The 55,005-nt window shown below is 64.7% G+C and carries 54 protein-coding genes, 1 tRNA gene and 2 pseudogenes; 33 read left to right on the top strand and 24 right to left on the bottom strand.

Annotated features, from left to right (window positions below):
• Window positions 1-126 precede the first annotated feature (126 nt).
• From CG471_RS12805 to CG471_RS31790, 7 genes and pseudogenes are all read right to left on the bottom strand, one after another.
• Window positions 127-426, bottom strand: a complete 300-nt coding sequence (locus CG471_RS12805) for a DUF736 domain-containing protein (protein ID WP_048939321.1) — start codon at window positions 424-426, stop codon at window positions 127-129.
• A gap of 354 nt (window positions 427-780) precedes the next feature.
• Entirely contained in the window at window positions 781-1,206 is a 426-nt protein-coding gene (locus tag CG471_RS12810) for a DUF5990 family protein (RefSeq protein WP_099232091.1), read from the bottom strand.
• A 162-nt stretch (window positions 1,207-1,368) separates the two neighbouring features.
• A complete protein-coding gene (locus CG471_RS12815; RefSeq protein WP_099232092.1) occupies window positions 1,369-3,165 on the bottom strand; it encodes a ParB N-terminal domain-containing protein in 1,797 nt (598 codons plus the stop codon).
• A 108-nt stretch (window positions 3,166-3,273) separates the two neighbouring features.
• The gene (locus CG471_RS12820; protein WP_099232093.1) at window positions 3,274-3,702 is read right to left on the bottom strand and encodes a DUF2958 domain-containing protein; all 429 of its coding nucleotides are present in this window, start codon (window positions 3,700-3,702) and stop codon (window positions 3,274-3,276) included.
• Window positions 3,699-4,676: an ArdC family protein gene (locus CG471_RS12825; RefSeq protein ID WP_099232094.1), complete on the bottom strand. Its 978-nt coding sequence runs from the start codon at window positions 4,674-4,676 to the stop codon at window positions 3,699-3,701. The genes CG471_RS12820 and CG471_RS12825 overlap by 4 nt, the downstream gene beginning before the upstream one ends.
• A 504-nt stretch (window positions 4,677-5,180) precedes the next feature.
• Window positions 5,181-5,714 carry a DNA -binding domain-containing protein gene (locus CG471_RS12830; protein WP_099232095.1) on the bottom strand — a complete coding sequence of 178 codons (534 nt, stop codon included), beginning with the start codon at window positions 5,712-5,714 and terminating at the stop codon, window positions 5,181-5,183.
• A gap of 37 nt (window positions 5,715-5,751) precedes the next feature.
• Window positions 5,752-5,946, bottom strand: a pseudogene (locus CG471_RS31790) (transcriptional regulator domain-containing protein); the annotation flags it as partial.
• A gap of 876 nt (window positions 5,947-6,822) precedes the next feature.
• Between CG471_RS31790 and CG471_RS12835 the strand changes: the two are divergent.
• The 8 genes from CG471_RS12835 to CG471_RS12865 all read left to right on the top strand — a co-directional run bounded on the left by CG471_RS12835 (window position 6,823) and on the right by CG471_RS12865 (window position 12,396).
• Window positions 6,823-7,293 carry a sigma factor-like helix-turn-helix DNA-binding protein gene (locus CG471_RS12835; protein ID WP_099232096.1) on the top strand — a complete coding sequence of 157 codons (471 nt, stop codon included), beginning with the start codon at window positions 6,823-6,825 and terminating at the stop codon, window positions 7,291-7,293.
• 148 nt (window positions 7,294-7,441) lie between these two features.
• Entirely contained in the window at window positions 7,442-7,639 is a 198-nt protein-coding gene (locus CG471_RS12840; protein ID WP_038293004.1) for a hypothetical protein, read from the top strand.
• Between the two features lie 34 nt (window positions 7,640-7,673).
• Complete coding sequence (locus CG471_RS12845) at window positions 7,674-8,123, top strand: hypothetical protein (protein ID WP_099232097.1); 450 nt, start codon at window positions 7,674-7,676, stop codon at window positions 8,121-8,123.
• Window positions 8,124-8,316: 193 nt separating this feature from the next.
• On the top strand, window positions 8,317-8,748 hold the full coding sequence (locus CG471_RS12850; protein WP_099232098.1) for a MarR family transcriptional regulator: 432 nt from the start codon (window positions 8,317-8,319) through the stop codon (window positions 8,746-8,748).
• 216 nt (window positions 8,749-8,964) lie between these two features.
• Window positions 8,965-9,582, top strand: a complete 618-nt coding sequence (locus CG471_RS12855) for a GntR family transcriptional regulator (RefSeq protein WP_099232099.1) — start codon at window positions 8,965-8,967, stop codon at window positions 9,580-9,582.
• Window positions 9,583-9,759: 177 nt separating this feature from the next.
• On the top strand, window positions 9,760-9,894 hold the full coding sequence (locus tag CG471_RS30185; protein ID WP_017502572.1) for a benenodin family lasso peptide: 135 nt from the start codon (window positions 9,760-9,762) through the stop codon (window positions 9,892-9,894).
• 106 nt (window positions 9,895-10,000) lie between these two features.
• Complete coding sequence (locus CG471_RS12860; RefSeq protein WP_099232100.1) at window positions 10,001-10,654, top strand: lasso peptide biosynthesis B2 protein; 654 nt, start codon at window positions 10,001-10,003, stop codon at window positions 10,652-10,654.
• Window positions 10,627-12,396 (top strand): asparagine synthetase B family protein, encoded by a 1,770-nt coding sequence (locus tag CG471_RS12865; RefSeq protein ID WP_257211520.1) that lies wholly within the window; start codon window positions 10,627-10,629, stop codon window positions 12,394-12,396. The genes CG471_RS12860 and CG471_RS12865 overlap by 28 nt, the downstream gene beginning before the upstream one ends.
• A 12-nt stretch (window positions 12,397-12,408) precedes the next feature.
• Here the strand turns inward: CG471_RS12865 and CG471_RS12870 are convergent, their stop codons facing one another.
• The 5 genes from CG471_RS12870 to CG471_RS12890 form a co-directional block, all read right to left on the bottom strand.
• The gene (locus CG471_RS12870) at window positions 12,409-14,421 is read right to left on the bottom strand and encodes an Atxe2 family lasso peptide isopeptidase (protein WP_099232102.1); all 2,013 of its coding nucleotides are present in this window, start codon (window positions 14,419-14,421) and stop codon (window positions 12,409-12,411) included.
• 129 nt (window positions 14,422-14,550) lie between these two features.
• Complete coding sequence (locus CG471_RS12875) at window positions 14,551-17,103, bottom strand: TonB-dependent receptor (protein ID WP_099232103.1); 2,553 nt, start codon at window positions 17,101-17,103, stop codon at window positions 14,551-14,553.
• A 59-nt stretch (window positions 17,104-17,162) separates the two neighbouring features.
• A complete protein-coding gene (locus CG471_RS12880; protein ID WP_257211521.1) occupies window positions 17,163-18,245 on the bottom strand; it encodes a FecR domain-containing protein in 1,083 nt (360 codons plus the stop codon).
• Window positions 18,242-18,838 (bottom strand): RNA polymerase sigma factor, encoded by a 597-nt coding sequence (locus CG471_RS12885; protein ID WP_257211522.1) that lies wholly within the window; start codon window positions 18,836-18,838, stop codon window positions 18,242-18,244. Before CG471_RS12885 ends, CG471_RS12880 begins: the two co-directional genes overlap by 4 nt.
• Before the next feature lie 219 nt (window positions 18,839-19,057).
• Window positions 19,058-19,984 carry a HEPN domain-containing protein gene (locus tag CG471_RS12890; protein ID WP_099232106.1) on the bottom strand — a complete coding sequence of 309 codons (927 nt, stop codon included), beginning with the start codon at window positions 19,982-19,984 and terminating at the stop codon, window positions 19,058-19,060.
• 703 nt (window positions 19,985-20,687) lie between these two features.
• On the opposite strand from CG471_RS12890, the gene CG471_RS12895 reads away from it, so the two are divergent.
• Entirely contained in the window at window positions 20,688-21,347 is a 660-nt protein-coding gene (locus tag CG471_RS12895) for a hypothetical protein (protein ID WP_099232107.1), read from the top strand.
• A 180-nt stretch (window positions 21,348-21,527) separates the two neighbouring features.
• Here the strand turns inward: CG471_RS12895 and CG471_RS12900 are convergent, their stop codons facing one another.
• Both CG471_RS12900 and CG471_RS30190 read right to left on the bottom strand, forming a co-directional pair.
• Window positions 21,528-22,724 (bottom strand): HEPN domain-containing protein, encoded by a 1,197-nt coding sequence (locus CG471_RS12900; RefSeq protein WP_099232108.1) that lies wholly within the window; start codon window positions 22,722-22,724, stop codon window positions 21,528-21,530.
• A gap of 364 nt (window positions 22,725-23,088) precedes the next feature.
• The gene (locus tag CG471_RS30190) at window positions 23,089-23,217 is read right to left on the bottom strand and encodes a helix-turn-helix domain-containing protein (RefSeq protein ID WP_143560203.1); all 129 of its coding nucleotides are present in this window, start codon (window positions 23,215-23,217) and stop codon (window positions 23,089-23,091) included.
• Between the two features lie 187 nt (window positions 23,218-23,404).
• Here CG471_RS30190 and CG471_RS12905 point away from each other — a divergent pair, with 187 nt between their 5' ends.
• From CG471_RS12905 to CG471_RS12980, 16 genes and pseudogenes are all read left to right on the top strand, one after another.
• Window positions 23,405-25,447, top strand: coding sequence for a conjugal transfer protein TraG (locus tag CG471_RS12905; RefSeq protein WP_099232109.1), 2,043 nt, complete (start codon window positions 23,405-23,407; stop codon window positions 25,445-25,447).
• A gap of 2 nt (window positions 25,448-25,449) precedes the next feature.
• Window positions 25,450-25,851: a CopG family transcriptional regulator gene (locus CG471_RS12910; RefSeq protein WP_170828658.1), complete on the top strand. Its 402-nt coding sequence runs from the start codon at window positions 25,450-25,452 to the stop codon at window positions 25,849-25,851.
• Complete coding sequence (gene trbB / locus CG471_RS12915; protein ID WP_218964252.1) at window positions 25,848-26,882, top strand: P-type conjugative transfer ATPase TrbB; 1,035 nt, start codon at window positions 25,848-25,850, stop codon at window positions 26,880-26,882. Before CG471_RS12910 ends, trbB begins: the two co-directional genes overlap by 4 nt.
• A 3-nt stretch (window positions 26,883-26,885) precedes the next feature.
• Window positions 26,886-27,227 carry a TrbC/VirB2 family protein gene (locus tag CG471_RS12920; protein ID WP_099232111.1) on the top strand — a complete coding sequence of 114 codons (342 nt, stop codon included), beginning with the start codon at window positions 26,886-26,888 and terminating at the stop codon, window positions 27,225-27,227.
• Between the two features lie 8 nt (window positions 27,228-27,235).
• Window positions 27,236-27,508, top strand: coding sequence for a VirB3 family type IV secretion system protein (locus CG471_RS12925; protein ID WP_026109541.1), 273 nt, complete (start codon window positions 27,236-27,238; stop codon window positions 27,506-27,508).
• Window positions 27,509-27,518: 10 nt separating this feature from the next.
• The gene (gene trbE / locus CG471_RS12930) at window positions 27,519-29,978 is read left to right on the top strand and encodes a conjugal transfer protein TrbE (RefSeq protein ID WP_099232112.1); all 2,460 of its coding nucleotides are present in this window, start codon (window positions 27,519-27,521) and stop codon (window positions 29,976-29,978) included.
• Entirely contained in the window at window positions 29,978-30,733 is a 756-nt protein-coding gene (trbJ, locus tag CG471_RS12935) for a P-type conjugative transfer protein TrbJ (protein WP_099232113.1), read from the top strand. Before trbE ends, trbJ begins: the two co-directional genes overlap by 1 nt.
• A 139-nt stretch (window positions 30,734-30,872) precedes the next feature.
• Window positions 30,873-32,171, top strand: a complete 1,299-nt coding sequence (gene trbL / locus CG471_RS12940; protein WP_099232114.1) for a P-type conjugative transfer protein TrbL — start codon at window positions 30,873-30,875, stop codon at window positions 32,169-32,171.
• A gap of 2 nt (window positions 32,172-32,173) precedes the next feature.
• Window positions 32,174-33,001, top strand: coding sequence for a conjugal transfer protein TrbF (gene trbF / locus CG471_RS12945; protein WP_099232115.1), 828 nt, complete (start codon window positions 32,174-32,176; stop codon window positions 32,999-33,001).
• Window positions 32,998-33,837: a P-type conjugative transfer protein TrbG gene (gene trbG, locus CG471_RS12950; protein WP_099232116.1), complete on the top strand. Its 840-nt coding sequence runs from the start codon at window positions 32,998-33,000 to the stop codon at window positions 33,835-33,837. The genes trbF and trbG overlap by 4 nt, the downstream gene beginning before the upstream one ends.
• On the top strand, window positions 33,834-35,018 hold the full coding sequence (locus tag CG471_RS12955; RefSeq protein ID WP_099232117.1) for a TrbI/VirB10 family protein: 1,185 nt from the start codon (window positions 33,834-33,836) through the stop codon (window positions 35,016-35,018). The genes trbG and CG471_RS12955 overlap by 4 nt, the downstream gene beginning before the upstream one ends.
• Before the next feature lies 1 nt (window position 35,019).
• Window positions 35,020-35,250: a DUF2274 domain-containing protein gene (locus CG471_RS12960; protein WP_099232118.1), complete on the top strand. Its 231-nt coding sequence runs from the start codon at window positions 35,020-35,022 to the stop codon at window positions 35,248-35,250.
• Window positions 35,247-35,462, top strand: coding sequence for a DNA-binding protein (locus tag CG471_RS12965; protein WP_099232119.1), 216 nt, complete (start codon window positions 35,247-35,249; stop codon window positions 35,460-35,462). The genes CG471_RS12960 and CG471_RS12965 overlap by 4 nt, the downstream gene beginning before the upstream one ends.
• Before the next feature lie 52 nt (window positions 35,463-35,514).
• Window positions 35,515-35,811: a hypothetical protein gene (locus tag CG471_RS31270; RefSeq protein WP_257211523.1), complete on the top strand. Its 297-nt coding sequence runs from the start codon at window positions 35,515-35,517 to the stop codon at window positions 35,809-35,811.
• A 545-nt stretch (window positions 35,812-36,356) separates the two neighbouring features.
• Window positions 36,357-37,364 carry an SIS domain-containing protein gene (locus CG471_RS12975; RefSeq protein WP_099232121.1) on the top strand — a complete coding sequence of 336 codons (1,008 nt, stop codon included), beginning with the start codon at window positions 36,357-36,359 and terminating at the stop codon, window positions 37,362-37,364.
• 8 nt (window positions 37,365-37,372) lie between these two features.
• A pseudogene (locus CG471_RS12980) lies at window positions 37,373-37,738 on the top strand (cytidylyltransferase domain-containing protein); the annotation flags it as partial.
• Between the two features lie 123 nt (window positions 37,739-37,861).
• On the opposite strand, the gene CG471_RS12985 reads toward CG471_RS12980, so the two are convergent.
• Together CG471_RS12985 and CG471_RS12990 are read right to left on the bottom strand one after the other, a co-directional pair.
• Complete coding sequence (locus tag CG471_RS12985) at window positions 37,862-39,091, bottom strand: integrase arm-type DNA-binding domain-containing protein (RefSeq protein ID WP_099232122.1); 1,230 nt, start codon at window positions 39,089-39,091, stop codon at window positions 37,862-37,864.
• Window positions 39,092-39,267: 176 nt separating this feature from the next.
• Window positions 39,268-39,354 (bottom strand) — tRNA-Leu (locus tag CG471_RS12990).
• A 157-nt stretch (window positions 39,355-39,511) separates the two neighbouring features.
• Here CG471_RS12990 and CG471_RS12995 point away from each other — a divergent pair.
• On the top strand, window positions 39,512-40,264 hold the full coding sequence (locus CG471_RS12995) for an alpha/beta fold hydrolase (protein WP_099232123.1): 753 nt from the start codon (window positions 39,512-39,514) through the stop codon (window positions 40,262-40,264).
• Window positions 40,264-41,157, top strand: coding sequence for a tetratricopeptide repeat protein (locus CG471_RS13000; protein ID WP_099232124.1), 894 nt, complete (start codon window positions 40,264-40,266; stop codon window positions 41,155-41,157). The genes CG471_RS12995 and CG471_RS13000 overlap by 1 nt, the downstream gene beginning before the upstream one ends.
• Before the next feature lie 4 nt (window positions 41,158-41,161).
• On the opposite strand, the gene CG471_RS13005 is transcribed toward CG471_RS13000, so the two are convergent.
• Complete coding sequence (locus tag CG471_RS13005) at window positions 41,162-41,869, bottom strand: SIMPL domain-containing protein (protein WP_037519308.1); 708 nt, start codon at window positions 41,867-41,869, stop codon at window positions 41,162-41,164.
• 102 nt (window positions 41,870-41,971) lie between these two features.
• Between CG471_RS13005 and CG471_RS13010 the strand changes: the two genes are divergently transcribed.
• From CG471_RS13010 to CG471_RS13020, 3 genes are all read left to right on the top strand, one after another.
• Window positions 41,972-42,406 carry a VOC family protein gene (locus tag CG471_RS13010; protein ID WP_037513232.1) on the top strand — a complete coding sequence of 145 codons (435 nt, stop codon included), beginning with the start codon at window positions 41,972-41,974 and terminating at the stop codon, window positions 42,404-42,406.
• Window positions 42,407-42,410: 4 nt separating this feature from the next.
• Window positions 42,411-43,133: a hydroxyacylglutathione hydrolase gene (gloB, locus tag CG471_RS13015; RefSeq protein WP_099232125.1), complete on the top strand. Its 723-nt coding sequence runs from the start codon at window positions 42,411-42,413 to the stop codon at window positions 43,131-43,133.
• 68 nt (window positions 43,134-43,201) lie between these two features.
• Window positions 43,202-43,603 (top strand): hypothetical protein, encoded by a 402-nt coding sequence (locus CG471_RS13020; protein WP_099232126.1) that lies wholly within the window; start codon window positions 43,202-43,204, stop codon window positions 43,601-43,603.
• 16 nt (window positions 43,604-43,619) lie between these two features.
• Here the strand turns inward: CG471_RS13020 and CG471_RS13025 are convergent, their stop codons facing one another.
• The 3 genes from CG471_RS13025 to ruvA all read right to left on the bottom strand — a co-directional run bounded on the left by CG471_RS13025 (window position 43,620) and on the right by ruvA (window position 47,200).
• Complete coding sequence (locus tag CG471_RS13025; RefSeq protein ID WP_099232127.1) at window positions 43,620-45,398, bottom strand: long-chain fatty acid--CoA ligase; 1,779 nt, start codon at window positions 45,396-45,398, stop codon at window positions 43,620-43,622.
• Window positions 45,399-45,575: 177 nt separating this feature from the next.
• Window positions 45,576-46,598: a Holliday junction branch migration DNA helicase RuvB gene (gene ruvB, locus CG471_RS13030; RefSeq protein ID WP_004209282.1), complete on the bottom strand. Its 1,023-nt coding sequence runs from the start codon at window positions 46,596-46,598 to the stop codon at window positions 45,576-45,578.
• The gene (ruvA, locus tag CG471_RS13035) at window positions 46,595-47,200 is read right to left on the bottom strand and encodes a Holliday junction branch migration protein RuvA (protein ID WP_099232131.1); all 606 of its coding nucleotides are present in this window, start codon (window positions 47,198-47,200) and stop codon (window positions 46,595-46,597) included. The genes ruvB and ruvA overlap by 4 nt, the downstream gene beginning before the upstream one ends.
• Before the next feature lie 141 nt (window positions 47,201-47,341).
• On the opposite strand from ruvA, the gene CG471_RS13040 reads away from it, so the two are divergent.
• Genes CG471_RS13040 through CG471_RS13050 form a run of 3 tightly spaced genes read left to right on the top strand, consistent with a single transcriptional unit; the run spans window position 47,342 to window position 49,944 of the window.
• Window positions 47,342-47,917 carry a hypothetical protein gene (locus CG471_RS13040; protein WP_004209285.1) on the top strand — a complete coding sequence of 192 codons (576 nt, stop codon included), beginning with the start codon at window positions 47,342-47,344 and terminating at the stop codon, window positions 47,915-47,917.
• Window positions 47,918-47,955: 38 nt separating this feature from the next.
• Window positions 47,956-48,591 carry a DUF1345 domain-containing protein gene (locus CG471_RS13045; protein ID WP_099232128.1) on the top strand — a complete coding sequence of 212 codons (636 nt, stop codon included), beginning with the start codon at window positions 47,956-47,958 and terminating at the stop codon, window positions 48,589-48,591.
• A gap of 51 nt (window positions 48,592-48,642) precedes the next feature.
• Window positions 48,643-49,944, top strand: coding sequence for an isoprenylcysteine carboxylmethyltransferase family protein (locus CG471_RS13050; RefSeq protein ID WP_099232132.1), 1,302 nt, complete (start codon window positions 48,643-48,645; stop codon window positions 49,942-49,944).
• 18 nt (window positions 49,945-49,962) lie between these two features.
• On the opposite strand, the gene CG471_RS13055 is transcribed toward CG471_RS13050, so the two are convergent.
• The 4 genes from CG471_RS13055 to CG471_RS13070 all read right to left on the bottom strand — a co-directional run bounded on the left by CG471_RS13055 (window position 49,963) and on the right by CG471_RS13070 (window position 54,805).
• Window positions 49,963-51,336: a glutamate--cysteine ligase gene (locus CG471_RS13055; protein WP_004209288.1), complete on the bottom strand. Its 1,374-nt coding sequence runs from the start codon at window positions 51,334-51,336 to the stop codon at window positions 49,963-49,965.
• 101 nt (window positions 51,337-51,437) lie between these two features.
• Entirely contained in the window at window positions 51,438-52,184 is a 747-nt protein-coding gene (locus CG471_RS13060; protein WP_099232129.1) for a 16S rRNA (uracil(1498)-N(3))-methyltransferase, read from the bottom strand.
• 41 nt (window positions 52,185-52,225) lie between these two features.
• A complete protein-coding gene (locus CG471_RS13065; RefSeq protein WP_099232130.1) occupies window positions 52,226-53,368 on the bottom strand; it encodes a DUF1501 domain-containing protein in 1,143 nt (380 codons plus the stop codon).
• Window positions 53,369-53,371: 3 nt separating this feature from the next.
• Window positions 53,372-54,805, bottom strand: coding sequence for a DUF1800 family protein (locus CG471_RS13070; protein ID WP_099232133.1), 1,434 nt, complete (start codon window positions 54,803-54,805; stop codon window positions 53,372-53,374).
• Window positions 54,806-55,005: the final 200 nt, after the last annotated feature.

Genomic DNA, 55,005 nt, shown 5'->3' on the forward strand with positions numbered 1-55,005 from the left:
GCGCTGGGTACGCCATATCGAGAATGGCGGACGGGATCGCCGGTCTGCAGGCCCCCAACCCGGCCCCGAGCTCTCGACCTGGCGTGGAAGGGGCCCGCGCCGGGGTCGGCGGGGGGGGCGTGGACTTCAGCGGGACCAGATGAGCTTGTGCTCGCCATTGTCGCCCTGGGTCAGCGTCGCGTAGATCGGCGCGGGAAGCGATGGGTCGTCCAGCTTGAGGCTGAGATATTCGGCGCCGGTCTCGCGGGCGGCCTTGGTCCAGCCGGCTCCGAACTCGACGCCGCCGGCACTCACGCGGTGGTCCGGGGCCTTGTCGTGGTCGCGCTCGACCGGCCGGATGGTGGCCTTGACGCGAAGCGTGAGGGTGCGGATTTCCCCGTTGTAGATGCCGTCCTCGTTGCGGGTGAAGCTACCGATCTGTGCCATGATCTGTCTCCTTCTCTTGCCCGAGTGCCGCCCGATGCGGCCTCGATGGCGGTCGATCGGGCGGCGTCGCGCCGCCGTGCATCGGGACGGCCGCAGCGGGAGCGAAGGACGGCGAAGCGCCTGTTTCTTGGTTGCGCGAGGAGCCCGCCGGGGCGGGGAAGAAACAGGCGCGAAGCCGTTGCACGGACAAGGCGCGCACGCCGCCAGACCAGCCTTCAAGAGAGGCCAAGGGCGGCACGAGTCATCGGAAAAAGGAGACCCTTACTGGCACGATCCGGGATCGAACCCCATGCAGGATGAGCCCATCGGGGGAGGTCGCCCTATCGCTTCGCCCGCTGCCAGCCTTTCCGCGTCCTAGCGCTCTTGCACCCGGCGCAGCGCGGGGACCGTGGCGCAGGCGGGGCTGCCATCCTTGGCGGTGCCGCAAATGGTGGTGACGATGATCCCGCCTCCCGCCGCGCGCGCCAGCAGCGCCGGGTCGATATCATGGATGTCGACCTTCATCCGGCGGGACCAGGGTGAGGCATGATCGCCCGCCGCCTGACCCACGCGCACATAGACGAAACGGCGCGAGGGACCTTCGCGGCGAATCTGGTCACCGAAGAATTTGGGACCCGTCCCGACCCGCACGGCGAAGTCGAAGGCGAGCGGTTCGCCATCGCCGGACCTTTTCGGATCAAGCGGGGTGCCGTCCTTGGATTGGAGGCTGTGCCACACGCCGGGCACGGGCCGGTCGATGATGATCCGCATCGCGATTTCCGACGTGTCCGCGCGCTTCATCACCGTTCTCCCTGTTCGCGCGCGTTCCGCCCCCGAAATCCGCGCAGCCGTCATAATGCGCCATGCGAGCCTGTACCAGCATGGATGGAGACGAAACAAAGCCGCGCGGCGCGATTTTCCAGCATGTGGCGGGCGGGCGCGATCGCTCCCGCCCGCCTTCGTTCATGCCGCCCGGGGTAACGGCGTCTCCCTCTCTTCCTCTGCTTCCGCCGGGCAATCCCCAGCGCTCATTTGGCGCGCGGCGACGACCTTGGCATGGGCGTCAACCGTGCCAACGCCACCACTTTGCGTGTAGGCAGACGGTGGGAACTGCATCCAGCGCGGCACCCAGCGCTCGACCTTGTCCCGGCCTTCCGCGCCGTCGAGATGATCGGCGATGATCCGCTTCAAGGTCTTCGCCTTCTCTCCCGCATTGGCGCTGGCGACCGCTTCCCCCGCCACCTCTGCCGTTATCCGGCCCAGCACCTCGCGGTTGCGCAGCAAGGAAAAGAGCGCTTCGTCGGCCTGCCACCAGTCGGCCATGGCGACCCCGACCTCCTCGCCGACAGCCTCGACCGCTGCCGAGCCTGCCATCAGGGTCTCGCCCATGACGACGGCAAGGACGCGCATCACTGCCTCGTCCGGCAGCGCGACGAGACGCAGGAACAGCCCGGCCACGCCATAGTCATCGCCGCTCCCGCCTGTGACGGTGGGTTCCTCGCTGCCGAAGCCGAGGCAATCCAGGACAACGCGTCGCTCCGCGTCGAAGACCGCCTCGCCCCGGCATGTCTCGATGCTCTCGCGTACCTCGTCGCTGCGCGTCGCCTGCGGTTCGGGACGTACGGTCCATAGAGACGAGCCGACGATGGCGTGCGCCACCATCAGCCGCAGGGCAAGCGCGGGATGGCCGACCAGTGCGGCGCGCACGGCTGCATGGCGGTGCAGGTCGACATAGGTCTGGAGCGTGGACGTTAGCTCGGGCCGCTGGGCCCTGGGCGGCGCGGCGGCTTCGCCGCGCTCGATCCGGCGCGCCTCGGCGCGCGTGACATATCCCTCGTGGAAGGTCACTTCGCCGGTACCGCGCACATCGACATAGACGCGCCCGCCCTTGCGCTTGGGGGCCTTTTCATATTCCCACGCATGGAAATGCTCGGCAGGCGGGACCATGACGACATCGGCCCAGCCCTCTGCGAGATAGGCCGCGCGCGATGCCTCGATCGCTGCGTTCTGCGCCGTCCAGAAGGCGTCAGGATCGGCGAAATAGCGATCCTCGCCGAACAGGTCGGCGACGGTCGCGCCGCTGAAACCATCGATGTCGAAGAGCGCGAAGCGGGCCGGGATCGACTGGCCGCCAAAAAGCCATGCCTTTAGCTGGTGGCCTGTGGGGACATAGGCGTCGGCGTCCTCGAACAGGGCCAGCCATGCCTTTTGCTGGCTTTTGCTCGCCAGTGTCAGGTGCCGGACGGTGATCCGGTCGATCCGCTCCGCGCGATAGAGGTCGCGGATGCGCGGCAAAAGGTTGCCAAGCGCAAGGACGCGCCGGATGGAGAGTTCGGGCAGGCCGAAGGTCATGGCGATCTCCTCGACCCCGCGTCCCTCGCGCACCAGCCGGGTGAAGCTCTCCCACTGGCGCACTTCGTCGGCGTCAAGCCGGGCCATGTTCTCGATCATCGAGGCTTCGATGGCTGCGGCATCGTCGCCATCCTCCATGATCGCGCAAGGCAGGAGCAGCGCGTCGGGATCGATATCGCCCGCGTCCCGCCGTTCGTCGGCGACGATGCGGCTTGCGTGGAAGCGGCGGCTTCCAGCGATGATGCCGAAGCGGCCTTCGGTATCGAGGGGACGGACGAGAAGCGACTGTATGACGCCGCGCGCGCGGATGGTCGGGAGGATGTCGGAGACGTCCGGCGCCTTGCGGCCAAAGCGCATGTTGGTCTTGTCGACATAGAGCCTGTCGAGCGGGATATGGTCGAGTTTCATGGGTCATTTGCCTTTCGTCAAAAGGTGCCGGTCGCGCTGTTTGCGATGCTCAGGACGTGACCGGCACTGAGGGTGGCGGCATGACGCGCCGCCTTGCGTCATCCGCCGTCAGGACGGTGGAAGATCAGGGTCCGCAGCCGTCTCGCCCGAAGCCGGGCCATGGCGGCGGAGCATCGCCTGCGCCCAGAGGATCGAGCCGGACCGGCGCGACCATGTGGCCCAGACGGAAAGCGGATGAGCTGTCTCGAAAGCGAGATGGCGCTCGATGGCCATGCCATAAGGCAGCGGGATGGCAGCGATTTCCGAGAGGCTGAACGTGCCGAGTTCGGGGCAACCGAAGCCAAGATCGGCAACGCCGAAAAGCGTATCGCCATCCTCGGCGAGTTCGCTCGCCAGCCATGTCGACGCGCCCAGCGGGTTGAACAGCTTGAGAAGGGGCACGAAGTCCGGTTCGGCAAGGCCGCCGCGCAGGGCGATGCCGTGGCGAATGGCGTTCGCGCGCAGTGCCTTGCGCAGGTCATCGGGAAGCAGGATCATGCTGCGATCCTTTCCTCGGCGCGGGCGCTCTCGACCTCGCGATGGCGGGACAGCAACCAGTCGGCGGCCTTGGAGGCAGCGCTGGCGGCGCGAAAGATGGCGCGGTTGTCCTCGCGCAGGACATCGAGCCACGCGCCGAGATAATCGGCGTGACGAACGGTCGGGACGATGCCGAGCGCGGCGCACAGGAAGGCCGAGCCCATTTCCGCGATAAGTTCCTCGCGGGCATAGTCCTTGCTGCCGAAGGGATTGGTCATATCCCGGTTCAGCCGCTTGGGGTGGCCGGTCGCGTGACATAATTCGTGAAAAGCCGTCCTGTGCCAGTTCACCGGATCGAAGAAGGCGGCCTGCGGCGGGACGGCGACGAAGTCGGCACCGGGCGCATAGAAGGCCTTGTCCCCGCCTATGCGGAACTCGACGCCCGAAGCGGCGATCACTTGCCGGGCGACCGGCACGATCTCGCTCTCGGCCAATGGCACCGGATCGCCGGCAAGGTCTGCGGGCAGCCCATCACATTGGGCGACGTTGAAGAGGGTGAAGCGCTTGAGGAAGGGAATGGCGCGGGCCTCGTCGCCATCGCGCGTCGCCCGCTCGGCCTCCCCCCTGGGGGTGAAGCGATCGGCATAGACCACGCTCACGCCGCGCTCACCCTTGCGGACGCATCCACCCGCCTCGCGGGCTTGCCGGAAGGTCAGCCAGCCTTGCGAAGGCCAGCTGTTTTCGATGACGGCGCACCACAGGATCAGGATGTTGACGCCCGAGTAAGGCCGGGCCGTCGCCGCGTTGCGCGGAAGGCCGGGCGCGGCGTTGACGCCCGGCCCTTCGATCTTTCCCCATGGCTGGACCCAAGGGAAGCGCCCCGCCTCCAGTTCCGAGACGATGCGCGTGGTCACCTCGTCATAGAGGGTAGCGCGTTCGCCGTTCCCGCCCTTTCCGACTTCACGGGCAGCACTGCGGCTTGAAGAATTCGGCATCGTCTGTCCTTTCCACCACCCTAAAAAAAGGCACAAAGCCTCCCCGCAAAGGCGGGGGTGGGCGGCGACATGCGACCAAGAGGCCCGGCTCCAGCGGGCAAGGACACCGCAAGGGCGGAACGGATGTGGAGCACCCCGCAGGAGCGCAGCGGGCGGGGTTGTCCTTGGCCGCGACGGGCCTAGCCGGGAGCGCCGGCCACACCCGCCACGCCGGGAGAGGCAAACAGGAAACGCCGCCGCGCGAACCGGGCGGCGACCATCATCCTGCGCAAGCGATCGTCACCGAAGGCCGAGACCCGCAAGGGGATCGGGGGCGAGGGCAGCGAGCCCTAGAGCGCGGTCGTGGCCCCTACGCGATGCGCCCCTCGAACCTTCCACGGAAGCCTCCGCTGCGCCGTCATCCCTCCGACCCGGAGATCTAGGACAAAAAGGCGATGCGCCAGCGCAGAACCGGAGGCAGACATGCACGCCCGGCCCATCGAAGCAAAAGATGGACAACGCCGGTCAGCCATTCCCGTCAGGCCAGGATTGCAGGATTGCGGCAGGTCCCTTCTGGCATAGCAGGATGCCTGCCGCCACGAGGCGGCGGACCAGCGACTTGCGGTGCTCGCCATCCCCGGGCCAGCTGCCTGGCCCCAGGACTAGCTCGGCGACGTCCCGCAGGTTCGCGCCTGCGGTGCGTGCATCTGCCGCGAGAAGCGACAGATGCTGGCGCCGCAGGCGATTCGCCTGCTCGCCTGCCCCGGTATGGAAGTAGATCCGCTGGAGCGCGGCCAACTGCGAGCCAAGCCGCTCGTCGGCGATGATTTCGAAGCTCAGCAGCACTGGTTCGTCGGGCAACCTCTCCCCGACAAAATCGATCCGCGCCACCTCCCCCAGGCAGTCGAAGGCGATATGCTCGCCGTTTGTCCCCGAGATGCGGCGCGCCCGGCGGGCCGGCGCATCGAAGCGACAGGACGCATTGGCCTGCCCAGTTGCGATCCGGGCGCGCAGGACGCACGGATCGAGGACGGCAGACCAGACCGGTACCACCTGCATAGAATCCTCCCCTGGATCTTCGGCAAAAGTGCAACCCCCATTGGCGCGCCAGGGCAGCCTTGCGCGAGACCAACGGGCGGTCGTCTTGCCCGGATGGTAGATTGTCAGCGACGGCCGCGCGCTCCCAGTCAGCACGATAGGCGGGGTCGCGCCGCGTCACCTCCCAGGCCAGACCGGCGCGCCCGCGACGCACCAGTGCCTCGATACGGCGAGCCATCGGACCGGCCATCATCGCCAGGCGGCGAACGGCGGAGGCGCCGGCATGACAGGATGGGCCCGGCGCGGGCGCCGAGGCGATGCGGAAGGGATACGCACATTCGGGGAGCCGAAGCGGTGATCACCAGACCTATGCATATGCCCCCTTTCCGCAAGGGCAGTCGATCTCGATGCCCCAGGCGATGGCGGTGCCCGGGCCGGGCAACGACAGCGCATCCTTTGGTCATCGCGGCCTTCGCGCGAGGCGGTCACCCCCCGAAGATCGTGGCGGGGATTTCCAGCGGGCCGACCGGTCGAGCAATGAGAGGGCATCGCGTGCGTGGCGGCGCGGGGGCCAGGGGGAAGGAGATGAAAGAAATCCAGGGCTCGGGCCGCGGAGCAATCCCAAGCCATCCCTCGCCTCGGGGCCGCGCGGGTCTATAAGCCACTGCGAGCGCCAGGTTCAGGATCTCGTAGCCCGGGAACGCGCAGGAACGCTGCGGGCTGGCAGGCGAGCGGGTCCGACGTATTAACAAGCCGCACCGCAAAGATGCATGATTGCAAAGCGCCATTCATAGGGGGGGGGACGCCGCGAATCACGCAATCTGTGCGCACGACCGAACCGATCAAACGGATCGGCCATCCGCCGCGGGCATATGTCTTCCCCGCGCGTCGGGGTGGCAAACCGGAGATTCGCGATCTACTATCCCTGCGGCCAGAATTGACCATAAACGGTATGGGATTGGATACGTTGGGAAAGGTGCTGCGGGCCGCTCGATCATGATGGAGCGGAGGGAGGTGCAACGCTGGTGCGAACGGCAATCAAGATGATCCTCGCGGCCCCCGCCGCGTCCATCGAGCGGGCGGCAGCCCGCCCTCTCCCCCTACTGGTCCTTGAAGGAGCGATGCAGTGATGGAGGAGGCTGAAGCCCTTGCCGACAGGCTTGCCCCCCGCCATCGCGAATGCCTGTGGCATGTCTTCCAGCTGCGGACGTCCAAGGAGATTGCGGGTGAGCTCGGCATCGGCGTCGGCACGGTGGACTCCTATATTTCAGAGGCGGTAGCAATCCTGGGCGCGCCCAACCGACGCCGGGCGGCCGAAATGCTGTTCGGCGGCAAGAATATGACGCCCCCCGGGAAATCGGGGGGCGAATTGGCGGGGGTAGCCATCGGCGCGAGCGATCCCCCAGTGCCGGGTCAAGGGTTGCAGGTCGGCGAATGGCAGGTGCTGCTTCCCTTTCGTCACAAGGGAGTAGATCGCAATGCACTCGGACTTATCCACCGCCTCTTCTGGTTCATCCTCCTCGTCCTTGCCGCCGCGGCAAGCTTCGGAATGCTGGCCGTCGGCCTCGAGGTCCTCTCCAGATTCTTCGCTGGCGAATAAATCTGGCCCGCATGCCTCGGGCCCGGGCATCGCCGCCCTCGCCAGCGATCTGCACGCCTATGAGAAGCTGCTCCAAGCCCTGTTTGCCAAAGGCGGCGAGCTTTCGACTTCCGCGATCCTGGCGCAAGTCGGCCGCAACCTGTCCCCCGTGGCCGGCCATCAGGTCCTGGCCGCCATCAGCAACGCGCAGTTGCTGACATCGAGCGCGCTCGGACAGGTCGCCGAGGCCCACCGCATGCTAGAAATGCTTGGTCGCAAGCTCGGGATCGACGTGCAAGCGTTCGGCGACGTCCTCAAGCCGCCGGCAAGCGCGATCGGCGTAGAGCCATCCGGAGCCGATGGATGAGCGGCGGCGATGATCCCTCGCGTCCGCGACATCGATGACCCCGATCGCGGCCTTCCTCCTGCTGGTCACCGTCTTGGCGATCCACGCCGGCTGGCGCGGCGGCGCCCCCGAGCGTCTCGCGGCAGCGGCGATGCTGGTCGCCACGATTGCAACGAGCCTTACGAACATGCAGGGGGCCTTGGCTTTTCGCGATGTGCAGTGGTCGATCGTCTGGATCGATGCGGCGCTCCTCGCCGCTCTGCTCGCGATCGCGTTGAGGGCGAATCGCTTCTGGCCGCTCTGGGTTGCGGCGATCCAGTGCCTGGCGCTCGCTGCCCATGCCGCGCGTGCCTTCGACGCCGACATCCTGCCGCTGGCCTATTGGTGGGTCGTCGGCAAGCTGTCCTATCCGATGCTTCTCCTCCTCATCGTCGGCACGGAGCGGCATCATCGACGCCGCCGTCAGGGCCACCGCGATCCGGCGTGGAGCCTTGCCAGCCAATGAAGAGCGCCCTCACCTCGGCACGAGACAGTGCCGAGACCATGACGCGGCCCAGCCACCTTCAAGCGGGTGACATCGCAGGCCGCCGTGACGCTCTGGCTCCGAACATGACCGCTCGGCATCACGCCTGGGTGCCATATCGGAGTGATGGGCGATTGCGCATGATCCGGGAGGGACAGGATAGGGAGGAGGCCAGATGACGGGCTCGACGAATGGGGAACTGCGCGCCCAGGCATGCCGGATTCTCGCCAGCATGCGCGAGGCGATAAGTGATTGCCTCGGCAGTGACTTCGTATCCACCCCGCGCCTCGACATGCTCGCCCTGCTCTACCTCGCCGAGTGCGAGCATCGCACGCTGCACGCCTGGAGCTTGTGCCTGGCCTCGCAGGTGCCGGCGTCGACCGCGCATCGCAAGGTGGGTGAACTGGAGCGGGATGGCCTCGTCCTCTGCCGCCGCGGCGCGAGCCCGGAAAACGGAGCCGAGCGAAGCCGGCGACAGCGCGACCACCGCTATGTACGCGTCAGGCTCACGCAGGAAGGCAGGGCGAAGATTGTCCGGCTACTTGACCGACTCGTCAGCATCTGGGGCGGTGCTTGCCCGGGCGACGGGATCGACAGGTCGGCATAGAGCGCAGCCCCTGCCGGGCGCCTGCATGCCTCCGGCAAGGCGTCAGCGTCGACATGCCCCGATACAAGGCCAGCGCCAGCAGGAACGGCATGCGCGATCCTGCAGGCGGCTAGCCGGCGCGCCAAGCCGATACCTGCGAGCGGAAGCGAAACCGGCAGGGGCCCAGCGTACCGGAGCGCGGGGCGCAGAGGTCCCAATGCGCAAAATGGAGGTAGGATGGCGCCCGAGCCTATCACGGCAGACTATATATATCGTCGCATCCGGCATGAAATTGTCGAGGGCGCCTTCGCGCACGGCGCGATGCTCAAGCTCACCCGTCTCACCGATCAGTTCGGTGCGAGCGCTACACCCGTCCGTGATGCCCTGAACCGGCTGGTGGGCGAGCGTCTTGTCATTCTGCTTCCGGGCGGAGGCTTTCGCGTCCGGCCACTCGATGCCGACCGGCTCGCCGGGCTCTATCGTTGGCATGGCCATTTGATCCAGATCGCTCTTGAGCGTCCTTTGCCAGAGAGCGCAAGGAAAGGACTCGGCGCGCTCAAGCATGAGGCGCTGGATCCGGGACAAGTGGCCGCAGCGTCCGAAAGGCTATTCGGCATCCTGGCAACCGTACCGCAAAATGAGGAGTTGGCGCAGGCAGTGGCAGCAGCCTCACGCGCATTGGCACGCGCGCGGGCCTTGGAGCATCGCCTCCTCCCTGATGTCGTCGGCGAATTCTCGCTGCTCCTCGCCACGATCGACAGGGCGCCGATCGGCGCGGCACGCCGAGCCATGGCCCGCTATCACCAAGAGCGCGCACGGTCGAGTTTCGCGATCCACACGATAATGCAGCCATGAATAGCCGCCAGTGAATACAGTCATCCAGTATGATGAAGCATTCTCAATATTAATGATAATAGTCCGGCCCGCCCAATCCCAAGGACTCTCATTCCGGCATAATATAAGTTCGCACGCGGAAACTCCGGATCCTATTCTTCTCGTGCCGCAATCCAGCGGCTACAAGGAGTAGACGAAATGGAACGCAACAGCGAAGACCGCCGTGACGACGTCGTCGAACTCGGCGCGGTGAGCGTCGAAACCAAGGGCATCTCCGGTGGAACGGTCGATGCGCCTGCCGGCCAGGGCCTTGCCGGTATCCTCGACGACTGATCTACCCTGGCGCATTCCCGGCCGGGGATGCGCCAGGCTCCGTAAACCGCAAACCGCGAGGCAGGCTTTGCCTGCGACGCTCGCATGCAGGGAGCCAGAATGCACCATGGCCCGCGCGGACATAAATTGGTGCGATGTCGGAGGGCGGATCGTCGTCATCGACGTTGCGCGCGACATCTACCTCCAATTGCCTCAGCATCTGGTCGAGGCTTTCAACGCCCTGCGACATGGCGGCGCCCGTGCCGATGGTCCCGCCAATCGGTTCGAGACGCTCGCCCGGATCGGCCTTTGCGACGCGGATTTAGGTCGCCCTGCGGAGCCGAGCCATATCACGGTACCTGCGCAGGATGGCCCGTCGCCCGCCACAGGCGACGTAGAGCGCCGACCCCTTGCGACAGGGGCGGCGATCGTGCGGATCATCGCGATGCGCCTTGCGGTGCGTCTCATTCCCCTGCGCCTTCTCATAAGGTGGGTCCGCCGCCTCCAGTCCCGCCCGTCGATGCCCATGAAGCCTGGCCGGGTAGCAGCCAGAGCCGCGCTGTTCGTGCAGGCGCGGCAGCTCGTCCCGGCGCGCGACACCTGCCTCCCCGATTCGATGGCACTGCTGCATTTCCTGCGGTCGCGAAACATGTCCTGCCGCCTCGTGCTCGGCGTGCGCCTCGACCCGTTCGAGGCGCATTGCTGGGTCCAGGATCATGACATGATCCTGGGAGACACGCATGAGCGGGTCGCGTGCTTCACGCCGATCCTGCAGCTATGATGCTTGGCGCCTATCTCGGCGTGGTGACGCTGGAGCGCGACCGGCCGGCCCCGGCCCGAACCGCGGCCGATGCGGTTGCAGAGCGGCTGGGCCTGGCGCCCTGTGCCGTCTCGAGCGCTCACGCCTTGTTCGCGACAGGTCCGACCCAGAGCATCGGCGGCGTTCCTGCAGACATTCACATAGTGGGGCCGGCCTTTTCGCGCGTACCGGGCGAATCCCCGTTCATAGGGGTCGTCGATTCCAACGCCGCGCCCGCTGCCTTTCTCGAAGCGATCGAAGCGCGGTGGGGCGCTTTCGTGGCCTGGACCGGCATCGAGGGAGGAGATGCGGTGTGCATCTATCGTGATCCGTCCGCGCGCTGCCCCTGCTACTATAGGCGCTGGGGAAGCGAACTGGTGGTCGCGTCCCACTTGCCGTTCATCGAGGCGTTCACCGGTCGCGCCAATGCTATCGACTGGACTGTCGTCGAAGACGAACTGCTCTATCCAGACTTGGTCGGACGGGAGAGCGCCCTTGTCGGCATCAAGGAAATCCTGCCAGGCGAGATCCTGCATATCGGGCCCGAGGGCGTCTATCATCATGCGCTATGGAGCCCGGCCAAGTTCATCGACGCCGCAGCCCTCCCATCTTTCGCACAGGCCCAGGACGAGGTCGCGCAGGCGGTGGACAGCGCCTGCCACCACTGGTCGCGGCAGGTCGGTCCGGTGGCCCTGACCTTGAGCGGTGGGCTTGATTCCTCGGTGCTCGCCGCGGCGCTCCCCGGCCTGCGCCATGCAATTACCTTGGTAAGCGGCACAGGGAGCGGCGATGAACGCGCATTTGCCAGCGAGGTATGCCGGCATCTCGACCTGCAGTCGCATCAACTGGACCTTTCCCCAACCGATGTCGCCCTGTCCGTGTCGAGCGCGGCGCAGCGCCCCCGGCCCTCCACGCGCGCCTTCACGCAAAGCCTCGTCAAGCATGGCAGCTCTGTCGCCCAAGAGGTCGGCGCAAGGGCGATCGCGTATGGCAGCGGCGGCGACAATGTCTTCTGCTTCCTGCGCTCGGCGACGCCGGCAAGCGACAGGATGGCAGCTCAGGGGATGGGGGCGGGATATTGGCGCACGGTGATGGAGGTCGCCGCGGTAACCGAATGCTCGCCCTTCCTGATCGCGCGGCGATCGCTGCAGAAGCATCTGGGCCGCCGTCGGGGCTGGACGTGGCCTCGGGACGAGCGCCTGCTCGCTCCCGCGCTGCTCGACGCACGAACAGCGCATCCGCCGCATCCCTGGATCAACGAGTTCGCAGACCTTCCCGTCGGAAAGCGCGAGCATGTCGCGGCGATCATGCGCGGCCTTGCCCTCATCGATTATCTCGATGGCGCGGACGGCATGCCGGTTATCTATCCGCTCCTGTCGCAACCGGTGATGGAGGCCTGCCTGCGGCAGCCGACATGGCTCTGGTACGAGGATGGCATGAACCGGGCGATCGCGCGCCGCGCCTATGCCCCCAAGCTCCCGGCCAGGATCGTCCAGCGTGCCTCGAAGGGCGGTTTCACCAGCCTCGTGCGAAGCCTTTATCTACGCAACCTCGCCGCTATCCGCGCGATGCTGCTGGAAGGCGAACTATGCGCGCGCGGGATCCTCGACCGGCGGGCACTGGAGGCCAGTCTTGCGACGGTGCCGGACGCGGGAGATCATCTCTATGTGCGGATCATGCGGTTCGTGGATGTCGAAGCCTGGCTCGCTGCCCGTCGCGGCTGACCCTACTCAGCCTCATGGCGCTGCACCCTCGTTCGGCTTGAACCAGCGCTGGAACCAGGCGAGGTTTCGCTCATAGACGGCGAGCCGATGGGCTGGCTGCAGCTTGACATGGCCCTCGCCCGAAAAGACATACATCTCGGTCGGCCAGCCGGCATTCTTGACTGCCGCGTAGGTCGGCAACGCGAAGCGGAACTCCTCCTCGCCCGCCTGGATGAGCAAGGGAACCGGCGGCAGCGCCCCGAGATTGGGCGCCAGCGACCCCTGTTTCCAGAAATCGGGACGATCCTCGTTGAACCTTGGATATCCCGACTTCGCATACCAGTCCTCGAATCCAGGGCCAAGACTGGCCATCATCGCCGGATCCTCGCAGCAGGTGCTGAGTGCGACGGCCTTGAACAGGCGCGAATGGATGAGCGCGAAGGACGCTGTGGAGGCACCGTCGCTTTGCCCGGTGATGCCGATGCGGGCGGGATCGGCGATGCCCCGCGCGATCAAGCGCTCGACGACGATTTCGAGGGAGGACTGGACGCTGCGCCGATCCAGCCAGTCCTTCTGGTTGGCCTGGAGGAAGGCGAAAAGATCGAGCGGCTTTCCCTGGAGGGCGTACCAGGGCGGCCGATTGAAGCTCAGGACGGCAAAGCCATGGGCCGCGAACAGCTGGATCGGGAATTCGTCAGCGGTACCGCCGCGCAGGAAGCCGCGCGATTCATATTGGACGACAATGAGCGGAACGGGATGTCCGGGCCGATAACCGGAAGGAAGGACGAGGTCGGCAAAGGTCTCGATGCCGAATGCATTGCGCCAGACCAGGCGCTCGGGGTGGCGAAGCCGGATTGCGGCAAATTCCGGATTGGGATCGTAGATCGTGCGGACCTTGGCCGTGTCCACATCGACGCCGATCACATGGCGAGGCGCAGTGCCGCCCTCCGCCGTACAGACCAGCTCCTGAGGCCCGAGCTGGCAGCCCAGCCAGGGGTCGTTGGTGCCAAGCAGCCGCCGAGGTGCGCCTGCGCCGAGGTCCCAGCGCATCAGGGCCAGTTCGCTACGCGCCACGCCTTGTCGCTTGAGGAACAGGATCGTGCGATCATCACGCTTCCACAGGCCGATCACGTCGCTGCAGGCCTGCTGCGGGCAAGGCAGTTCGCGGCCGTTCACCGAAACATGGAGAATATTGGGCTTGAACAAGGCATCGGGATTGGCCGGTGCCAGCCAGGCACGATCTGCGCCGCTGCCCAGCGGCAGGGCCTGGATCGCCCCAGTCGGCCAGCCCGGCGTGCCCGCCGGCTCCAGGACGAGGCGCTGCGCATCGCTTGCCGGGCGCACGGTTCGATCCGCCAGCGTGATGACGTCGGCCCGGCTCGGGATCGGGGATGGCGGGTGTGGCCGGCCACCGGCCAGGGGCCAGAAACGCAGGTCGTAGCGCCATCCGCCTGGCGCCTCGCTGTCGATCCGCCGCTCCGCGTCGATCAGGCCGGCGCGACTGGAATAGACGATCGCCTCGCCGCCTGGCAGCCACTGGAAATCGTCGATCGACACGTTCGAATGCGTCAGTTGCGTCTCATCCGTCCCATCGGGGCGAACGAGATACAGCTGCATGATGCCGCCCACCGCCTTGGTGAACGCCAGAAGCTTGCCATCGGGCGCCCAGCGCAGGACCGAGGGCACGGGCGCGCCTGCCACAAGGCCGGAGAAGCCATATTTGTCGAAGGAGAGCCGGATGACCTCGCCGCCATCGGCGACGATCCGGGGCGGCGCGGCGCTCCCGGTCTCCTTCACCAGGATGCCGGTGCAGTAGCGGTTGGACGAAGGGTCACCGCGACGAAGCTGCAATGCCACATGCCGGCCGTCAGGCGACAGCGCCGCCGGGGGCCCCGGATAGCTATCGAACTGCATGCCCCCGAAATCGCGTAGGCGGACAAGGTCGAGCGCGCTGATCTCGCGCCGGGCCTCGGCCGGCGGCGCGGCGAGCGGCAGCAGGTCGCAGGGCGGCTGGCTTGCCCGGGATGCAACCGGTACCAGCGCCATGCCAAGGGCAAGTCCGCCAAGGGCGATATGTCGCTTCCCTGCGCGTGCGCGACAACCGGAGCGATGGACCCGCCATCGCGCTGCCATTCGCCTGGATCCAGCTGCGGGAAGATCAGGACCGGTCATCGCTCACCACTCCTTGGTCAGCGAGACGCTGATGAAGCGGCCGATCGCGGACTGGTTGGTGGAATCGTAGCTGACATAATAGTTCGCCACCGCGCGCGCATAGGCAGGCTTGTCATTGAGAAGGTTGCGGACGGCCAGTGCGAAGCCGACGCCCGGGACCAGTCCTTCCTGCGATGGGCGGTAGACAAGCGCGAGATCGAAGGTCGTCTGCGATCCCACTCGCACAGCGGGGCTATTGCGGGTGTCGTCCACTCCGCCGCTATAGTTGGCAAAGGCGGATGCGCTCAGGGGGCCGCGCGTCCATGTCGCTCCGCCCCGGCCCCGCCAGTGCGGCGGGTTGAAGATCGTCCCGGCAAGGTCGGTAAAAGGCAGCGACGAGTCGAGCCTTTGGCGTGACTGCAGCCAGGACGCCGAGCCTGTCAGAGACAGTTTGTCGCCACTATCGAGCTCAGCATCATAACGGGCCATGAGGTCGACGCCGCGGATCTTCTGCCGCGCGACATTGAAAAATGTATTATAGACGGCGGCGACGACTGCATCCGGGTCGTAGGCCTGCCCCGAATAGTTGAAGAGCGGGACGGGCGATGCGGCGATCAGCGCCGCTTGCTGCTCGGCATCAGGATAGGGATCGACAAAATCGTCGAGGGGCAGCCGGCCGAGCGCGTTGTAGAAGTCGGTGCCCTGGAACGGCTGCGCCACCCGGTCGCGATAGGCGATCTCGAAATAGCTGGCCTCCAGCCGGAGCCCGGAAACAGCGCGGGGATGGGCGGCGAGGGTCGCCGACCAGGAGGTCGCGCGTTCGGGCTTGAGCGCCCGGTTGCCGCCATTGGTGAACAGCGCGGTCGCGCCCGCCGGGTAGCCCGAACCACCCAGGGTCGTCGCGTCATATAGAAAGGCATATTGGGGCTGGTATTGCTGGTACAGCGTTGCCGCCTTGAAGGATTTGCCCCAGGATGCCTTGAGATCCAAGTCCGGGCTCGGCGCATAGATCACCCCCAGCTTGGGCGTCAGCACGTCGTCGATACCGGGATATTTCTCGTAGCGCAGCGCGCCGGTGAGCGACAGGCGATGGATGGCGGCGACCGCCTGTGCTGGCGAGACCAGCGGGACGTAGATTTCGCCGAAGCCATAATAGCTGTCCTGGTGGACGTCGATCGGCTCGGGCAGGCTGGTGGAGCGGTTGAGATAGCCATTGTCGCGATAGCCGGCGCCGCCGGCGAATCTGACCGTGCCGGCAGGCAGGTCGAAGAGGTCACCCTGCGATGTCGCTTCGAGGGATCTGACCATATTGCAGTAGCAATAGGGATAGGCGCTGACCGCGCCGGCCGCAGTGGTGGTGAACTGCCTGGTGTCGGTCCGGTCCTCGCCATAGACGCCACTGATGGCAAAGGTGAGCGAGGGCGTTGCCTGGAACGACAGCGACGGCGCGATCGCGAAGGACTGGTTGGTCGGCTCGGTCGTGTAGCGCGACCCGCCAGGCACCTGCAGGACAGTGGGAGCACGCCGCCAATTATAGAGGCCATCGATGCTGAAGGTCAGGTCGGGAGAGAGCGCATGGTGCAGGCCCAGCACCGCGCTGTGCCGCTTCACCGCAGGCAGCAAGGTCGTATTGCCCGGCATATATTGGGTATAGCTGCGCTGCCGGGCGGTGATCGCGGTGTCGCGCTCGAAATCATAGGTCGCCATGAGGCCGCCGCCGTTCCAGGTCGTTCCCGCCACAAGGCTGTATTGCTGCTGCGTATTGCCGCCGTCAGTCGCGGAACCAAGCCGCGCGGTAGCGGAGGCGCCTTCATAGTCCTTGCGCAGGATGATATTGGCGACGCCGCCAACCGCATCCGAGCCATAGAGCGCCGAGGCACCGTCAGCGACGATCTCGATGCGCTCGACCGCGGCAAGCGGGATGGCATTGACGTCGATGGCCTGGGTGAAGGAGCCATAGGCGAGGCGATGGCCGTTGAGCAGCGTCAATGTCGCATCTGGCCCGAGGCCGCGCAGATTGATGCTCGAGCCCGAATTCTGGTTGTTGTTACTGCCCGGCGCACCGGGCGCAACGCCCGGGTTCTGGCCGCCACCGAAGCTCTGCGGCAGCGTGCGCACTGCCTCGCCAAGGTCGGTCTGCCCGGCCTGGGCGATCTCGCGACTGCTCAGGACGGTGACCGGTGAGGCCGGCGGTGCCCCGCGAATGCGCGACCCTGTCACCAGGATCGCGGCATCCTCGCTATGGGCTGCCGCCGGGGCTAGCGGCGCCTGCGATCGCCCCACGATAAGCACCGTCCCGTCGCGCTCGACCGTAGACAGGCCGCTGCCAGCCAGCAGCGTGTCGAGTGCCTCCTTGAACGTATAGGCGCCGTCGAGCGCAGCGGCGGACTTGCCGGCGACGGCCTCGGGGGTGAAGATGATCTCGCGCCGGGCGGCGCTGCCGAGCGCTCGCAGCGCATCGCCGAGCCCCTGGGCAGGCAGGTGCAACTCCTGGCGTGGTTCCTGCGCCCCGGCCGGAACGGCCAGCGCCCACAGGCTCGCCGCCAGGAAAAATGCACTCGTTCTCTTGTTGCTCATGGTTACCCCCTTGTCCCGTTGCAGGCTGTTCAGGGGCATCCATGTCGGTCAGGCGAAATTTATGAGGGCGAACACAAATTTTTTTCGTGCGCAGCGCAGCGTCGGCCAAGCGCGATGCCTGACGGGCTCTGGACGAGGGAGAGATCGAGCAGTTCTGCAAGGTTTGCGGCAAGGCGCGCGGGTTCGCGGACGCGGAAGATGCCCGAGACGCGCAGGTCGCCGAGCCCGGGCTCGGCCAGGAGCAAGGGCCTGTCGGCATAGCGGTTCGCCTCCGCCAGCAGATCGCGCAGCGGCACGTTCCTGAAATCGCGCAGGTCACTCGGCCAGTCGGCCTGGACCACCGGGATTGCCTGAAGCGCCACCCCCTTCCCCCCACCGATCGCGATGCCATGGCCGGCGGTGAGGCGCGTCACCTCGCCGCTTTCCCGGGACGATGCTGCGACAGTGCCCAAGCCAGGCTGGCGGACATCAACGAGGCCTTCGATGAGCGCGACGGTGGCACCATGGCCACGAAGCGTCACATCGAAGATTGTGCCGCGCGCGAGGACGGAGCCTCCGCCAGCAGCGACGACGAAGGGCCGCGGCTCATGTGCGACGACAAAACGCGCCCGACCACGCATCAGCGCCAGGTCGCGCCGCTCGGCCGAGAGCATGACGCGCACGCGGCTGTCGGCATCGAGGATCAGGCGGGAACCATCAGCGAGTCGGAATGCCCGCACTTCCCCGGGCGACGTGGTTAGGCTCGCCTCGGCAACCTGTGCCCTGCCCACTTCGGCCGCCTGGATGAGCGGATGCCCGGGGCCAATCGCGCGCATCGCGAGCACGGTCAGGCCGAGCAGCATGGGAATGGACACAAGAAGGAGCAGCAGCATGAGGAGCGGGCTGCCCATCGTCCAGGCGAGCAACATGGGCTGTCCCACAAGACAACGTGTATCCGGGACCTCGACGGCGGGCTTGAGCCCTTTCCCGAGACTGAACACCTCGCTGATATGGCTATAGGCTTGGCGATGCGCCGGATCGGCGGCAAGCCAGGTCTCGAACTCGACGCGCTGCGTCTCGGCTTCGGGACCGCGCATGAGGGCGAACCACAAGGCAGCGTCCTCGCGCAGTTCGGGCGTTCGCGATCCATCCATCTGTGTCATTCGGTTTCAAGAGCCGTGGAGATTTGTGCCAGTGCCCGCCCGACATGATATTGGACGGTGGGAATGGAGATGCCGAGCCGCTCGGCGATCTCGCGATAGGTCAGTTCGTCGAGGCGGTGAAGCAGGAATGCCTCGCGGGTCCGGTCGGGAAGGCCCTGCACGGCATCTTCGTAGCGCGCCATGAGGTCGGCATGCGCGAGGGCTTCCTCCTGGGCAGGCGGCACTGCAACGTCGACTTCCTCGCCGATGGCGACATGGACCGCGGCCATGCGGCGCGCGCGGCGGCGGCTCCGTTCGAACAGGAGATTGCGTGCGATCCGCTGGAGATAGGGCGCCGGGTTGGCCAGGCCCTCGCGCGCCATGAAGGCGGCGAGCCGCGCGAAGGCTTCCTGCACGAGATCGGGCGCTTCGTCCGCCTCGCCGATGCGACGACGAAAGTAGCGGGTGAGGCGCGGGGCCTCTGCCCGGTAAAGCCCCTCGATCCTGCAGGCCTTGCCGCCAATTTCGTGCGCGTCCTCACCGGAGTCCGGGTCGGCGGATTGCGCAGCGATGCGGCGTTCGCCGGCAAGCGCCCGGGCATGTCGCATTGGCATGGAAACGCACGACCTCGTCGGGCCAGCAGTCGTCGCGCCCCGGGACGGTCCGGGGTTGGCGAGAGCTAGCGACGCGCGAGGTCTTTAGAAAAACCCCTGCCACCCGACCGCAGGGACGGATGTAGTGATGCCTGGCAGAACAGGAGGGAGGCGGGTGCCGGCGATCAACGCCTCCGCCGCCCATGATAGCCAAAGGTGCGAAGGGCGCAAGACGCCGGCTCAAGCCTGGCCGGTAACAGCCCTGCGCAATTCGGCGATGCGCGACTGGCACAAGGCATGGACGCGCTGCCCAAGAACCTCGGCATGGCCGGCGAGCCATTCCAGGTCCTCGCGGCTGATCCTGTAATGGCGCGAATAACGGCCCTTGCGATAGGCATCCTTCAGCTTCTGGTAGAGCGCTCGCTCCCGCCGCGTACCGCGCGGCCAGACGTCGAAGAGGCTGCGGTCGATATCCTCGGCAAGGTCCCGCAGGAACAAAATGTTGTGATCATAGGGGGTGTAGAAGGTGAAAGTCAGCAATAGGCCCTGGTAGAGATTCTCAACCATCTGATGGAGAAGGAATGCAGCCAAATTGAAATGCTCACGGCGCATGGCATCTTGGTAGCCGCCAAAAAATTCGGCTGCGTCAGCCATGTACTCGGCGAAATAATCCTCTGCGGCCACCAGGGCCATGTCCGGCGTCTTGGGAACCGGCGTCTTCAGCGGTCGATCGTCAGATTCGTAGAGAAGGATGCCGTCGTTGAGGATATTCATGAAAAACAGTCGGCCATGCGCCAGCCCGTCGTTCACCTCCTGCAGCGAGTGGACGATGAAATTGGCGGGCGTGCCAAGCGTCTTCTCGAAATTATAGGCAGTGACGATCCGCTGGTCGGTCTCGTCCCAATAGGCTGCACGATCCGTCAGGTCCTTCTGGTTGACGATCACCAGCAGGTCATAGTCGGACTTGTACCGGTTGGCATCGAGCGGGGCATCCACCCAGTCGCCGCGGGCATAGGATCCGAACAATATGATCTTGAGGATCCGCCCGGACTTGCGCCGCCCGGTCGCCGTGCCGGTGGCGTCGCGAAGCCCCTGGAACAGCATTTCCACGACAAGGTCCAACTCGCGCTGCTTGTGTAGCGGCAGATGATCGAGATCGCTCCGCATGGCTCAGACTTGGCGCGCTCTGCCAAGGAAGGGGACGGCGATGCGCAAGCTGTGCGAACTCCAAATACGTGGGCGGGACCGGTTGCTATGCAGGTCGGCATAGTGGCACAAATATAGAACAGAAAAGCGTTGAAGCACAAGGTTGGAGGCGACCGTTACAAAAGCGGATCAAGAACCCTCACTGATCGACAGCGACCAGCCAATTAGAGTTCAGGGCACCGCGACGAGGCCGTCCTAGAGGCTTCACATAAAACGAGCAAAGATACACGCTAAAGGTCGCGGGTGAGCGAGAACGCCTGTTTGCCGCACATTGCTGCAAAGGACGCGGTTTGGGACTCTCCCGAATTTCGTCTTCGGAGAAACCGACCCAACAAAGCCGCCATTCACTGACCTGTAGAAGCCTCATGCTGGAGGGCAGCAACGCGCCCATCCCGGTCACATAGAAGCCAATGCGTCTTCCCTAAAACTTGCCATTCCCGCAAGGATGCTCTCTGCCGGACCGGCGCGTCGAGTTTAGGCCAAAGCTACCGTTCCCTCGCGACTTGTCGAACGTCAGATCTGGCCAGAACCAAATTCTCAGGCCCGACTGACCCCGCTTGGCACCGGACAATCGCTGTTGGGTGACGGCAGAAGTTTGCGCAGCGTTGCGCCTGACACGGCTTTCATTCTAGGTTGAATGACTTGTCGAAGGAGATGGGCGCTGATGGCCTTCAATGCGGACGTGAAGCAGGCAGTGGATGAATATACTCGATCCCACTTGCCGCCGGAAGATTGGCATCTATCGTACTTCAGTTTTATTGATGATCCTCATCTAGCACTTCGCTTGGGTGAGGAGTTCATGTCGGCACGGATTATCTACAAGCTTCTTGAGGGAATTGGTGCCGACGAGTGGTTACAGAGGGCCCAAATTCGCTCTCAGATTCTCTCATATGCATCAATGTATGAGGCAGCTATTCACCATATTCTTTTTGTTAATTTGGCGAACCACCCACAAGTTTTTGCTCTTACCGAATTTCCAATGAAGAAGCAGATATCCATACCTTCGCAGGCATTAGAAGCCTTGGAAAAGCATCTTGAGCACGACGGGAAGAGGATCATCCCGACCTACGAGGGTGTGGGAAGAACAGACGAGAGCAAAGTAAGATTCGACCGCAAGGCTGAATGCGCCTGTCTCTTGGGTATACTCGAGCCTTGGTTAAGAGACGAGCTTATTGAGTTCTACGAGGCTAGAAACTCGATCCACATCCATGCGGAAATAAAGAAAAGTTTGAGCTATGAACTCGATCTATCAAAGCGTGCCTATATGCGTTTACAGCCATTCAAGGACCAGATTGTTGGGTGGCAATTAATGCGAGCAGACTGACGAGCATCGAGCGCGATCAAAGTCCGTCGAATTTCCTGCAAAAGCCTGCTTTTCAATCACGCCATGGTAGCCGTTCCCGACGCTTTAATAATCATCATTTGCGGCGCGATCGCCAGTGCTCCATGTGCGACGGGCGATTCGCGATCCGCAGGCTCGAATACAGGATGTCGTAAAACGAGATCACGTCACGCCATCGGCATCTAGGACTAAGCGAGTCCAATCGGGCCATGATTTGCGTTTCGCGATAGCGAAAATCACATCCGCTACAAGCTTGTCATATTTGGCATAAGCGGAATCGTCACCCGGGAATGCCGGCGCCTTGGTGGTCTTTAGCTTGCCCGTGTGCACAGCCTTCGAACGCTCGGAATACAGATCACGCGCCGTCTTGAAAGTGGCCAAGCGATCCTCGCCGGATTCGCCTATCAGCCAAGCAGCCCGGGTTGCCACCTTATTTATGATCTCGCCGGAACCCTCTGCGCCATGCATCAACACGATCTCTAATGCTGTCCCGAGGTCGACCATACGCTCATCGAGGCGAAGGCGCCGCCGCGAAGATTCGAGCTTTCCAATAGCAAGGTCCAATTCGTTCCCGAACTTTCGAAGTGCTTTAAACGCGGCAATCAGGCGCTGAGGATCGACAGCGGCCAAATATGGGACCAGAACTGGAAAAGGTTCGCTGCCACCAAAGCCTGGCGCAGCCATCCACGGCCAGCCAGGACTATCAACGATGGTAAAGCTTTGGCGAAAATGGGGGGCGCCCGTCGACGCAAGAACAATGGCAGACATTGCCGCTGCAAATAGGCTCTCGTGATTGCGCAAGGTGGTCATGGGCGGCATCGCATCCGTTGGAGGAGCCATGATTTCTACAGTGAAGGTTTCGGAGCGGACGATAGCTGCATGAGGCGGCGCCCCGTAGCCATGGGACGGCACGTTCCCGTTCGAAAATATCAGGGCGCCTGGACCAGCGGTTACAAGTTGTTCTCCGGGAACGATCGACAGCCCCTCGTCTAGTTCGATGGCATGTTGAACCTTCAGCCCTTCGACAGCACGAATTTCGCGAGTGACAACTGTGTGTTCGACGGCAAATCTCAGCAAATCTGAAACAATCTCGGCCGGAGCCACATCGATGGATCGGTCGATCAGATAGATAGCGCAACTGGCGAGAGAAATTCGGGCGCCTCCGCCTCCGGGCGTGTGCATCCATTTATCGTTTATGGCCTCTAGGACGGGTTCTAACATTAGAGCAGCGGCGAAAGGATCGACGGTAGTAGCCCTAAAGTTCGCCCATCGTGCAAGATTGGGATCAAACTTCGAGACCAGGTCACGTAAGGCGGCGCGCTTTGCCAATTCGAGTGCGGCGATAAGCTGTGAGGACATGCTGCCTCTTAAAGCGAATAGTCGTTCTCTACCAGATCATGTCTGCAATGCATTGCGAAAGGGACCCCTTTTGCAACACCGGCAAGGGCGGCTTTCGTAATCGATGGAACCGCACCCAACGCCAAGGTCTGGGACGCATGCTGTCCGGCAGCGTCTCTCCGATCCGGACGTTCGCACCACGCCTTTTGAGCGGCAATATCTAGTCGCTAGCTGCCTGCGCGTGAGCGTCGGCTATCCCCGCCACCCAGCTCCGATTCAGACATTCCGCTACCGGCCAGACTTGGGCATCCAGAATGGGAAAGCAGATGGGCCGCACTGGTGCGCTTATCGACGCCACTGCGGACCTTTCGGACATGACAGCTGATCAGCCAATTCCGTCCATATCGCGCAAAGTCTGCGTCAGCATCTTCTTCGCGATACCCGGAAGGCTTCGCTGCAAGACACCAGTGCGGCAAACGCCACCATGGCGGGCAGCGGGTTGAGATGACGCCATCGATCTTCATGAGCCAGCGAATTGCGTGTGCGATTCGCCACCCCGACACGGCGCCGGTCCGGAACCGGTCGCTGGGGACCGCAAGGAGATGCCTCGCGATACCAGCGACGCCGTGACGCCTCGGCCGTTCTTCTGGGACCATATGCCCTAGCCCGCGGTCAGTTCCCAGACCGGGGCGGAGGCCCGCATGACCCCGACAAAACTACTCATTGGACAACTCATCATAGTGCTGGCGATCATCCTCGCGGGCATTTGGGCAGCGACGCAATGGGCCGCGGCGCAGCTCGCTTATCAGCCGGAGCTTGGCGCCCCCTGGTTCGTCTTGCTGGGCCAGCCGGTCTACCGTCCCTGGTCGATCTTTCCCTGGTGGTTTTCGTTCGACGCCTATGCTCCTGTCGTCTTCGACAAGGCCGGTGCCATCGCAGCTGCTGGCGGCTTCGTCGGCTGCGGCGCGGCGATCTTCGGTTCGGTATGGCGCGCGCGCCAATCCAAAAACCTGACCACCTATGGCTCGGCCCGCTGGGCGACGCGCCGGGACATCAAAGGTACCGGTCTCCTCGACCAGCGCGGCGTCGTGCTGGGGCGGATCGACCGCGATGACTTGCGCCACGACGGCCCCGAACATGTCATGGCGTTTGCGCCCACGCGGTCGGGCAAGGGCGTGGGGCTGGTCATTCCAACCCTGCTTTCCTGGACCGGCTCGACTGTTGTCCACGACATCAAGGGCGAGAACTGGCAGCTGACCGCCGGCTGGCGCGCGCGCTTTTCGCACTGCCTGCTGTTCAACCCGACCGACGCTCGCTCGGCGCGCTACAACCCGCTGCTCGAGGTCCGGCGCGGGGTGAACGAGGTCCGCGACGTCCAGAATATCGCCGACATCCTGGTCGATCCCGAGGGCGCGCTCGAACGTCGCAACCATTGGGAGAAGACCAGCCACTCGCTCCTGGTCGGCGCTATCCTCCATGTGCTCTATGCCGAGGAAGAGAAGACGCTTGCCAACGTCGCTTGCCTTCTGTCGGACCCGCAACGCAGCTTCGCTGCGACCCTGCGAAGGATGATGGCCACCAACCATCTCGGTACGCCGGATGCGCCGCTCGTCCACCCCGTGGTCGCCTCTGCCGCCCGTGAACTACTTAACAAGAGTGAGAACGAACGCTCTGGCGTGCTGTCGACCGCCATGTCGTTTCTTGGCCTTTATCGGGACCCGACCGTCGCGGCCGTGACCGCCGCCTCCGACTGGCGCATCGCCGATCTCGTCGAAGCAGCGCATCCGATCTCGCTCTACCTTGTCGTGCCGCCGTCCGACATCAGCCGCACCAAGCCGCTCGTTCGCCTCATCCTCAACCAGATCGGCCGCAGGCTGACCGAGGAATTGCACGGCGTCGGCAAGGACGGTGAGGCCGCACAGGGCCGACATCGGTTGCTGATGATGCTCGACGAGTTCCCGGCGCTGGGAAGGCTCGACTTCTTCGAGACGAGCCTCGCCTTCCTGGCGGGCTACGGGGTTCGCGCCTTCCTGATCGCGCAGAGCCTGAACCAGATCGAGAAGGCCTATGGCGAGCACAACGCCATTCTCGACAATTGCCATGTGCGCATCGCGTTCGCCACCAACGATGAGCGCACCGCCAAGCGGATCTCGGACGCCCTTGGTACGGCGACCGAACAGCGCGCGATGCGCAACTATGCGGGGCACCGGCTCGCGCCCTGGCTCGCGCACGTCATGGTCAGCCGCCAGGAGACTGCGCGAGCTCTGCTGACGCCCGGCGAGGTGATGCAGCTTGCGTCCACCGATGGGTTGGTCCTGATCTCTGGACACCCCCCGATACGCGTGAAGAAGCTGCGCTATTACGATGATCGCCGATTCACAGAGCGGCTCTCGCCCGCACCGATACTGGATGGCGCCGGCTATCGTGACCTTCCTGCAGCTCGCCCGGATGACTGGGCTGGACAGGTTCGCGGCGCCGACATTCGCCTCTCCGCTCAAGATGATGCCGATGAAGGAGCCGACGCCGGCGGCCTCGAGCAGGCGCGTCACCCCGCGCACGACATCGAACCGGCAGTCGTCATCGAGCCAGAGGTCGCAGACCCCCTGGGCCTTGGCGAAGACGATGGCGATCAGGCTGCCGAACGCCGCGCGATGGACCGGGTCCAGCAGCTCGGCACCGTGCGCACGGTCTACGGCCTCGATGCCGCCTCGGATCGCCCCGACGACCTCCAATTGGGATTTTGATCATGGAGAAGATCCGCCATCAGCTGTTCCTGCCCAAGCCCGTGTCCGATCGGCTGGAAGCGCTCGCCGCCAGGCCCGGCGCCAGCAAGTCGGCCATCCTCGTCGATGCGGTTACTGCCTGGCTCAATCGCCGGGGCGCATCGGAGCTGGAGGATCGGTTCGCGATCCGCCTCGACCGGCTCACGCAGGCGATCGGCCGGGTCGATCGCGACACCTATGTGATCCTCGAGACGCTCGCCCTCTTCATCCGGTTCGAACTCGCGATCCAGACGCCGCTCGCCGAAAACGACCAAGCGGGCCGCGCGCTCGGAGCCAAGAGGTTCGAAGCCTTCGTGACCCAGGTCGGACGGCAAGTCTCGACCGGGCGGCGCACCCTGGCTGGTTCTTCGGAGAATGGCGAATGAGCGGCCGCCCAGACACCGCAGGGCCGGCAACCTCGGCTGAGCGCCGTCGCCGGATGCTGATCACGGCGCTAGGCCGCGACATTGCCGCCGCGATGCGCGACAGCCAAGTCACCGAGATCATGGTGAATCCGGACGGCGCGCTACGGCTTGACCGTCTTGGCGAAGGCCGTACCGATACCGGGGCCCGCATCGAACCGGACCAGGTCGAGCGGATCATCCGGCTGGTGGCGAGCCATGTCCGGGCCGAGGTCCATGCCGAGCACCCGATCCTATCGGCCGAGCTGCCGCCGCATATCGAGGGCTGCGCCGGCGAGCGCTTCGAAGGCGTGCTGCCTCCGGTGTCGTCCGCACCCTGTTTCTCCATCCGCAAGCCTGCCACGAGGCTGCACACGCTCGACGACTATATCGCCGATGGGCTGATGTCGGAGGTCCAGGCAGACGCCCTGCGCGCCGCTGTCACCCAGCGCTGCAACATCCTCGTCGCCGGAGGCACCAGCTCGGGCAAGACGACCCTCGCCAATGCGCTGCTCGCCGAGATGGCCCCAGAACATTCGAGGCTCGATAGCCGCGTCATCCTCATCGAGGACACGCGCGAACTGCAATGCCCGCTGCCCGACACGGTGGCGCTCCGCACCCGTCCGCCGCATGTGTCGATGACCGAGCTGGTGCGCTCGACCATGCGCCTGCGCCCCGATCGCATCGTGGTCGGCGAGGTCCGCGGCCCCGAAGCGCTCGACATGCTCAAGGCCTGGAATACCGGTCACCCCGGCGGGATCGCGACGGTCCACGCCAACAGCGCCCAGGCCGCACTCTACCGCATCGAACAGTTGGTACAGGAGGCGGTCGTCACCGTGCCGCGCCAACTGGTCGCCGAGGCGATCGACATCATCGTCTTCATCGCCGGGCGCGGCGTTGACCGCCGCGTCGCCACGATCGCGCGTGTCGCCGGGCTTGATCCCGACACCGGCGCCTACGCGCTCGCCGATCTTCCCAAGCTCAATTCCCCCAAACCCAGCCCGAAGGAGACCTGACCCATGACCTTTGCCCACAATCCCCGCCGCATCGCCAACCGCTCGTCGCTTGTCGGCGCCGCGATCGGCCTCGCGTTGGCGCTCGCCGCCCAAGTCCAGGCGGCCGGCTCCGGCATGCCGTGGGAAGAACCACTGCAGCAGGTGCTGGAATCCGTGCAGGGCCCGGTAGCCAAGATCGTCGCCGTGATCATCATTATCGTGACCGGCCTGACGCTCGCTTTCGGCGAGAGCGCGGGCGGGTTCCGGCGACTCATACAGATCGTCTTTGGTCTCTCCATTGCCTTTGCCGCCTCGAGCTTCTTCCTGTCCTTCTTCAGCTTCGGCGGCGGAGCATTGATCTCGTGACCGGCGCCATGTCCTCCGGATCAGAGCATATCGATGGCTACGAGGTGCCGATCCACAGCGCGCTGGGTTCGCCGCTTCTGCTCGGCGGCGCACCGCGGGGCCTAGCGATCGTCAACGGCACGCTGGCGGCAGCGGTCGGCCTCGGCCTCCAGCAGTGGCTGGCCGGGGTGCTGCTCTGGGCCGTCGGCCATAGCATCGCCGTGATGGCCGCCCGCCGTGATCCCGATTTCGCGCCGGTCCTCCTGCGCCACATCCGCCAGAAGGGATATTTCGCATGCTGAGGCACCTGAAATGATGTTCCTGGGCGAATATCGCGCGTCCGCCGAGCGCCTTACCGATCACCTGCCTTGGGCGGCGCTGGTGGCGCCCGGCGTGGTGCTCAACAAGGACGGCAGCTTTCTGCGGGTGCTTGCCTTCCGTGGTCCAGACCTCGAGTCCGCGACCGAGGCCGAGTTGGTCGCCGCCTGCGCGCGGGCGAACAATGTGCTTAAGCGACTCGGCAGCGGCTGGGCGCTATTCTTCGACGCGGAGCGGCGCGAGGCGCAGGCCTATCCCGACAGTAGCTTTGCCGATGCGGCGAGCTGGCTCGTCGATGGCGAGCGCCGAGCGGCCTTCGAGGCGGCGGGGACGCATTTCGAAAGTCACTATCACCTGACCGTGACCTGGCTGCCACCGGCAGATGCGGCCGACCGTGCGGGACGGAGCCTTGTGGAGCGGCCCGATGGCGAAAATACACGCGACTGGCGCGGCGCACTGGAAAGCTTCGTTGCCGAGACCGTCCGCGTGCTCGACCTGCTCTGCGGCTTCATGCCGCAGGTGCGCCCGCTCGACGATAGCGAGACGCTGACATTCCTGCATGGCGCGATCTCCGACCGTCATCATAGGATCGCCGCGCCAGAAACGCCGATGTATCTCGATGGGCTGCTTTCAGATACGCCGCTGGTCGGCGGGCTTGAACCGCGCCTTGGCGACCTGCATGTCCGTACGCTGACCATCCTCGGCTTCCCGAGCTTCAGCCGTCCCGGCATCCTCGATGCGCTCAACCACCAGGACTTTGGCTATCGGTGGGTCACGCGCTTCATTGCGCTCGACAAAAGCCAAGCGACCAAGACGCTTACCTCGCTCCGGCGCCAATGGTTCAACAAGCGCAAGTCCATCACCGCAATTCTCCGCGAGGTGCTCTATAATTCACCCGCGCAATTGCTCGACAGCGATGCCGACAACAAGGTGGCCGATGCCGACCAGGCGCTCCAGGTGCTTGGCGGCGACCATGTCGCATTCGGCTACCTGACCACGACGATCACGGTCAGGGACCGGAGCCGGACGGCGGTGGAGGACAAGGTCCGCGCCGTCGAGAGGATCGTCAACGGGCTTGGCTTCACCTGCGTCCGCGAGACCGTCAACGCGGTCGAGGCCTGGCTCTCCTCGTTGCCGGGCCAGACTTACGCCAATGTCCGGCAACCGCTGGTGCATACGCTCAATCTCGCGCACCTGATGCCGCTTTCGTCGGTGTGGGCCGGGCCGGTGCGCAATGGGCACCTCGACGGACCGCCATTGCTGGTTGCGAAGACCGCCGGCTCGACGCCGTTCCGGCTTTCCACCCATGTCGGTGATGTGGGGCACATGATGGTCGTCGGGCCGACGGGCGCCGGCAAGTCGGTGCTGCTGAGCCTCATCGCGCTGCAATTCCGCAGATACCCGCGCGCGCAGGTCTATATTTTCGACAAGGGCAACAGCGCGCGGGCGGCCGTACTGGCGATGGGCGGCGCCCATCACGCGCTCGGCTCGGCCGAGGCCGACGGCGAGACGCTGGCATTCCAGCCGCTTGCGAACATCGAGGATGCGGGCGAACGAGGCTGGGCAGCAGATTGGATCGCGGCGCTGCTCGCGCACGAGGGCTTGGTCGTAACGCCGGAAGTGAAAGACGCGATCTGGACCGCTCTCGGCAGCCTTGCTTCCGCGCCGCGCGAGGAGCGAACCCTGACCGGACTCGCGCTGCTGCTGCAGTCGAACCCGCTGCGCCTTGCGCTCCAGCCCTATACGCTCGAAGGCCCGCATGGCCGGCTGCTCGATGCCGCCGAACAGCATCTTAGCTTGGCCGACGTCCAGTGCTTCGAGACCGAGGCGCTGATGGGCCAGGCAGGCGCGGTCGCGCCCGTGCTGACCTATCTGTTTCACAGGCTGGAAGAGCGATTCGACGGCCGCCCGACCTTGCTGATCCTCGATGAGGCCTGGATCTTCCTAGACCATCCGCTTTTCTCCGCCCGCATCCGGGAATGGCTGAAGGTGCTGCGCAAGAAGAATGTAGCTGTGCTGTTCGCGACGCAAAGCCTTGCAGACATTGCGGGCTCCGCGATCGCGCCGGCCATCATCGAAAGCTGCCCGCAGCGGATCCTGCTGCCCAACGATCGGGCGATCGAGCCGCAGGGTCATGACATCTACGCGCGCTTCGGCCTCAATGACCGGCAGGTCGAGCTGATCGCGCGGGCCACCCCCAAGCGCCACTATTACCTCCAGTCCGCACGCGGCAACCGGCTGTTCGAACTGGGGCTGGGCCCGATCGCGCTGGCCTTGTGCGGCTCGTCTGATCCCGCAGCGCAAGCCCGGATCGATGCAGTCCTTGCCAAGCATGGGCATGACCGCTTCGCCGAAGCCTTCCTGCGCGATGTCGGCCTCGACTGGGCGGCCGACCTCGCCGCCGACTTCCCCGGTCCTCCCGCTTCCCAAGCCCCCCAAGAAGGAGACAAGTAATGCGTGTCCTCACTCGAAAGCATGTGATCGCGACCGTCCTCGGCCTCGGCGCGTGCGGCGCGCTTGGCATGGGCGCGATGACGATAACGGCGAGCCCGGCACACGCCCAGTTCGGCGGCGTCGTGTTCGATCCGAGAAACTACGCGCAGAACATCCTGACCGCTGCACGCACGCTGCAGACCGTCAACCAGCAGATCCAGCAACTCCAGAACGAAGCGCAGATGCTGGTCAACATGGGCAAGAACCTGACGCGCATCGACTTCCCGCAGCTCGACGCCCTCAAGCGCAAGCTCACCGAAATCGACCGGCTGATGGGCCGCGCGCAGGCCATCGACTTTCGGGTCGACCAGCTCGACGACAAGTTCCAGTCGCTGTTTCCCCAGGACTTTAGCTCGGTACTGCGCACCGATACCCGCGTACGCGACGCGCGGGGGCGCCTCGACGCCAGCATGGGCGCGTTCCGCCAGACGATGACCGTGCAGGCCCAGGTGGTCGAGAACATCCAGTCGGACACCGAGGCGCTGGCCGACATCGTCGCACGCAGCCAGGGCGCGGATGGTTCGCTTGCAGCGCAGCAGGCGACGAACCAGCTTCTCGCGCTCACGGCAAAGCAGCAGTTCCAGCTCCAGCACATGATGGCCGCGCAGTTTCGCAGCGAGGCCGTCGAACAAGCGCGCCGGGCAACGCAGGCGGCGGAAGCCCGCGCGGCGACGAAGAAGTTCCTCGGTTCCGGATCGGCCTACACACCTGAATAGCCCCCTCGGGCTCCATGCCTGATCCGAGTCCGCGGTCGGCGGCGCTCCCTCTCATGCCCTCGATCGCCGTCGTGGGGCGCGGTCCAGCTCCCCAGCCGCGCCCCGCGACACCTCTTCGCTCCATCAGGAAGGCAGTCAATTGAACGACCTCAATGTCATCGATCGCTTCCTTCAGGCGTTCATCACCTACATCGACAGTGGGTTCGGACTGCTTGGGCCTGATGTCGGGTTCCTGACCGCGACGCTGATCGGCATCGACATCACGCTTGCCGGACTGTTCTGGGCGATGGGCGGCGAGGACAATGTCATCGGCCGGTTCCTGCGCAAGATCCTGTACGTCGGCGCGTTCGCCTTCATCCTGAACAGCTTCTCTCGACTAGCCGACATCATCTTCCGCTCGTTCACGCAGGCTGGCCTTACGGCCGGTGGCGGGACGCTCTCGCCCGATGATCTGCTCAAGCCCGGGCGGCTTGCGGGGACGGGCTTCTCGGCCGCATGGCCACTGCTCGAACAGGCCAGCGAGATGGTCGGGTTCACGACCTTCTTCGACAATTTCCTGACGATCATGGTCCTGCTGTTCGCCTGGGCGCTGGTGATCGTCGCCTTCTTCATCCTTGCGGTGCAGATGTTCGTCTGCATCCTCGAGTTCAAGCTGACCACGCTGGCCGGCTTCATCCTTGTGCCTTTCGCGCTCTGGAACCGAACGAGTTTCCTTGCCGAACGCGTGCTGGGCAACGTCGTCTCCTCCGGCATCAAGGTGATGGTGCTCGCCGTTATCGTCGGCATCGGTTCCAATTTCTTCACCGAGTTCACTGACGCGCTGCAAGGCCAGGAACCGGACATCGGCCAGGCCATGAGCCTCGTGCTCGCGAGCCTTTCCCTGTTTGGCCTGGGCATATTCGGTCCGGCGATCGCCTCGGGCCTGGTGTCGGGCGCACCCCAGCTTGGTGCCGGTGCAGCCCTCGGCACTGCCGTTGGCGCTGCCGGCGTGACGATGCTGGCTGGCGGCGCCGCCGTGGGCGGAGCGCGCGTGGCGGCCGGTGCGGCCCTGGGCGCGGTCCGCTCGGGCACGGCAATGGGGTCCGCTGCGTCAACTGCCTACCAGCTTGGTCGCGAGACGGCCGCGAGCCCCTCGGTCGGCGCGGGCCTGGGCGGTGTTGCGCAGGCGGCCGGGAATGCCGCGCGGTCCCGCGTCGGCGGTACCCTTGGTCTTGGCGAGGCTGCGGCCGGCGGCCGTCAGGCTGCCTGGGATGCGCTCAACCGAAGCTCACCGCCATCCAATCCGATTGAATCGGCCGGCGGGACGCCCGCCTGGGCGCGCGCGATGCGCCAGCAGCAGACCAACCGCCATCGTCAGAGCCAGGCGATCCATGCGCTCCAGCACGGTGATCGCGGCGGCGCATCCGCCACCCCCGACCTCAAGGAAAGGAACGATTGACCATGTTCTTCAAGCGAAGTGCGCAGCGCTACGGGCGCACGCCACCTCCCGAGACGCCATATCAGCGCGCAGGACAACTGTGGGACGAGCGGATTGGCTCGGCACGGGTGCAGGCGCGAAACTGGCGGTTGATGGCATTTGGTTGCCTCGCGCTGACCGGCGGCACATCGGCAGGTCTCATCTGGCAATCCTTGCAGAGCCGGGTGACACCCTATGTCGTCGAGGTGGATCGGCTGGGCGAGGCGCGCGCCGTGCAGACAGCCGATGCCGAGTATCGGCCGACCGACGCACAGGTCGCCTGGCACCTCTCGCACTTCATCACCAACGTCCGGTCGGTGTCGCTCGACCTGGTACTGATGCGCCGCGACTGGCTCGAGGCTTATGATTTCGTAACCAAGCGGGGCGCGCAGTTCCTCGGCGAATATGCCCGCTCAGCGTTGCCGTTCGCCAATATGGGGACACGTACGGTTTCGGTGCAGGTGACGAGCGTGGTCCGCGCCTCGGACAAGAGCTTCCAGGTGCAGTGGATCGAGACGACTTTCGAGCGCGGTTCGCAGACCGGGGTAAGCCGTTGGACCGCGATCCTCACCACCGTCACCCGCCCGCCGACCTCGGCCGATATGCTGCGCAAGAACCCGCTCGGCATCTACGTCAATGCGATCGACTGGAGCCGCGAACTCGACACGGCGCCCTCGCCGTCGCCGACACCCGCTGCGCGTCCTGCAACCGAGCCGCCGGCGAACCTCCCGCTCGCATCGCCTTTCCATCCCGCCCTCGGTGCCAATCAACCCGTACTGGTTCCCACGAACAAACAGGAGACCAACCCATGAATTATCTCATGCTGCCGGCGCTCGCCGGACTAATTGCGGCGAGCCCTGCGCTCGCCCAGGAACAAACCGTGCCATCGGTGCTGAGGAATGTGCAGGCGGCGATGCGGAGTGCGACAGTGCAACCGGCCGCGACTGGGTTCGTCAGCGGATCGCAAGTCTATATGTTCAGCGAGGGCACGATCTATCAGGTCTATGCCGCGCCGGGACTGGTGACCGACATTGCGCTCCAGCCTGGCGAAAACCTCGTCGCAGTTGCCAGCGGCGACACCGCGCGCTGGGTGATTGGTGATACGACCAGCGGTTCGGGCGCCGCCAAGCAGACCCATGTGCTGGTGAAACCCATCTCGGCCGGCCTGCTGACGAACCTGGTCATCACCACCGACAGGCGTGCCTATCATGTCGGGCTGGTCAGCACCGGAGGCACGGCCCTGTCGTCAATGCGCTGGACCTATCCGCAGGACGAGCTGATCGCGCTGCGCCGCAAGGCCGAAGCAACGCAAGCCGCGGTGCCGATTGCCAGCGGCCTCGCCATCGAACAGCTGCATTTCAACTATGCTATCCGCGGCGACCGGACGGCCTGGCGGCCGCTACGCGTGTTCGACGACGGGTCGAAGACCTATGTCGAGTTTCCAGCGTCGCTGGCGACCGGCGAGGCGCCGCCGCTGTTCGTGATCGGCACGGATGGCAAGGCCGAGTTGGTCAACTATCGTCTGCGCGAGCGATTCTATGTCGTCGATCGCATCTTCAATGCCGCCGAACTCCGGCTCGGCACGAAGAAACAGCAGGTGGTACACATTGATCGCGTGTCGCCTACCGCCAAGCGGAGGGGCACATGACCGATCTCGTCGCAGCTTCCCCGGAGTCTGCCGCGCCGCCGAAAGTCGATCCCGAAACTCTGTCGATCCGCTCGCGGCCCGCTCGCGCCATTCGGTTCAAGCGCGGCGCGATCATCGGTGCGGTGGCGCTTGGGTCGGCAAGCCTGATGGGCATCGCCTGGATGGCATTGAAGCCGCAAGTTTTCCGGCAGGTTGCCCAGGATAGCGAACTGTCGCAGCCGATGGCGAAGACTGCCTCCGACGCGCTTTCAGGGCTGCCTAACAGCTACGGCGATGCGCCCAAGCTCGGCCCGCCACTGCCAGGCGATCTCGGGCGTCCGATCCTGCGCGCGCAGCAGCAAGCTGTGGCGACTGCGGCGCCCCAACATGTCGATACTGCAGAGGCTGCCCGGCAACAGCGCCTCGCCGATCTCAAGGCCGCGCGGGAGTCTGGTTTGATGGCGCACGTGTCGGGTGGGCCAACTGCCACTGTCTCTGCCTCGATCGATCCAACGCTGGCTGCTCCGAGCGCTCCGACGGCACCGCAGGCCGCGCCCGGCACGCGTAAGGAGCAATTCGCGTTCACGCGCGCCGATGGGCATATCAACTCTAATGGGCTGGCTGACCCCATATCGCCTAATAGCCTGCTTGCCGGCAGCGTGATTGCTGCCAGCCTCATCACTGGGCTGAACTCCGATTTGCCTGGCATGGTCACCGCACAGGTGACACAGAACGTATTCGACACGGTCACTGGCAACATCCTGCTCGTGCCGCAAGGTGCCCGCCTGATTGGCAAGTACGACAGCGTGGTCGCGTTCGGGCAGCGACGCGCGTTCGTCATTTGGCAGCGGCTGATCCTGCCGAATGGCAGTTCTATCCAGTTCGACAATATGCCCGCCACGGATGCTGCTGGTTATGCGGGCGTTTCGGACAAAGTCGACTTCCACACATGGTCGCTGCTGAAGGGGGTGGCGATAGCGACCATGCTCGGGGTTGGCTCGGAACTGTCTATCTCAGGCGAGAGCGATCTCGTCCAGTCGATCCGCGAATCCGCGCAGTCGAACACCGCGCGCTCCGGCGACCATATCACGCAGCGCAACCTCGATATCCAGCCGACTATCACGATCCGTCCGGGTGCGCCGGTGCGCGTGCTGGTCACCCGCGATCTTGTGCTGGCACCCTGGCGGGAAAGGACAAGCTGACATGGCCGATCTCAAATTGGGCAAGCTGCCCGACCGCACCCCGGTCAAGCTCGCCATAACCATCACGCCAGACCTGCAGGCATCGCTGCAATCCTACGCAAAGTTGTACGCCTCTGCCTATGGCGTCGAGGAGCCGGTTGCCGATCTGATTCCGGCCATGCTAGCCGCGTTCCTCGAGAGCGACCGCAGCTTCACTCGCGCGCGCGATATCGCACAACGGGGGCAGAAATGATCGAGCGTGCCTGGGAAAAGAGGATCGAGCCACTGACCGTGCGTATCTCTACAGCGGTGCGTATCACGGGTCTGAGCCGCTCTCGCATCTATGAACTGATCCAGTCGGGCGATCTCGACACGGTAAAGGTGGGAAGAGCGACCCTTGTCCAGTATAGTAGCTTGAAGTTGCTGACTGGCAATTACGCTTCAGTCGCGGATGATCCGATCTGAGAGGTCAGAGCCCGGCTGGCGATCTGTCAACGTAATCTTCAAACGCATAGTCGTGGAGAAGCTGTTGCCGCCACAGGAAGGCGCGATCGACCTTGGCCAATCCAGCATCGTCGCAAATCTCCGGGCACGCGACAAAGATCATCTCGGCCTGAATATTAATGATCTCTCGCGCGTCCGCGTCGCTCAACAGGAAGGAGGGCGCGGACAGGCGTCAATTCTCGAGCAGGCTGCGCCGATCCGGTCCGATCACCGCCATCGCCTGGTTCACCTCGCGACCGTTGCGAGCTTGCGGACAGATATCATAGGCGGGGTCGGCGCCAGCGCCTTGCCGGCCCATAGCGCGGCGTGATCGTGGGCGTGATCGTCGGTGTTCCCGACAAGGATGTTGAACACCATGCGCGCTAGCAGTGTGCGCTTCTCTCAGCCGTGGCAGTATTACGCACTTCTCGACATTTTCAGCAAGTTCCGAACGGAGCACGACATCGCCGGAAAGGCGATGATCTATGCCGCATGCAGCGCGATGAGGGCTCGGAACGCGATTTCTACCAAACCAATCAGCTGACCGGCTTGGTTACTGGTGCAACCAGGGTGCAGGGTTCTTTCAACCACTAAGCCGACAGGAGGAAAAGTTCCTCTGCTCATCTGTAATTTAGTTCGTTTCATCTAAAATTTCTTTAAATTAGCTTTTTCCGCAATGCTGCGGGCCTTTTTTGCACTTGCGAAACGCATTGTCATAAGTGCCTGGAATGGCGTAGACAGTTGCCGGGTGCTGATTGAGAAATCGGCTTGGGGTCGCGGAACAAGGGATGGACGTTGCGCTGGTCAAGGCGCATCGACACCGCGGGCATCAGTCGGACATATCGGCGGCGATACGCGGAAAGAAGGATAAGAAGCGTGTCGACAATTTCGAAGATCGTGCCGTTCCGCTCGGGTGCGCATATTGTGGAGACAGCGTGCAGCAGTCTCGCCCTGGCAGCCAGGGGGCTCAATACACTCGAAGCCAAATTTTCCGACCGGGAATTTTCCGCGGCCTTTGTGCGGCTCGTTGGAACCATCATCAATGTCCGTGGACGCGTAATCGTCACCGGCATCGGCAAGAGCGGCATCGTCGCGCGCAAGATGACGGCGACGCTGACCTCCACCGGCACGCCGGCGCTGTTCCTGCATCCGGCTGATGCCGGCCATGGCGATTTGGGCATGGTGACCCCCGACGATGTGGTGCTGATGCTGTCACACTCAGGTGAATCGACCGAACTTGGACCGATCATCCATTATTGCAAGCGCTTCGGCATCCCTCTGCTGGCGATGACGGCGCAGGCGCGGAGCACCGTGGCCGAGGCCGCTGATGTCTGCATGCTGATGCCGGCGGTGCGTGAAGCCTGCCCCAACATGCTGGCGCCCACCACATCGACCACCTTGCAGATGGCCTTTGGCGATGCGCTGGCGATATCGTTGATGGAAATGCGCGGCTTTTCGGCTGATGATTTCTATAAGTTCCACCCCAATGGCCGGCTTGGCGCGCAGCTCGTAAAGGTGCGCGAACTGATGTTGGCGGGCAACGATGTGCCGCAGGTGTGCGAAGATTCCTCGCTGCTCGACGCCACGATCGAGATGACGCGTGCGCGGTTGGGCGGCACGGCCGTCGTCAACCAGAGCGGTCAACTGATTGGTGCCTTCACCGATGGCGATCTGCGCAGGGCCGTGACCGGCAAGCAGAATCTGACCGACGCGGTCGGCCGTGTCATGACCGTGAAGCCCCAGACGATCGGTCCGAATGAACTGGCGTCGGAAGCGCTGCGCATTATGCATGACCGCAACATCACCCTGTTGTTCGTGTGCGAGGATGGCGACCTGGTCGGGGCGCTCCACATGCATGACCTGCTGCACGCCGGGGTCGCCTGACCATAGTGGTGGTCATTCCGGCGCGGGCGGGTTTGTCCCGCCTGCCGCGCAAGCCGCTGCGCCTCATTGCGGGGCGCAGTCTGCTGCATCGCACGATCGCCATGGCGCGCGCGGCGATCGGCGCGCGAGCCGGCGTCGCTCTGGTCGTCGCCACCGATGAGGACGGGATCGCAGCCCATGCGCAGGCCGCCGGCTGAGACCCGGTGATGACCGACAGCGCGATCGCCACCGGCTCGTGCCGTGCGCGCGCTGCCCGTGCGCAGATCGTCCAGCCGAACTTCGTCGTCAATCTCTAGGGGGATTCGCCCTTCCAGCCCAAGGGAGCGCTGGGCTCGGTGATCGAGGCGCTGGATGCCGGAGCCCCGGTCGCGACCCGGGCGACAGGCACGGCAAGCGGAGTTGGCTTGACGTCCTTGGGCATTACAAGTTCCTTGGCATGAATTCGCGCTTTTGGAGCACGCTGGCGATCCGAGGATCACCAGCGTGTCGCACCGAGTTCAAACCACGCGCCGCGCCGCTGGAAAGCTGGGGCGGAGAATCTTGCCGCCATCTCGCAACTCGTCGAGATAATCTGACCAACTCTGCATCATCTGTACGCGCTCGTCCCAATACTCGCCTCTGGCGTAAGCCCGTCGAACCTGGTTGGTATCGACATGCGCGAGTTGCCGCTCAATCGCATCGGGATTCCATTCTCCCCTCTCGTTGAGAAGGGTGGCGGCCATCGCACGGAAGCCGTGCGCCGTCATCTGGTCGCTCGTGTAGCCGAGCTTGCGCAGGCCTTGATTGACGGCGTTCTCCGACATCGGCTTCCGCGGCTTACCGAGGCATGGGAATAGATATTTCCACCAGTGCGTGTGCTCGTGAAGTTCCCGGAGCATGTCGATCACCTGCCGCGACAGCGGCACCCGGTGCGGCCTTCTCATTTTCATGCGTTCCGCCGGAATAAACCAGATGGCCTCCTCGAAGTCGATGTCGGCCCACTCCGCCTGTCTTAGTTCGCCCGGGCGGAGCAGAACGTGCGGCGACAGCCGCATCGCCATCACCGTTACCTTGTGACCGCTGTATCTATCGATGGCCCGCAGCAGCGCACCGACTTCCGACGGCTTGGTGATGGCGGCGAAGTGCTTGACCTTTGGCGAGGCGATTGCACCACGCAAATCGGCCGCAACGTCCTTGTCGCATCGCACCGTCGCGACGCCATAGCGGAAAACACGGCTAAGGACGCTTCGCATCCGCCGTGCGCTTTCAAAGGCACCGGTCGCCTCTACTTTGCGCAGCACCGCAAGCGCCTCGTGTGGAGTGATCTGCGCAATCGGGATGCTGCCTATGATCGGATAGGCCTTGGCGAGCAGCCAGCGGATTTTGTCTACTGTCACCGGGGCGAGGCCGTCGCGCTCGCATTTGACGAGCCACTCCTTCGCCACGTCCTCGAAGGTGTTGGCTGCTGCATATTTGGCGGCGATCCTTGCGCGCTTTTTCTCCAGCGCAGGATCGAGGCCTTCCGCGATCTTCCTCTTCGCCTCGTCACGCCGCACCCGGGCATCGGCAAGGCTCACCTGCGGCCAGCCGCCGAGATGGAGAGTCTTCTGCTTGTCGAGAAAACGATATTTGAAGCGCCAGAGCTTCGAGCCGTTAGGTTGAATAACGAGAAGGAGACCTTGCGAGTCGCTCAGGCTCCAGGCCTTCTCTCTCGGCTTGGCGGCATTGATCTGGATGTAGGTCAGCATGGTCGATTTCCCAGCAAAGCCGGGTCAATCCGAGAGCACCAAAAAGAGCAACATTTGTGGCTGCTGCTGGTGGCCCTAGCCGGATTTCGCCGGACGGTGTCTGGCGATTCTCTGTCGGAAAATGCTGTAAAACCAGCCGCTTACCGGACGCCTCTGGACGAATCCAGAGGCGTCAGTGGTGCCCAGAAGAGGACTCGAACCTCCACGACCTTGCGATCGCCAGCACCTGAAGCTGGTGCGTCTACCAATTCCGCCATCTGGGCACGGGGTAGGAGTGCGCCTCTAACGGCGGCCTCCAGACCTGTCAATGCGGCAATGCGTTTTTTTTGAACTTTCACGGGAAAGGGCTATTTTGCCGTCAAAACATGGCAATCCGGGGCCATGCCGTGCCCCGGTCCACAGCGATGGAGCCTTTGAAACTTGAACGCGCCCGAATCTTCCCCCCCATTTCTCGCGCGTGCCGACGGGCTGCGCCTCGCCTATCGCCATCGTCCGGGGGAGGGGCCGACCATCATCTTCCTGCCGGGCTACATGTCCGACATGGAAGGGAGCAAGGCACTCGCGCTCGACGCCTGGGCTGGCAAACAGGGCAGGGCGATGCTGCGGCTCGACTATGCCGGTTGCGGCGCCAGCGAGGGCCGGTTCGAGGACGGCACGCTCGCCAGCTGGCGTGATGATGCGCTGGCCCTGATCGATGGGCTGACGCAGGGGCCGCTGCTGCTGGTCGGATCGTCGATGGGCGGCTGGCTGGCGCTGCTGATCGCGCTGGCCCGCCCGGACCGCATCATGGGGCTGGTCGGCATCGCCGCCGCGCCCGACTTCACGGAGTGGGGCTTTACCGATGCCGACAAGGCGCTGCTGGCGACCGAGGGGCGGATCGAGGAACCCACGCCCTATGACGACCATCCCTATGTAACGACGCTGGGCTTCTGGCAGTCCGGTCAGGCGCATCGCCTGCTGGACGATGCAATCGCGATCGACTGCCCGGTCCGGCTGCTCCAGGGGCAATGCGATACGGATGTCCCCTGGGAGATCGCGTTGCGCACGGCCGATCGGCTGCGTTCATCCGATGTGCAGACGCTGCTCATTAAGGATGGCGACCATCGCCTTTCCCGCGACGGCGACATCGCCCTGCTGATCCGCACCGTCGCCGCTCTTCTGGACAATCGCTGATGCCCGTCATCCTCCCTCTCCTGATGTTCATGCAGGCCTATGATCCCGAGATCGAGGCGGTGATGCGCAACAGCCGCAAGAAGAAGGAGGATGCCGCCGCGGCGGCCGCCTCCGCAGCGTCGGTACAGCAGGCCGCTGCCGCGCGATCGGCGCCGGACGCTGACGGGCGCATCCCGGTCCCGGCCAAATTTGCCGGACCGTTCCAGGCCTGCCTCGACCAGGCGCTGGAATCGCCGGACAAGGCAATCACCTTCGCCCAGAATTGGCGGATCGACGGCGGCAGCTTCTACGCCCGCCACTGCATGGGCTTTGCCCTGTCGCGGGCGGAGCGCTGGGGGCCGGCGATCGTCGCCTTTGAACAGGCGGCCGAGGAAGCCGAGCGCGGCGGCGAGATCGTGCAGAGCGCGCGCCTCTGGGGGCAAGCCGGCAATGCCGCCCTTGCCAGCGGCGACGCGAAGAAGGCGCGGGAGGATTTCGACGCGGCGCTGGCGCGCGGCCTGCCCGATGGCATGGAAAAGGGCGAACTGCATCTCGATCGCGCCCGCGCGCTGGTGGCGCTGGGCGATGTCGATGGCGCGCGCGGTTCGCTCGACACCGCGCTGACACAGGCGCCCAAGGATCCGCTTGCCTGGCTGCTGTCGGCTACGCTGGCGCGCCGCACCGGCGAACTGTCACTGGCCCAGGCGCATATCGCCCGCGCCGTGCAATTGTCGCCCGACGATGCCTCGGTCGCGCTGGAGGAGGGCAATATCGCCGTCCTGACCGATCATGCGGATATCGCCCGCTCGGCCTGGCAGCGGGCGGTGAAGCTGGCGCGGGATGCGCCGGCCGGCAAGGCAGCGGCCGACAATCTCGGCCGACTGCCGGCGCCGGCGTCACCCCCGGCGAACTGAGCCGCTATTTCAGGTAGAAATCCACGGTCGTGACGACGCGCACTTTCTTGTAGGGCGTGTCGCTCGATCCGTCGCCGCCCTCGCCGTCGCGCGGGTCGATCGAGAAATAGCCCTGGGTCGCGCTCTTGATGCCGCCGACGCCGGACCCTGAATCCTTGGCGAACTGTTCGGCCGCCGCGCGCGCATCGCGTGTCGCCGCCGCTACCATCGGGGGTTTGAGGTCATTGAGCCTGGTGAAGCTGTAGCGCATCCCCGATCCTTCCTGCAGCGTCACGCCGCGCCGAACCAGGTCGAACTGCTGGGCGACGGCGCGCTGGGCGCGTGCGATGTCGGTGGTACGCAGCAGCATCCGCTGGGTGATGGTGATATTGTTGATGCCATTGTTGAGATATTGGTTCACGCCCGCGCCGACCGGAGTCAGGGCATCGGGCTTGAACCCCAGGCTGGCGAAATAGGCCTTGAGTTCCTGGGTATTGGCGTCGATCTCTGCGCGCACCGTCGGCAGGTCGGTGCCGGTCGCCGAATAGCTGATCGACCAGGTGGCAAGGTCGGCGGTCACGTCCTTTTCGGCCAGGCCCCGCACCGTGACCGACCGGTCCGCCGCCCTCGCGCGCTTGAGGCCGTCACCCAGAAGATAGCCGCCCGCGATCACGCCGATCGCCAGTACCGCCGCCGAACCCAGAAGCACCTTGTCCCGCATTTCCAGAGCCATGATCGCTTTCCTCTTCCGCCGGGCCGGTCCCGGTCCTATCTAGGGAGCTATCTGCCAATCTACCGATGAACCGTTGCTTTATGGCGACGAACGGAGAAAGCCTTGCTCAAATATCTGCACACGATGATCCGCGTCACGGATCTCGACAAGACCATCGGCTTTTTCGAGCTGCTCGGCCTCAGCGAGGTCAAGCGCTTCGACAGCGAGGCGGGCCGCTTCACCCTCGTCTATCTGGCCGCGCCGGGTGACGAGGACGCGCAGGTGGAACTCACCTACAACTGGCCGCCGCAGGATGGCAGCCCGGCGGAAGTCTATGATGGCGGCCGCAATTTCGGCCATCTCGCCTATCAGGTCGATAATATCTACGAGACCTGCCAGCGGCTGATGGACGCCGGCATCACCATCAACCGCCCGCCGCGCGATGGCCACATGGCCTTCATCCGCACCCCCGACAATATCTCGGTCGAACTGTTGCAGGACGGCCGGCTCGACCCGGCCGAACCCTGGGTGTCGATGCCCAATATCGGGGCCTGGTAAGCCGATGCTGCAGGTCGTCCGCGTCCCCGTCCTCTCGGACAATTATGTCTGGCTGCTGCATGATGATGCCAGCGGCCAGACGGTCGCGGTCGACCCGTCGGTCGCCGAACCCGTGCTGGCGGCGGCTGCGGAACGCGGCTGGACCATCGACCAGATCTGGAACACCCATTGGCACCCCGATCATGTCGGCGGCAATGCCGGTATCAAGGCTGCGACTGGCTGCCTCGTCACCGGCCCGGCCGCCGAAGCCGCCAAGATCGACACGCTCGACCGGCAGGTGGGGGAGGGGGACATCGTCCGCATCGGCGATCATGTCGCCATGGTGATGGCCGTTCCCGCCCATACCGCCGGCCATATCGCCTATCATCTGGCCGATGACGCGATCCTCTTCGTCGGCGACACCCTCTTTGCCATGGGCTGCGGCCGGCTGTTCGAAGGGACGGCGGCGCAGATGTTCGCCAATATGCAGCGGTTCAAGGCGCTGCCGGGCGACACCATCGTCTATTGCGCCCATGAATATACGGAGAGCAACGGCCGCTTCGCGCTGACGGTGGAGCCGGACAATGCCGTGCTTCAGGCGCGCATGGCGGACGTCGTTGTTGCCCGTGCGCATGGCGAGCCGACGGTGCCCACGACGATCGCGCTGGAACGCGACACCAACATCTTCATGCGCGCGCGGGACGTCGCCCAACTGGCGGAGCGGCGCGCCGGCAAGGACGCATTTTAGGCCCGGTCCTCGACGGATTCCGCGTTATCATGGCGTCCTGTTTGCAAGGACATGGATGGAGAGAGGCGATGCGCGCATGGATATGTCTGGCCCCGCTGGCGCTGGCGGCCTGCAGCGGCACTTATGAGCCCACGCCGCTGACCGAGAAGCAGGCGGCCAAGATGGACAAGGCGCTCGCCGGACTGGTGCCGGGCGACAAGGTGACCTGCGTCAACCGAGAGCCGCAGAGCAATTTCACCGTCATCAGCGGCAATACGCTGCTCTATCGGGTCAGCAAGAAGCTCATCTACAAGAATGAACTGATCGGCAGCTGCAATGGCCTGGCGCGGGGCGACACGATGATCGTGCGCACCTTCGGTTCACAATATTGCCGGGGCGACATCACGAGCAGCGCGGACCTGACGATCGGCATTCCGACCGGCAATTGCGCGCTGGGCGATTTCATTCCCTATCGTCCGCCGGCCCCGTAAGCCCGATTGGACGCGCTTACCCCTTGTAGAGTGCGTCCAGCCGGTCCTGATAGCGTTTGCGGATGACATGGCGCCGGATCTTCATCGACGGCGTCAGTTCCTCATTCTCGATCGCGAACGGCTCATCCGCCAGGATGAAGCGGCGCACCCGCTCGATCACCGACAGATCGTCATTGACCCGATCGACCGCCGCGCGCAGCGCCGCTAGATAGGTCGGATCATCGGTGATGCCCTTGATCGGCCGGCCATTGGCGGCCGCCCATTCCATCGTCCATTCCGAATCCGGCACTAGCAGGCCGACCAGATGCGGGCGACGATCGCCATAGACCATCGCCTGGCCGATCTCCGGCTGCAGCGTCAGCATGCCCTCGACCTTCTGCGGCGACACATTGTCGCCCTTGTCGTTGACGATCAGATCCTTCTTGCGGTCGGTGATACGGATGCGGCCGCGATCGTCGATCTCGCCAATGTCGCCGGTATGCAGCCAGCCATCCTTCAACACCTTCTCGGTCTCGACCGGGTTGCGCCAATAGCCGTGCATCACCAATTCGCCGCGCACCAAAATCTCGCCATCCTCGGCGATCTTCACCTCGACGCCGTCCAGCGGCGGGCCGACCGTGTCCATCGCGATGCCGGCGGCGGGGCGGTTGCAACTGATCACCGGCCCGGCCTCGGTCTGGCCATAGCCCTGCAGCAGCATCAGCCCCATCGCCTCGAAGAACAGGCCGACATCCGGGTTCAGCGGCGCCCCGCCCGACACCAGCGCCTTCATCCGCCCGCCGAACCGCGCCCGAATCTTGGGGATCAGGGTGCGCGACAGCAGCGCCTTCATCGGCAGGTCGACGATCGACGACTTGCCCTGCTGTTCCTTGGCGGCGATGCGTAGCGCCTGGTTGAGCAGATAGGTGGGGAATTTGCCCTGCTTCTCGATCGACTTGATGATGCGGGTGCGCAGCACCTCGAACAGGCGCGGCACCACGACCATGATGGTCGGCCGGGCTTCCTCGATATTGCTGGCCAGCTTCTCCAGCCCTTCGGCATAATAGATCTGTCCGCCCAGCAGCATCGGCAGGAACTGGCCGCCGCTATGCTCATAGGCATGGCTCAGAGGCAGGAAGGACAGGAAAACCTCGTCGCCCCAGCCGAAATCCTCCAGCACCACCTGTCCCGCGCCTTCGACATTGGCCAGGATCGCGCCATGATGCTGCATCACGCCGCGTGGGGCGCCGCCGGTGCCGCTGGTATAGATGATGCACGCCTGGTCGCTGCGCGCGGCGGTCTGGGCCAGCGCACAGGCATCGACATCAGCCGGATGGGCGGCGATCAGGTCGGACCACAGGCGGCAGGTATAATTGCCCTGCGCACCGCGGATCGGCTCCATCGGAATCACCAGGCTGACCTGCGATCGCAGCACCGCCGGCATCAGCGTCGTCGCCAGCTTGGCGGTCGACACGATCACCGCGCGTGCGCCGCTGTCGGTCAGGATATGCTGATGGTCGCGCGTCGTATTGGTGGTGTAGGTCGGCACCGTGATGCAGCCGGCCGCCATGATCGCCAGATCGGCGATGCAGAATTCCGGGCGATTTTCGCTGACCAGCATTACCGGGTCGCCGGGCTTCAGCCCTTCCGCCTTCAGCCCGGCCGCCATCGCTGCCACCTGGCGCGCGACTTCGGCCCAGCTCAGCGACTGCCATGTGCCCTGCGTCTTGCGCCACAGGAAGGGCGCGTCGCCCTTTTCCTTGGCGCGGGCAAAGAACATGGTGACCAGATTGGGGAAACGTTCGATCGCCCTCACAGGCTCAACTCCTCTTACATCGGCGCGTCTGCCGCGCGCCTGCAGCGCCAGCTGGCTATAGCCCGGCCTTGCCGTAACGGCCATGCAGAATAACCGGTTTCGGCGCATATCGCTGCGTCGAATCGGGAAAGCGCGCGCTCTAGAAAGGCTGGCCGAATGGCGCAAGCGCCAATGGGATCAGTCGAACAGCCCGTCCTGCGACCCGGCCGGGGGATTGAGGCCCAGATGCTTCCAGCCCGGCCCGTTGAGGCAGCGACCCCGCGCGGTGCGGGCGATCAGTCCCAATTGGATCAGATAGGGCTCGACCACTTCCTCGATCGTGTCGCGCGCTTCGGAAAGTCCCGCCGCCAGCGTCTCGACCCCCACAGGCCCGCCACGATAGATATCGGCGATCATGTGCAGATAGCGCCGGTCCATCAGGTCGAGGCCCAGATGATCGACCTCCAGCCGTTGCAGCGCCGCGTCCGCCACCTTGGCATCGACGGTCGGGGCGCCGGCGACATTTGCAAAGTCGCGCACCCGGCGCAGCAGCCGCCCGGCGATGCGCGGCGTCCCGCGCGATCGGCGTGCAATCTCGATCGCGCCGTCCGACGTGATCGCCAGGTCCAGCAGTCGCGCCGCGCGCCGGACCACCAGTTCCAGCTCGTCAACGGTATAGAATTGCAGCCGCACCGGAATGCCGAACCGATCGCGCAGCGGCGTCGTCAGCAGACCCTGGCGCGTGGTCGCGCCGACCAGGGTGAAGCGCGGCAGGTCGATCCGCACTGATCGCGCCGATGGCCCTTCGCCGATCATCAGGTCGAGCGCCCGGTCCTCCATCGCGGGATAGAGCACTTCCTCGACCGCCGGATTGAGCCGGTGAATCTCGTCGACGAACAGGACATCGCCTTCGTCCAGATTGGTGAGCAGTGCGGCCAGATCACCGGACTTGGCGATCACCGGGCCGGACGTGGCGCGGAAACCCACGCCCATTTCCTTGGCGACGATCTGCGCCAGCGTCGTCTTGCCAAGCCCCGGCGGGCCGAAGAACAGCACATGGTCCAGCGCCTCGCCACGGGTGCGCGCCGCCTGGATGAAGATACGCAGATTCTCGCGCGCCGCCTGCTGCCCGACAAATTCGTCGAGCGACTTGGGCCGCAGCGCCGCATCGACATCCTCGGCCCGGCGGGCCGGGGTGATGAGGCGATCCTCTTCGCTCACTTCGCCGCCTTCCGCAGCGCCAGGCGGACCAGCGCGTCAAGGCTGGCGCCCTCGCCCAGTTCCTCTTCGGCGGCCGCCACCGCGCCGCTTGCCTCGGCCGGCTTGAAACCCAGATTCTGCAGGGCCGACAGCGCGTCGGCGGCAAAGCTGCCGGTCGGTAGCGCAACCACGCCCGGCATGCCCGGCGCTCCGGTCGGTGCGGTGCCGATCTTGTCCTTCAGCTCGTTGACGATGCGCTGGGCCAGCTTGGGGCCGACGCCATTGGCGCGCGCGATCATCGCCTTGTCGCCCATCATGATCGCACGATGCAGCTCCAGCGGCTCCAGCGCCGACAATATCGCCAGCGCCACGCGCGATCCCACGCCCTGCACATGGGTCAGCAGCCGATACCAGTCGCGCTCCTCGGCACGGGCAAAGCCGACCAGCCGGATCGAATCCTCGGCCACCAGCATTTCGGTGTGGATGGTCACCGCCTCGCCCACCGGACCGAGCGCCGCCAGCGTCCGCGATGACGCGCCGACCAGATAGCCGACCCCGCCGACATCGATGATGGCATGGTCGATGCCCGTGCTGTCCAGCCGTCCTTTGAGTTTCGCGATCATCGCCATTGCCCCATGGTCATGATCTGTTCTTTACAGCCTCTTGCGCCCCGCGCCAGACAAAAGCGCATTCCGGGTCGGGCACCAAATGGCGGCCCGTGCGTAATGCCGGTCGATTGCCATCCGCCAGAGGACCAAGAGACGATGCTGATGACCGCGCCGATGCTGACCCCCAAGGATTTCGAATTTCCCGCGATCATGCTGTCGGGCGTGGTCGACCATGGCATGTATCTGCATTTCAAGAATTGCCTGTCCACCGCGCCGCAGCAGGGTCTGGTGGTGGTGGAAATCTCCACCCTGGGTGGCGATCCGGAGATCGCGCGGATGATGGGGGAGGATATCCGCTTCCATTCGGACCTCTATCCCGAACGGCGGCTGGTCTTCCTCGGCAAGACCGCCGTCTATTCCGCCGGCGCCACCTTCATGAGCTTCTTCGCCACCGAGAATCGCTATCTGACGCGCGGCACCCGGCTGATGATCCATGAGCGGCTCATCACCAAGAATATCCATCTCGAAGGGCCGCTCTCCACCTGCATCGCGACGTTGAAGGCCTCGCTCCACGAGATCGAGGCGTCGATCGCGATCCAGAATGAGGGCTTTGCCAATCTCATCCTGGGATCGCAGGTGACGATGGAGGAGGTGCTGCAGCGCGCGCCGGAAAACTGGTATCTGGAAGCCAATGAGGCAGCCGCGCTCGGCTTGGTGGCGACCGTGCTCTAAACGCTTGCGCGGCGCCATTTTCGGGCCTTTGATGCGCCATGGCCAAGACGCAGAAGCGATCCACCCTCTTTCCCTGGCGCTATGGCATGTTCCTCATGCTGCTGCTGTCGATCGCGCCATTGATGCTGTGGCTGCCCTGGCATGAGGCGGTGATGGGCGGGTTCGACCTTGCCGCCATCGCCTTCTGCCTCGCCGCCGTGCCGCTGATCGATTCCGATCCGGCCCAGATGCGGCGCAAGGCCGTGCTCAACGACGCGAACCGGCAACTGATGCTGCTGCTGACCGGGGTGGTGTGCATTGTCATCCTGGTCGCGGTCGGTGTCGCCGCCAGCGCGCCGGGCCATCCCGATGCGGAAAGCATCATATTGCTGCTGGCGACGCTCGTCATCGCCTGGCTCTTTTCCAACCTCGTCTATGCGATGCACTATGCCCATGCCTTCTACCTCGCCGATGACAAGGGCAAGGATGCGGGCGGCCTGGATTTCCCGGACACGAACGAGCCGGTCTATTGGGACTTCCTCTATTTCGGCTTCACCCTGGGCATGACCTTCCAGACCTCCGACGTGTCGATCACCGCGACCGGCATGCGCCGCACGGTGACGCTCCATTGCCTCGCCGCCTTCGTCTTCAACCTCGGCATCCTCGCCTTCACCATCAACGTACTGGGCGGCTGAGGCGATGGGCTTCATGGCTTGCTTACCAATATCGGCTATAAGCCCGGTCCCATGAGCAAGAGCGCCGATCCCTGCCCCAAATCCGCCGTCAGCCATGGTGTCGGCATTGCCGGTCTGGTTGGCCTTGGCCTGTGGACCCTGGTCGCCCGCCATTATGGCATGAACGGTCCCAATGCGGGTCTGGCCGCGGTGGTCGCGTGCGGCATACCGATGGTGCTCTGGTCGCTGCTGGTGGACAAGGTGCATCGCAACCCCAGCACCGGCGTCGACTGGAACGCGCCGGCCCGCTCGGTCCGCAGCATGCTCGACATCAGCCTGGTGAAGATTGCGGGCCTGTGGGCGACATGGCTGGCCATTGCCGTCTGCTATTGCATCGGCCGCTGGTATTGGACCGGCAGCTATCGCTTCGCCATGGACCTGCTCATGGCGGCGGCGCCCTGGCTGCTCTTGCTGTCCATCCCCTATGTCCTCTGGCTCGACCGCCGGCTGGTCGAACCGCGCGATGCCTGTTTCGCCTTCGGCCAATGGGTCATTGGCGGCGCGGCCGGCAAGGCGGACATGGCGCAGGTCGCCAACCATGCCCGCGCCTGGGCGGTGAAGGGCTTTTTCACCGCCTTCATGATCAGCATCGTGCCGGGCAATTTCGCCAGTGTCATCGACTGGCGGCTCGACGACCTGCTGCACAATCCGGTCGCGCTGACCGGTTTCCTGATCGGCATCATGTTCATGATCGACGTCTGCATGGCGACGGTCGGCTATCTGCTGACGATGAAACCGCTGGATTCCCATATCCGCACCGCCAATCCCTATCTGGGCGGCTGGCTCGCGGCTTTACTCTGCTATCCGCCCTTCGTCATGATGGGGGCGGGCGGCCCGTTCGACTATCATGGCGGCGGCGCCGAATGGGATGTCTGGACGCAGGGCATGCCGGCGCTGCAATGGGGACTGGGCGCTTTGCTGGTGCTGCTGACCGCCATCTATGCCTGGGCGACGGTCGCCTTCGGCATCCGTTTCTCCAACCTCACCCATCGCGGCATATTGACCCATGGGCCTTATCGCTGGACCCGCCACCCGGCCTATCTGACCAAGAATCTCTTCTGGTGGTTCTCGTCGCTGCCCTTCCTCACCACCACGGGCAGCCTGACCGACATGGTGCGCAATTGCGCGCTGCTGGGTGTCACCAACGCTGTCTATTATTGGCGGGCCAAGACGGAGGAGCAGCATCTGTCCGCCGATCCCGCCTATCAGACCTATAGCGACTGGATGGCGCGCAATGCGCCGGTGCCGCGCTTCTTCGCCTGGGTCATCGGCCGCAAGCCGGACGCGCCACGGGAAACCCAGCCCGCCGAATGACCGGCGGGCTGTATAAGATCAGAAGCTTTCCTCGGCATAGACGCGGCTGACATCGCCGCCCCATTCGCCATGATAGCGGTCGAGCAGCCGTTCGGCCGGGGTCTTGCCGGTGGCGATCACTTCGTCGAGCGCCGACAGATAGCCGGTCTCATTGTCGCCTGCGGCGTTGAACCGCTGGCGCGCGGCCAACCCTGAGCGGGCAATATCCAGCACCTGCGGCGCGATGTCGCGCAGCGTGCGCCCGCCCGACACCGGCGCGTCGAGGCCCAGCTTCGGCACGGAATCGCGCAACACCTGCCGCTCCTCCATGCTCCAGTCCTTGACCAGATCCCAGGCGGCGTCGAGCGCACCCTGATCATAGAGCAGGCCGACCCACAAAGCCGGCAGCGCGCAGATGCGATTCCACGGCCCGCCATCGGACCCGCGCATTTCCAGGAAGCTCTTGAGGCGCACTTCGGGGAAGGCGGTGGAGAGATGATCCTCCCAATCCTTCTCGGTCGGCTTCTCGCCCGGCAGCACCGACAGCTTGCCGTCGAGGAAGTCGCGGAACGAAAGCCCCGCCGCGTCGATATATTTACCGTCGCGATAGACGAAATACATCGGCACATCGAGCGCATAGTCGGCATAGCGCTCGTAACCAAAGCCATCCTCGAACACGAAGGGCAGCATGCCGGTGCGCTGCGGGTCGGTGTCCGACCAGATATGGCTGCGATAGGAGAGGAAGCCGTTGGGCTTGCCCTCGGTGAAGGGCGAATTGGCGAACAGCGCGGTGCCGAGCGGCTGCAGCGCCAGCGAGACACGGAACTTCTGCACCATGTCCGCCTCGCTGCCATAGTCGAGGTTGGTCTGGATGGTGCAGGTGCGCAGCATCATGTCCAGGCCCATCGATCCCACGCGCGGCATGTGCCGCAGCATGATGTCGTATCGGCCCTTGGGCATGATCGGCAGCTCGGCGCGGGTCTTGTCGGGCCACATGCCAAGGCCCAGGAAGCCCAGCCCCAGCATGTCGCCGACATATTTCACCTGTTCCAGATGGCGGCCGGTCTCGGCGCAGGTCTGGTGCAGGTTGTCGAGCGGCGCACCGCTCAGTTCCAGCTGGCCTGCCGGCTCCAGGCTGATCGTGCCGTCGGCGCCGGACAAAGCGATGATATTCTCGCCCTCGAACACCGGGCTCCAGCCATAGCGGGTCAGGCCGATCAGCAACGTGTGGATGCCGCCCTTTTCCTCATAGGCCGGGGCGTGATGGTCCTTCGTCGAATAGACGAATTTCTCGTGTTCGGTGCCGATCCGCCAGCGATCCTTGGGCTTGGCGCCCTTGGCAAAGGCCGCGATCAGCTGGTCGCGGCTTTCGATGACGGGATCATGTCCGCCCGAGTCTGTTCTGGTGCTCATGCCCCGCCCTTAATCTTTCCCCTTTGCGCGTCAAATCGAGGCGCGAATGCGACAGATAAGGCAGGCCTATGTCCGCTTCAATTGGTTGCGGAAGAAAACCATTAGCCCCAGTCGCCATTCACCGTCATCCAGGCCGCCGTCGCGGCGATCGCGGCCGTCTCCGCGCGCAGGATTCGCGGGCCCAGCGACACCGGCACCGCACCCGGCGTCGCCCGGATCGCCTCGCGCTCGGCGGGGTCGAATCCGCCCTCCGGCCCGACCAGCAAGGCCGCCGGGCCGGGATGGGCGCGCAAGGTTTCGTCCAGCGATGCCCCACCGGTCTCGTCGGCGAAGAACAGATGCCGCTCCGCCGACCAGCCCTTCAGCAGCGCGTCGAGCTTCACCATTTCGGTCAGCTCCGGCAGCGCGGTGCGCCCGCATTGTTCGGCCGCCTCGACCAGATGGGCGTGCAGCCGGTCGAGATTGAGCTTGTCGACCACCGCCCGCCGGGTCAGCACCGGCTGCAATCGCGCGACGCCCAGCTCGCACGCCTTTTCCGCGATCAGGTCGATCCGCCCCTTCTTGATCGGGGCGCAGCACAGCCAGAAATCGGGCACCACCTCCGGCGGCTTGGTCTGGCTCACGCACTCCAGCACCAGGTCGCGCTTGCGGATATCCCGCGCCCGCGCCGCCCATTCGCCCGACTTGCCGTCGAACAGCAGCACGATATCGTCCGGCTTCACCCGCATCACGCTGATCAGATAATGGGCGCCATTGCCGTCGATCGGCACGGCGACACCCTCACCCAGCAGTGTTTCGACATGCAGGCGCGGAGCGCTCTGGGGCGGCCAGGCGGGGGTAGCGGTCATGGCGTCGTCATGCCGCGCTCCATACCTCAAGTCGAGGGGGCTCAGACGATCAGTGGCTTGATGCTCTTCTGATCCGGATAGAGGCGGGGCAGCAGCCAACCGGGATCAAGACCGAAATGGGTGGCCAAGGCACCGGCGATGATCGCCTCGGTCGCCATGGTCGGGCGCAGGTCGCGTCCGTCCAGCAGCGCGGCCATGTTCAGGCCGGGCCAATCCGCGTCGATCCGGCCGCCACCTGCCAATTGCCCTCCCAGCAGCATCGTCAATCCGCCCGTGCCATGATCGGTGCCTTGGGTGCCATTGACCGCGACCGTGCGACCGAATTCGGTGGCGACCAGCAGCATCGTATCGGCCCAGATCGGTCCCAGTCCGTTCACTAGCGCGCCGATCATCAGGTCGAGTGTCTTGAGTTGGCGGTTCATGCGGCCGACCTGGGCGCCGTGCATATCCCATCCATTGCTTTCGATCATCATTACCCGCGCACCATCGTCAGGTAGCAGCAATTGCGCGGCCAAGGTGCCAAGGGCGGTCGCATCGCGCTTGTTCTGGCGGATGCCGTCGGTCAGTTCCTCTGTCTCCAGCGCACTTTTCCATAGCGTCGCGAGTTGCGGATCCTGCGCATAGAGGCTTGATATCCGCATCATCAGGTCGTCCGACGGCGCATTCTGGTCCGACGGCGCATAGGTTGCAATTTGCGCCGGCCCTCGCATCGCCATCGGCAGTGCCGACGCCAGCGCCATGCCCCTGGCCTCGCTGTCGGGCAACTGGCCGACCAGCCGGTTCATCCAGCCGCTTTTTTCGGCAAAGGGCCGTGTTGCCCCGGTTTCCAGTATATTCTGGCCGTCAAAATGAGATCGGTCGCGATAGGCTGATGCCGTGGCGTGGAAGAATCGGGCCTGCTTCGCGGCATATAGGGCGCCGACACGCTGGAGTGCGGGGTGCAGCGTGAAGAAGCTGCCGCCCAATGGTGCACCACCCTCCAGCGACGCCATGAAGGAGCTTCGAACAGCAGCGAAGGCCGGATCACCGGTCGGGGCCAATATGTGCAAACCATCGGCCGCGCCGCGCTGAATCAGGAAGATGAAGCGGCGATTGGTCGGTGCGGGGGCGGCAAAGCTGATCTTCGGTATGGCCATGGCGGCAATGCCGGCCGCACCGGTCAGGAATCGGCGACGATCGAACATGGCCTATCTCCTCATCATTTCCGGAGCGACCATCAGCAAGGCCATGCTTTGCCGTGGTTCCGCCGCACGCAGGATGCTCTGCAGCGTGTTGGCGCTCAGGGTCGGCCCAAACAGATGCTTGGCCAGCAGTCGCGGGTCATTTTCGGATGAGGCCCGGCTGGCGAGCCGTTGTGCCATTTCGACCCGGCGCATCAGCGCATCGGCACCGGCCCAGCTGGCAGAGATATCGTCATAGCCGGCGGGCGAGCCTGGACGCCATATCGGTTGGCCCAGCTGGTCGAACATGACCGACAGTCGCCGGGCCACCTGCGCGGCATCGCCCTTGCCGACGGCGGCTTCGCCCTGGGCGCGGAAAATCGCGATCAGCCATTCCCATGGTGTCCGGAACTTGACCGGATCTTCGGTCCAGCCTTCCGGCGCGTCGATTAACGCTGCATAGACCTGCGACAGGTCGCCATCACTATCATGCCAGACCGTTTCAAGCCGCGTGACCAGCGAAGCGGGGGGATTGTCGCCGGCGAAATGGCGCGCCAGCTTGGTTGCGATGTGATGGGCCGTGTCGGGATGACGGGCCAGGTCGATCAATATCGCCTTGCCCTGCTCGATCCCGCCTGCGGTATAGACTTTGCCCATGATGGTGCGTTCGCCCGGTTCATGCTGGGCTTCGAGGAAGCGAAAGGCGCCCGGTGCGACGTTGGCCGCCTGTGAATCCGCTGCCACCAATGTCCATCCGGTCAGCGCACGGGCAAATTCCGTCACATCCGCCTGGCTGTAGCCGGTGCGAACACCCAATGTGTGCAGTTCCATTATCTCGCGGGCCAAATTCTCGTTCAGGCCGCGTTGCTGTCCGCTGGCCGCGGCGCGTTTCGCTCGGCGGCTGTCCGGTCCGGTCGATTGCGTCTGATCGAGGAAGCGCAGCATCGCGGGGTGCTGTTCGACGGCGATCACCATATCCTCGAAGCGACCCAGGACATGCGGGCGCACCGCTTCGAATTCCAGCATGCCGGCCCAGCCAAGCACCGTCTGCTTGTCCACGGAGACGGCGAAATGATTGGCCCAGAAATGGACCAGTCGTTCGATAAAGGGCGCGTCGCTCGCCACCGCAACGGATATGCGGGCTGCGACCTGCGCCTCATATTGCTGCCGTATCGCGACATTCGCAGCCCTTACGGCGTTGGCGCCTGCCTCCGGGGACAAGCGCTGCATCGCTTCGGCCGACTCCATCGATGGCGCCATGCGCGCGTTGCGCTGTGCGGTCTGCAGCGCGACATAGGCATCCACAATCCCGTCGCGATCCATGACTGCACGGATCGGTTCGGGCTGGGGACGATAGGTCCGCATCTGTGTCTTCAACCAGGCAGCCGGGTCGATTGGCGGATCATGGTCAGGCCGCGCACCGAGGCCGAAGCGATTCTGGGCAATGCTCGCCTTGCTCATCCATCTGATCTCCGTCGGCATCATATGCCGCCATCCTGTACTTAGGCTGTATGCCCATCGCATCGCACCAGATTTAGACCCCATGACTGCCGGAGCCTCGAGGGCTCAAATCTGAGATGCTGACGATGGATTTGTCAGCACTGGAGGCGAGTCATGACGGAGACAGTAAAATACGTCGGTCTGGACGTGCACAAGGAAAC

This window comes from Sphingobium sp. IP1 (assembly GCF_002708645.1).
GTDB classification, from domain to species: domain Bacteria; phylum Pseudomonadota; class Alphaproteobacteria; order Sphingomonadales; family Sphingomonadaceae; genus Sphingobium; species Sphingobium yanoikuyae.

Coding starts and splice junctions, on each gene's coding strand:
- CG471_RS13050 (WP_099232132.1), top strand. CDS start 48,643: ATGAGCAAGAGCGCCGATCCCTGCCCCAAATCCGCCGTCAGCCATGGT.
- trbB (WP_218964252.1), top strand. CDS start 25,848: ATGAGCGGCCGCCCAGACACCGCAGGGCCGGCAACCTCGGCTGAGCGC.
- CG471_RS12910 (WP_170828658.1), top strand. CDS start 25,450: ATGGAGAAGATCCGCCATCAGCTGTTCCTGCCCAAGCCCGTGTCCGAT.
- CG471_RS13005 (WP_037519308.1), bottom strand. CDS start 41,869: ATGGCTCTGGAAATGCGGGACAAGGTGCTTCTGGGTTCGGCGGCGGTA.
- trbE (WP_099232112.1), top strand. CDS start 27,519: ATGATGTTCCTGGGCGAATATCGCGCGTCCGCCGAGCGCCTTACCGAT.
- CG471_RS12860 (WP_099232100.1), top strand. CDS start 10,001: ATGGCCCGCGCGGACATAAATTGGTGCGATGTCGGAGGGCGGATCGTC.
- CG471_RS13040 (WP_004209285.1), top strand. CDS start 47,342: ATGCTGATGACCGCGCCGATGCTGACCCCCAAGGATTTCGAATTTCCC.
- CG471_RS12875 (WP_099232103.1), bottom strand. CDS start 17,103: ATGAGCAACAAGAGAACGAGTGCATTTTTCCTGGCGGCGAGCCTGTGG.
- CG471_RS12835 (WP_099232096.1), top strand. CDS start 6,823: ATGGAGGAGGCTGAAGCCCTTGCCGACAGGCTTGCCCCCCGCCATCGC.
- CG471_RS12900 (WP_099232108.1), bottom strand. CDS start 22,724: ATGTCCTCACAGCTTATCGCCGCACTCGAATTGGCAAAGCGCGCCGCC.
- CG471_RS12845 (WP_099232097.1), top strand. CDS start 7,674: ATGACCCCGATCGCGGCCTTCCTCCTGCTGGTCACCGTCTTGGCGATC.
- CG471_RS12880 (WP_257211521.1), bottom strand. CDS start 18,245: ATGACACAGATGGATGGATCGCGAACGCCCGAACTGCGCGAGGACGCT.
- CG471_RS12825 (WP_099232094.1), bottom strand. CDS start 4,676: ATGCCGAATTCTTCAAGCCGCAGTGCTGCCCGTGAAGTCGGAAAGGGC.
- CG471_RS12870 (WP_099232102.1), bottom strand. CDS start 14,421: ATGGCGCTGGTACCGGTTGCATCCCGGGCAAGCCAGCCGCCCTGCGAC.
- trbG (WP_099232116.1), top strand. CDS start 32,998: ATGAATTATCTCATGCTGCCGGCGCTCGCCGGACTAATTGCGGCGAGC.
- CG471_RS12895 (WP_099232107.1), top strand. CDS start 20,688: ATGGCCTTCAATGCGGACGTGAAGCAGGCAGTGGATGAATATACTCGA.
- CG471_RS12955 (WP_099232117.1), top strand. CDS start 33,834: ATGACCGATCTCGTCGCAGCTTCCCCGGAGTCTGCCGCGCCGCCGAAA.
- CG471_RS12985 (WP_099232122.1), bottom strand. CDS start 39,091: ATGCTGACCTACATCCAGATCAATGCCGCCAAGCCGAGAGAGAAGGCC.
- CG471_RS13000 (WP_099232124.1), top strand. CDS start 40,264: ATGCCCGTCATCCTCCCTCTCCTGATGTTCATGCAGGCCTATGATCCC.
- CG471_RS13065 (WP_099232130.1), bottom strand. CDS start 53,368: ATGTTCGATCGTCGCCGATTCCTGACCGGTGCGGCCGGCATTGCCGCC.
- trbF (WP_099232115.1), top strand. CDS start 32,174: ATGTTCTTCAAGCGAAGTGCGCAGCGCTACGGGCGCACGCCACCTCCC.
- CG471_RS12815 (WP_099232092.1), bottom strand. CDS start 3,165: ATGAAACTCGACCATATCCCGCTCGACAGGCTCTATGTCGACAAGACC.
- CG471_RS12820 (WP_099232093.1), bottom strand. CDS start 3,702: ATGATCCTGCTTCCCGATGACCTGCGCAAGGCACTGCGCGCGAACGCC.
- CG471_RS13070 (WP_099232133.1), bottom strand. CDS start 54,805: ATGAGCAAGGCGAGCATTGCCCAGAATCGCTTCGGCCTCGGTGCGCGG.
- CG471_RS12920 (WP_099232111.1), top strand. CDS start 26,886: ATGACCTTTGCCCACAATCCCCGCCGCATCGCCAACCGCTCGTCGCTT.
- CG471_RS12855 (WP_099232099.1), top strand. CDS start 8,965: ATGGCGCCCGAGCCTATCACGGCAGACTATATATATCGTCGCATCCGG.
- CG471_RS13060 (WP_099232129.1), bottom strand. CDS start 52,184: ATGACCGCTACCCCCGCCTGGCCGCCCCAGAGCGCTCCGCGCCTGCAT.
- CG471_RS30190 (WP_143560203.1), bottom strand. CDS start 23,217: ATGGCGTCATCTCAACCCGCTGCCCGCCATGGTGGCGTTTGCCGCACT.
- gloB (WP_099232125.1), top strand. CDS start 42,411: ATGCTGCAGGTCGTCCGCGTCCCCGTCCTCTCGGACAATTATGTCTGG.
- CG471_RS12905 (WP_099232109.1), top strand. CDS start 23,405: ATGACCCCGACAAAACTACTCATTGGACAACTCATCATAGTGCTGGCG.
- CG471_RS13045 (WP_099232128.1), top strand. CDS start 47,956: ATGGCCAAGACGCAGAAGCGATCCACCCTCTTTCCCTGGCGCTATGGC.
- CG471_RS12830 (WP_099232095.1), bottom strand. CDS start 5,714: ATGCAGGTGGTACCGGTCTGGTCTGCCGTCCTCGATCCGTGCGTCCTG.
- CG471_RS12965 (WP_099232119.1), top strand. CDS start 35,247: ATGATCGAGCGTGCCTGGGAAAAGAGGATCGAGCCACTGACCGTGCGT.
- CG471_RS12805 (WP_048939321.1), bottom strand. CDS start 426: ATGGCACAGATCGGTAGCTTCACCCGCAACGAGGACGGCATCTACAAC.
- CG471_RS12890 (WP_099232106.1), bottom strand. CDS start 19,984: ATGCGGAGCGATCTCGATCATCTGCCGCTACACAAGCAGCGCGAGTTG.
- trbJ (WP_099232113.1), top strand. CDS start 29,978: ATGCGTGTCCTCACTCGAAAGCATGTGATCGCGACCGTCCTCGGCCTC.
- CG471_RS30185 (WP_017502572.1), top strand. CDS start 9,760: ATGGAACGCAACAGCGAAGACCGCCGTGACGACGTCGTCGAACTCGGC.
- CG471_RS12925 (WP_026109541.1), top strand. CDS start 27,236: ATGTCCTCCGGATCAGAGCATATCGATGGCTACGAGGTGCCGATCCAC.
- CG471_RS13055 (WP_004209288.1), bottom strand. CDS start 51,336: ATGAGCACCAGAACAGACTCGGGCGGACATGATCCCGTCATCGAAAGC.
- CG471_RS12850 (WP_099232098.1), top strand. CDS start 8,317: ATGACGGGCTCGACGAATGGGGAACTGCGCGCCCAGGCATGCCGGATT.
- CG471_RS12810 (WP_099232091.1), bottom strand. CDS start 1,206: ATGAAGCGCGCGGACACGTCGGAAATCGCGATGCGGATCATCATCGAC.
- CG471_RS12960 (WP_099232118.1), top strand. CDS start 35,020: ATGGCCGATCTCAAATTGGGCAAGCTGCCCGACCGCACCCCGGTCAAG.
- ruvA (WP_099232131.1), bottom strand. CDS start 47,200: ATGATCGCGAAACTCAAAGGACGGCTGGACAGCACGGGCATCGACCAT.
- CG471_RS12885 (WP_257211522.1), bottom strand. CDS start 18,838: ATGCCAATGCGACATGCCCGGGCGCTTGCCGGCGAACGCCGCATCGCT.
- CG471_RS13020 (WP_099232126.1), top strand. CDS start 43,202: ATGCGCGCATGGATATGTCTGGCCCCGCTGGCGCTGGCGGCCTGCAGC.